Source organism: Gordonia tangerina (assembly GCF_021556435.1).
Lineage (GTDB): Bacteria > Actinomycetota > Actinomycetes > Mycobacteriales > Mycobacteriaceae > Gordonia > Gordonia tangerina.
The window spans coordinates 1-57,671 of sequence record NZ_JAKGCU010000024.1; the positions used below are offsets into that span (position 1 = coordinate 1).

General features: G+C 65.9%; 54 protein-coding genes (1 of these 54 running past the window's edge). 25 read left to right on the plus strand and 29 right to left on the minus strand.

The window, feature by feature from the left end; translation table 11 throughout:
- Positions 1–210 precede the first annotated feature (210 nt).
- The 3 genes from L1892_RS19830 (at position 211) to L1892_RS19840 (ending at position 2,964) form a co-directional block, all read left to right on the plus strand.
- Entirely contained in the window at positions 211–465 is a 255-nt protein-coding gene (locus L1892_RS19830) for a hypothetical protein (RefSeq protein WP_235725367.1), read from the plus strand.
- A 237-nt stretch (positions 466–702) separates the two neighbouring features.
- Positions 703–1,596: a hypothetical protein gene (locus L1892_RS19835; RefSeq protein ID WP_235725368.1), complete on the plus strand. Its 894-nt coding sequence runs from the start codon at positions 703–705 to the stop codon at positions 1,594–1,596.
- A gap of 426 nt (positions 1,597–2,022) precedes the next feature.
- Entirely contained in the window at positions 2,023–2,964 is a 942-nt protein-coding gene (locus tag L1892_RS19840) for a DUF4192 domain-containing protein (protein ID WP_235725369.1), read from the plus strand.
- Between the two features lie 25 nt (positions 2,965–2,989).
- Here L1892_RS19840 and L1892_RS19845 read toward each other — a convergent pair whose 3' ends face one another.
- Positions 2,990–3,145: a hypothetical protein gene (locus tag L1892_RS19845; protein WP_235725370.1), complete on the minus strand. Its 156-nt coding sequence runs from the start codon at positions 3,143–3,145 to the stop codon at positions 2,990–2,992.
- A gap of 335 nt (positions 3,146–3,480) precedes the next feature.
- On the opposite strand from L1892_RS19845, the gene L1892_RS19850 reads away from it, so the two are divergent.
- From L1892_RS19850 to L1892_RS19880, 7 genes are all read left to right on the plus strand, one after another.
- Entirely contained in the window at positions 3,481–3,633 is a 153-nt protein-coding gene (locus L1892_RS19850) for a hypothetical protein (protein WP_235725371.1), read from the plus strand.
- Between the two features lie 27 nt (positions 3,634–3,660).
- Complete coding sequence (locus L1892_RS19855; protein WP_235725372.1) at positions 3,661–3,978, plus strand: hypothetical protein; 318 nt, start codon at positions 3,661–3,663, stop codon at positions 3,976–3,978.
- 72 nt (positions 3,979–4,050) lie between these two features.
- A complete protein-coding gene (locus tag L1892_RS19860) occupies positions 4,051–4,449 on the plus strand; it encodes a hypothetical protein (protein WP_235725373.1) in 399 nt (132 codons plus the stop codon).
- 320 nt (positions 4,450–4,769) lie between these two features.
- Positions 4,770–5,015, plus strand: a complete 246-nt coding sequence (locus L1892_RS19865) for a redoxin NrdH (protein ID WP_235725374.1) — start codon at positions 4,770–4,772, stop codon at positions 5,013–5,015.
- Between the two features lie 11 nt (positions 5,016–5,026).
- The gene (locus L1892_RS19870) at positions 5,027–5,191 is read left to right on the plus strand and encodes a hypothetical protein (RefSeq protein WP_235725375.1); all 165 of its coding nucleotides are present in this window, start codon (positions 5,027–5,029) and stop codon (positions 5,189–5,191) included.
- Between the two features lie 31 nt (positions 5,192–5,222).
- Entirely contained in the window at positions 5,223–5,903 is a 681-nt protein-coding gene (locus tag L1892_RS19875) for a hypothetical protein (RefSeq protein ID WP_235725376.1), read from the plus strand.
- 24 nt (positions 5,904–5,927) lie between these two features.
- Positions 5,928–6,122, plus strand: a complete 195-nt coding sequence (locus tag L1892_RS19880; RefSeq protein ID WP_235725377.1) for a hypothetical protein — start codon at positions 5,928–5,930, stop codon at positions 6,120–6,122.
- Positions 6,123–6,529: 407 nt separating this feature from the next.
- Here the strand turns inward: L1892_RS19880 and L1892_RS19885 are convergent, their stop codons facing one another.
- The gene (locus L1892_RS19885; protein WP_235725378.1) at positions 6,530–6,901 is read right to left on the minus strand and encodes a hypothetical protein; all 372 of its coding nucleotides are present in this window, start codon (positions 6,899–6,901) and stop codon (positions 6,530–6,532) included.
- A 412-nt stretch (positions 6,902–7,313) separates the two neighbouring features.
- Here L1892_RS19885 and L1892_RS19890 point away from each other — a divergent pair, with 412 nt between their 5' ends.
- The 4 genes from L1892_RS19890 to L1892_RS19905 all read left to right on the plus strand — a co-directional run bounded on the left by L1892_RS19890 (position 7,314) and on the right by L1892_RS19905 (position 16,874).
- Complete coding sequence (locus L1892_RS19890; RefSeq protein ID WP_235725379.1) at positions 7,314–7,898, plus strand: hypothetical protein; 585 nt, start codon at positions 7,314–7,316, stop codon at positions 7,896–7,898.
- A 128-nt stretch (positions 7,899–8,026) separates the two neighbouring features.
- The gene (locus L1892_RS19895) at positions 8,027–13,786 is read left to right on the plus strand and encodes a helicase-like domain-containing protein (protein WP_235725380.1); all 5,760 of its coding nucleotides are present in this window, start codon (positions 8,027–8,029) and stop codon (positions 13,784–13,786) included.
- Between the two features lie 454 nt (positions 13,787–14,240).
- Positions 14,241–14,759: a plasmid mobilization protein gene (locus L1892_RS19900; protein WP_235725381.1), complete on the plus strand. Its 519-nt coding sequence runs from the start codon at positions 14,241–14,243 to the stop codon at positions 14,757–14,759.
- Positions 14,760–16,874, plus strand: a complete 2,115-nt coding sequence (locus L1892_RS19905; protein WP_235725382.1) for a relaxase/mobilization nuclease domain-containing protein — start codon at positions 14,760–14,762, stop codon at positions 16,872–16,874.
- Between the two features lie 102 nt (positions 16,875–16,976).
- Here L1892_RS19905 and L1892_RS19910 read toward each other — a convergent pair whose 3' ends face one another.
- Positions 16,977–17,594, minus strand: a complete 618-nt coding sequence (locus L1892_RS19910; RefSeq protein ID WP_235725383.1) for a hypothetical protein — start codon at positions 17,592–17,594, stop codon at positions 16,977–16,979.
- A 348-nt stretch (positions 17,595–17,942) separates the two neighbouring features.
- Between L1892_RS19910 and L1892_RS19915 the strand changes: the two genes are divergently transcribed.
- Positions 17,943–18,956, plus strand: a complete 1,014-nt coding sequence (locus L1892_RS19915) for a DUF2971 domain-containing protein (protein ID WP_235725384.1) — start codon at positions 17,943–17,945, stop codon at positions 18,954–18,956.
- Here L1892_RS19915 and L1892_RS19920 read toward each other — a convergent pair.
- The 22 genes from L1892_RS19920 to L1892_RS20025 all read right to left on the minus strand — a co-directional run bounded on the left by L1892_RS19920 (position 18,925) and on the right by L1892_RS20025 (position 37,987).
- Positions 18,925–19,359: a hypothetical protein gene (locus L1892_RS19920; RefSeq protein ID WP_235725385.1), complete on the minus strand. Its 435-nt coding sequence runs from the start codon at positions 19,357–19,359 to the stop codon at positions 18,925–18,927. The two genes, L1892_RS19915 and L1892_RS19920, sit on opposite strands and share 32 nt — an antisense overlap.
- 74 nt (positions 19,360–19,433) lie before the next feature.
- Positions 19,434–20,375 carry a hypothetical protein gene (locus L1892_RS19925; protein ID WP_235725386.1) on the minus strand — a complete coding sequence of 314 codons (942 nt, stop codon included), beginning with the start codon at positions 20,373–20,375 and terminating at the stop codon, positions 19,434–19,436.
- Between the two features lie 15 nt (positions 20,376–20,390).
- Entirely contained in the window at positions 20,391–20,855 is a 465-nt protein-coding gene (locus L1892_RS19930) for a DUF4913 domain-containing protein (protein WP_235725387.1), read from the minus strand.
- 66 nt (positions 20,856–20,921) lie between these two features.
- Positions 20,922–21,071, minus strand: coding sequence for a hypothetical protein (locus L1892_RS19935; protein WP_235725388.1), 150 nt, complete (start codon positions 21,069–21,071; stop codon positions 20,922–20,924).
- Positions 21,068–21,541, minus strand: a complete 474-nt coding sequence (locus tag L1892_RS19940; RefSeq protein ID WP_235725389.1) for a hypothetical protein — start codon at positions 21,539–21,541, stop codon at positions 21,068–21,070. The genes L1892_RS19935 and L1892_RS19940 overlap by 4 nt, the downstream gene beginning before the upstream one ends.
- Positions 21,538–23,352: a type IV secretory system conjugative DNA transfer family protein gene (locus tag L1892_RS19945; protein ID WP_235725390.1), complete on the minus strand. Its 1,815-nt coding sequence runs from the start codon at positions 23,350–23,352 to the stop codon at positions 21,538–21,540. The genes L1892_RS19940 and L1892_RS19945 overlap by 4 nt, the downstream gene beginning before the upstream one ends.
- Positions 23,352–24,038, minus strand: a complete 687-nt coding sequence (locus L1892_RS19950) for a hypothetical protein (RefSeq protein WP_235725391.1) — start codon at positions 24,036–24,038, stop codon at positions 23,352–23,354. The genes L1892_RS19945 and L1892_RS19950 overlap by 1 nt, the downstream gene beginning before the upstream one ends.
- Before the next feature lie 35 nt (positions 24,039–24,073).
- Positions 24,074–24,700, minus strand: a complete 627-nt coding sequence (locus L1892_RS19955; protein WP_235725392.1) for a hypothetical protein — start codon at positions 24,698–24,700, stop codon at positions 24,074–24,076.
- Positions 24,701–24,723: 23 nt separating this feature from the next.
- On the minus strand, positions 24,724–25,914 hold the full coding sequence (locus L1892_RS19960; RefSeq protein WP_235725393.1) for a C40 family peptidase: 1,191 nt from the start codon (positions 25,912–25,914) through the stop codon (positions 24,724–24,726).
- A gap of 3 nt (positions 25,915–25,917) precedes the next feature.
- Entirely contained in the window at positions 25,918–26,217 is a 300-nt protein-coding gene (locus tag L1892_RS19965) for a transposase (RefSeq protein ID WP_235725394.1), read from the minus strand.
- Positions 26,214–27,980 carry a putative type IV secretion/conjugal transfer ATPase gene (locus L1892_RS19970; protein ID WP_235725395.1) on the minus strand — a complete coding sequence of 589 codons (1,767 nt, stop codon included), beginning with the start codon at positions 27,978–27,980 and terminating at the stop codon, positions 26,214–26,216. Before L1892_RS19970 ends, L1892_RS19965 begins: the two co-directional genes overlap by 4 nt.
- Positions 27,977–29,473 (minus strand): SCO6880 family protein, encoded by a 1,497-nt coding sequence (locus L1892_RS19975; protein WP_235725396.1) that lies wholly within the window; start codon positions 29,471–29,473, stop codon positions 27,977–27,979. Before L1892_RS19975 ends, L1892_RS19970 begins: the two co-directional genes overlap by 4 nt.
- Complete coding sequence (locus tag L1892_RS19980; protein WP_235725397.1) at positions 29,470–30,951, minus strand: hypothetical protein; 1,482 nt, start codon at positions 30,949–30,951, stop codon at positions 29,470–29,472. Before L1892_RS19980 ends, L1892_RS19975 begins: the two co-directional genes overlap by 4 nt.
- Positions 30,939–31,787, minus strand: a complete 849-nt coding sequence (locus L1892_RS19985; RefSeq protein WP_235725398.1) for a DUF8175 domain-containg protein — start codon at positions 31,785–31,787, stop codon at positions 30,939–30,941. Before L1892_RS19985 ends, L1892_RS19980 begins: the two co-directional genes overlap by 13 nt.
- Positions 31,787–32,398: a DUF8175 domain-containg protein gene (locus L1892_RS19990; protein ID WP_494516555.1), complete on the minus strand. Its 612-nt coding sequence runs from the start codon at positions 32,396–32,398 to the stop codon at positions 31,787–31,789. The genes L1892_RS19985 and L1892_RS19990 overlap by 1 nt, the downstream gene beginning before the upstream one ends.
- On the minus strand, positions 32,395–32,622 hold the full coding sequence (locus tag L1892_RS19995; protein ID WP_235725400.1) for a hypothetical protein: 228 nt from the start codon (positions 32,620–32,622) through the stop codon (positions 32,395–32,397). Before L1892_RS19995 ends, L1892_RS19990 begins: the two co-directional genes overlap by 4 nt.
- Positions 32,623–32,699: 77 nt before the next feature.
- Positions 32,700–32,984 carry a hypothetical protein gene (locus L1892_RS20000; RefSeq protein ID WP_235725401.1) on the minus strand — a complete coding sequence of 95 codons (285 nt, stop codon included), beginning with the start codon at positions 32,982–32,984 and terminating at the stop codon, positions 32,700–32,702.
- A gap of 71 nt (positions 32,985–33,055) precedes the next feature.
- On the minus strand, positions 33,056–33,643 hold the full coding sequence (locus L1892_RS20005; RefSeq protein ID WP_235725402.1) for a DUF6668 family protein: 588 nt from the start codon (positions 33,641–33,643) through the stop codon (positions 33,056–33,058).
- Positions 33,643–34,557 (minus strand): DUF8176 domain-containing protein, encoded by a 915-nt coding sequence (locus tag L1892_RS20010; RefSeq protein ID WP_235725403.1) that lies wholly within the window; start codon positions 34,555–34,557, stop codon positions 33,643–33,645. The genes L1892_RS20005 and L1892_RS20010 overlap by 1 nt, the downstream gene beginning before the upstream one ends.
- A complete protein-coding gene (locus L1892_RS20015) occupies positions 34,554–35,114 on the minus strand; it encodes a DUF8176 domain-containing protein (RefSeq protein ID WP_235725404.1) in 561 nt (186 codons plus the stop codon). Before L1892_RS20015 ends, L1892_RS20010 begins: the two co-directional genes overlap by 4 nt.
- A 10-nt stretch (positions 35,115–35,124) precedes the next feature.
- Positions 35,125–36,330 (minus strand): hypothetical protein, encoded by a 1,206-nt coding sequence (locus L1892_RS20020; RefSeq protein WP_235725405.1) that lies wholly within the window; start codon positions 36,328–36,330, stop codon positions 35,125–35,127.
- A 46-nt stretch (positions 36,331–36,376) separates the two neighbouring features.
- Positions 36,377–37,987: a cutinase family protein gene (locus L1892_RS20025; protein ID WP_235725406.1), complete on the minus strand. Its 1,611-nt coding sequence runs from the start codon at positions 37,985–37,987 to the stop codon at positions 36,377–36,379.
- A 933-nt stretch (positions 37,988–38,920) separates the two neighbouring features.
- Between L1892_RS20025 and L1892_RS20030 the strand changes: the two genes are divergently transcribed.
- Positions 38,921–39,400: a helix-turn-helix domain-containing protein gene (locus tag L1892_RS20030; RefSeq protein WP_268900511.1), complete on the plus strand. Its 480-nt coding sequence runs from the start codon at positions 38,921–38,923 to the stop codon at positions 39,398–39,400.
- 2,384 nt (positions 39,401–41,784) lie between these two features.
- On the opposite strand, the gene L1892_RS25070 is transcribed toward L1892_RS20030, so the two are convergent.
- Positions 41,785–43,173, minus strand: coding sequence for a GAF domain-containing protein (locus L1892_RS25070; RefSeq protein WP_372475308.1), 1,389 nt, complete (start codon positions 43,171–43,173; stop codon positions 41,785–41,787).
- Between the two features lie 282 nt (positions 43,174–43,455).
- Here L1892_RS25070 and L1892_RS20035 point away from each other — a divergent pair, with 282 nt between their 5' ends.
- The 3 genes from L1892_RS20035 (at position 43,456) to L1892_RS20045 (ending at position 45,570) form a co-directional block, all read left to right on the plus strand.
- Positions 43,456–44,241, plus strand: coding sequence for a ParA family protein (locus tag L1892_RS20035; protein ID WP_235725407.1), 786 nt, complete (start codon positions 43,456–43,458; stop codon positions 44,239–44,241).
- Positions 44,238–44,576, plus strand: coding sequence for a hypothetical protein (locus L1892_RS20040; RefSeq protein WP_235725408.1), 339 nt, complete (start codon positions 44,238–44,240; stop codon positions 44,574–44,576). Before L1892_RS20035 ends, L1892_RS20040 begins: the two co-directional genes overlap by 4 nt.
- A 130-nt stretch (positions 44,577–44,706) precedes the next feature.
- Entirely contained in the window at positions 44,707–45,570 is an 864-nt protein-coding gene (locus L1892_RS20045; protein ID WP_235725409.1) for a DUF2637 domain-containing protein, read from the plus strand.
- Between the two features lie 65 nt (positions 45,571–45,635).
- Here the strand turns inward: L1892_RS20045 and L1892_RS20050 are convergent, their stop codons facing one another.
- A complete protein-coding gene (locus tag L1892_RS20050) occupies positions 45,636–46,916 on the minus strand; it encodes a DUF7373 family lipoprotein (RefSeq protein WP_235725410.1) in 1,281 nt (426 codons plus the stop codon).
- A gap of 331 nt (positions 46,917–47,247) precedes the next feature.
- Here L1892_RS20050 and L1892_RS20055 point away from each other — a divergent pair, with 331 nt between their 5' ends.
- From L1892_RS20055 to L1892_RS20080, 6 genes are all read left to right on the plus strand, one after another.
- A complete protein-coding gene (locus L1892_RS20055) occupies positions 47,248–49,122 on the plus strand; it encodes a dynamin family protein (protein ID WP_235725411.1) in 1,875 nt (624 codons plus the stop codon).
- Positions 49,119–50,573, plus strand: a complete 1,455-nt coding sequence (locus tag L1892_RS20060) for a GTPase (RefSeq protein WP_235725412.1) — start codon at positions 49,119–49,121, stop codon at positions 50,571–50,573. The genes L1892_RS20055 and L1892_RS20060 overlap by 4 nt, the downstream gene beginning before the upstream one ends.
- A gap of 24 nt (positions 50,574–50,597) precedes the next feature.
- Positions 50,598–52,421, plus strand: coding sequence for an Hsp70 family protein (locus L1892_RS20065; RefSeq protein WP_235725413.1), 1,824 nt, complete (start codon positions 50,598–50,600; stop codon positions 52,419–52,421).
- Between the two features lie 115 nt (positions 52,422–52,536).
- Positions 52,537–53,124 carry an MSCRAMM family adhesin SdrC gene (locus tag L1892_RS20070; RefSeq protein WP_235725414.1) on the plus strand — a complete coding sequence of 196 codons (588 nt, stop codon included), beginning with the start codon at positions 52,537–52,539 and terminating at the stop codon, positions 53,122–53,124.
- Positions 53,125–53,185: 61 nt separating this feature from the next.
- The gene (locus L1892_RS20075) at positions 53,186–53,677 is read left to right on the plus strand and encodes a hypothetical protein (protein ID WP_235725415.1); all 492 of its coding nucleotides are present in this window, start codon (positions 53,186–53,188) and stop codon (positions 53,675–53,677) included.
- Between the two features lie 238 nt (positions 53,678–53,915).
- On the plus strand, positions 53,916–55,844 hold the full coding sequence (locus L1892_RS20080) for an ATP-binding cassette domain-containing protein (RefSeq protein WP_308191729.1): 1,929 nt from the start codon (positions 53,916–53,918) through the stop codon (positions 55,842–55,844).
- A gap of 1,273 nt (positions 55,845–57,117) precedes the next feature.
- Here the strand turns inward: L1892_RS20080 and L1892_RS20085 are convergent.
- A complete protein-coding gene (locus L1892_RS20085) occupies positions 57,118–57,345 on the minus strand; it encodes a CD225/dispanin family protein (protein ID WP_235725417.1) in 228 nt (75 codons plus the stop codon).
- Positions 57,346–57,604: 259 nt separating this feature from the next.
- Positions 57,605–57,671: the 3' portion of a CD225/dispanin family protein gene (locus L1892_RS20090; RefSeq protein WP_235725418.1), read on the minus strand. Its footprint extends 200 nt past the window's final position; the window shows 67 of its 267 coding nt (coding positions 201–267); its start codon lies off the right edge, out of view; its stop codon occupies positions 57,605–57,607.

Sequence of the window (57,671 nt, forward strand, 5' to 3'; positions counted from 1 at the left end):
CCTGTCAACCCACGCCTGGTGACTTCCGCGTGTTCTCCGCTGCGCTCCGCCCACGCGCTGCGACCAATCCGGCAACCCGCACTCGCTGCGCTCGCAACCGAATTGGCCTCCGGCCCACCAGGCTCTCCGGGGTTGACAGCCCACCCCCGCCGGTCCCCCAGGTCTACGACGTCCGCCACACCTGGGCGGACCCGAACAAGGGAGCACCCCATGGCCTGGACCTTCACCAACATCACCGTCAGCCGCCACACCCGCGAAGTCGTCCGAGCAATCTCCGTCCTCCAAGCAGGCAACCCCGACCTCGTCCCCCTCCACCACGTCCACAACATGGTCGACCTCACCGACCACCAATGGACACTCGCCCTCGCCGAACTCGACGCCGCCGGCTACGCCGCCTTCCTCACCGACGACCACCACCAAGACTGCGTCCACCTCTCCTGCACACCCCGCTACAGCGACAGCTGAACCACCACCCGCCGTGCCCACACGCCAGGGGTACGGCGGGCCAACACCCACGACACCCTCTCTCAACCTGCCCATGCGCCACCGAGTCGGTACAGCAGTACGGCAGTACAGCAGTGCGGCGGAAGGGAAGGCCAGCCAGTCGGGCTGGCACAGGGTCGAGCGGCTACGCAGCACCGCGACAGATCAGAGCGGGGTGCTTTACGGGACTATCGGCGCGCAACAGATTACGCTGCATTGATGACCACGCCCTCTGACGATGTGACGCCGATCGAGGTTTTCGTTGCATCGCCCATCGGTTCACCAAATACGCCTGGATATACCCAGGCCAAGAAGGTGCTCAAGTTCATCGTCAAGAAGGCACTCACTGAGCCGGAGTGGACGGTCACTCGAGCAGATGATGATCAGGCACCGGACTCGATAACACAAAAGGTCGTAGGCCGCATAATCCGTGCCGACTTGGTGGTTGTCGACATTACCGACCATAACCCAAATGTCTTCTACGAGTTGGCTATTGCGCACTGCTTTAAGAGGCCGGTGGTTATAATTGCCGCGCAAGGAACGACATCACCTTTCGACGTCGTTGACCAGACGAGAATCGACTACGACCTCACCGATCCTGAATCCGTAGACACCGCACAGGCCCGATTGCTAACCGCAGCGAAACTCGCGCTCGAGAAACCCGACTCCCTGGTCACACCTTTGTCTACATATGAAGCTGTCACAGCCACAGCTGAGCGACTGGAAACAGGAGATTCGTCGGAGTTTGCAGATGTACTGGGAACTCTCTCGGATCGAATAGGACGTATGGAGACTCTGCTAGAGCTCTACGTAAAACCGCAACCTAGAAGTCGAACAACCCGTACAAAGGTGCCGGTGCGCCTCGTGGGAGCGGCCGGTTCGGATATAAGGACCCCTTTGGTCGACGCAGCAGATGCGGTAACTCGCGTTCAAGGTATCCACGACCCCAGCAGAAGGCTCGATATTCTATTGCCTATCCGCGCAGGCCTCGACCAGCTAGTTGCCGGTGACGAAGCTTCCAGGGAAGTACTGGACATGGTCAAATTAAGGGTCGAAAATGAGCTCGAAACGGCTGGGGAAGAATTGAGGGAGAAGAACGAGGGCGTGCAGTAGCCCTAACTAGTGCTGCCGCGACACCGAGCCCTACCGAACCTGCGTCGCTCCCGCACAATCACCTTCACCGTGGAGTGCGTCTGGTGTGCTCACGCCGACCAGAGCCGGTGACGTCGATCTGCTGGTTGCGGTGACTGTCGGCTCCCGCCGCCATGACTGCCGGCCGAAGGCCGGCACCTAATCGGAAGCGGCTAGCGCCGCACAGAGCTTTCTCGGGCTGCTTTGCTGACCCCCACCAGTCTCTTACCTCTGGTCGGCACGCCGCAAGGGCCGCGAAAAACTCCCCCGCCCTTCGGGTTTCAGGCCTACGGCCCGGATGACTTTTTCGCTGTGAACACCCTTGCACCGACCTCCCGCCGGCAAGCGATGGCAGGTGTCAAGCAAAGCACCGGCCCGCCGAGGCCGACACCCAGAGAGGGACCTGCCATGCAGCGCATCATCACCAACGCCGACCTCATCGCCGCACTCCCCGGCCTGCTCGGATTCGTACCCGCCGAATCGATCATGGTCATCGGCACCACCGGCAACAAGATCGACATGACAGCCCGTCACGACATCGCCGACACCGACGACATCGCCGACTACCTCGCCGACGTGTTGCACACCCACCACGTGCCCACCGCCATCGTCATTGCCATCACCGAGGACAACGACATCGCAGACGCAGCGGTCCACACCATCAGCGATGCCCTCCTGCGCCACGGCATCGAAACCAACAGCCGCCTCGTGGTCGCACGCTGCGACCAGCCCGCCACCTACCGCGACCTGATCACCGGAGACACCGGCATCAGCAGCGACTACCGCGACAGCCCCGCCAGCCTCAACCGCGTGATCGACGGCCAACCCATCGCCCACAACCGCGACAGCATGCGCGCCAGCCTGGCCACCACCGACCCCATCGACACCCACGGTGTGCAGATCTACCCCGAACAAGCCGCCAAGGCCATCGTCTCCGCGATGGTGCACTGGCCCACCGACGTCCCGCGTGAACTGTCCGCGCAGGTCGCCGTCATGATCGGCGATCACCTCGTCTACCGCGACGCGTTGCTGCGCACCGCCGCCTACGACCCGCGCACCGCCGCTGCAGTGTTCACCGAACTCGCCCGGCCACTACGCGGCCGCGACCGCGCCAACACCCTCACCCTCGCCGCCGCCTGCCACTACCTCAACGGCAACGGCGCCATGGCCGGCATCATTTTCGACCACATCAGCGAGACCACCGAACTGCCCACCCTGGCGCAACTGCTGGACCGGGCACTACGCGCCGGAATCCGACCCCACCAGTTGCGCGAGGCCGTCATCCCCGACGCCGACACCGTCGACGAGCTGTTCGGCGGACACTTCCCCACCCCCGAGGACTTCGCCTAAACCCCAGCGGGGCCGGAGGCTCAGATCAAAGGATCTGAGCCTCCACCCCCGGTGGCATCGCATCCCGCCACCACAGGTCCACACCCGAGGCGACGTCGCGAGGCCGGCCCTCGACAACCGCACGCACCTCCGACGGCAACGGCACCCACCGATCAGCCACAGCACGCTCCACAGAAGACATACCCACAACGGTAACCGCCGGCAGCCCAACCGAACGGCTACGCCGTACAGACCTGTCGCCGAGCTGACGCCCGGCCCACCGACAAGGACCGGCCCCAGGGCCGGACTCGACCCATCTGTGCGACCCAGCCGCACAGGCAGGGGGTTTGTTGCCCCCTTCCATTCTCTTACCTCTGGTCGGCACGGCGACAAGGGCCACGAAAAACTCATCCACCCTTCGGGTTTCAGGCCTGCGGCCCGGATGACTTTTTCGCTGTGAACACCCTTGCACCGACCTCCCGCCGGCAACGAGATGGCAGGTGTCAAACAAACCAGACCACCGCACAGGAGGACCCCATGGCCCGACCCAGCCGCAACGGCACCCAGCGTGACGTGTTCACCCGCGCCAGCCGCGCACACCAGAACCCTCACACCATCCGCGCCGCCAAGCGCCACGCCAACCGCCAGGACCGCGCCACCGCCCGCCGCGAGATCACCGACCAGCTCTGAACCACACCACCTCGAAAGGAACCGATCATGACCACCGCCACGTACCGCCGCCTCGACGACCTGGCCACCCCCGCACCAGGCGCCCACTACATCGAGAGCGGCGTCAAGGTCTACCTGATGCGTGACCCCGAAGGTCTCGACCGCTGGGTCATCGACCCCAGCACCATCGACGGCCACGCCCTCGACGCGATCAACGACGACATGCCCATCAACGAAGAATGCTGCTGCGAGGACGAACTCAACTGCGACCGCGCGCTGTCGCGGATGGCCGCAGCGTTCCTGCCCACCGGTGAACAGGTGATGTTCATGCTCGCCGACGCCCTCGGCTACACCATCACCCGCTGAGCCGCCCCCAAAGGTGGGGTCACCCATCGGTGGCCCCACCTTTGCTCCCTCTTCTCTGTGAAAGGACTCGCCATGACCAGCAGCAACCATTCAGACCAAGCCGTGACCGTCGACCTGTCCGACGGCCGCGCCGGCATCATCGTGGGATACGTCGACGCCGGCCCCGGCCTACCGGCCACCGGAACACGTGTCGCAGCACTGCTCGATGGAGCCATCCCCGCCGACCCCACATTCGTCCTCGTCTCCGTGCGCTGGCCCACCCACACCACCATCGTCAACATCCACACCCTCAAGACCGACACGCACGACGCTGCCGACACCACCACCTGGTACCTCGCGGCCCTCGACGCCACCCCCACCGGATACGCAATCGCCCCCGGCCACACCACAACAGAACTCACCGCCGGTGTCCCCGACCTCCCCGGTATCACCGCCGCCCGCACCGTCGCCGTGCGCGAGCGGGCCTGCTGATCCCGCAAACCCGGTCACCATCGCCGTTTCCTGCACCCGCCGATTCTCACTGACGTACCCACACATTCTGTCAATCCACTCCACCCGAAACACCGGCACGCGCTGCACATCGCACAGCTCCGTTCCACTTATTTCGCACCGCTTTTCGACCTCCGTTAAATGGACAGAATGCCCCGGGTACGAATGGGCGGCACATAACAGGAAATGGCACACCAGCAGGCACAACAATTCGTTAAAACAGTTGCCGCACAACACTATTCGAGGTAGAATCAAGGAACAGCGTAAATCCTCGCGACACCACGAATGAATGGATACGACAAATGAGCGAGAACACAGCGATCACCGTCTACACCAAGCCGGCATGCGTGCAATGCCACGCCACCTACAAAGCTCTCGACAAGCAGGGCCTGGACTACCAGGTGATCGACATCAGCGTCGACGAGTCCGCCCGCGACTACGTGATGAGCCTGGGATATCTGCAAGCGCCCGTCGTGGTCGCCGGCGACGAGCACTGGTCGGGTTTCCGCCCCGACCGCATCAAGTCCCTGACCACCACCGCAGCCTGAAAGGACCCACCATGAGCATCGACTACAGCCAACGCGCCGCCCGCTACTGGGACCAGTCCGATCGGGCTTACACCGACGGAGATCCGCGGCTCGGTGACGAACTCGCCGACCTGGCCGCCCAGCGCGAGGCATGGGCACACGAAGACCACACGGGCATCACAGCCCTAGCACACTGACCACAGAACAGGAGTGAGGACGGTGACCGTCATGGTGGACACACCCCGCAACACCGAACAACCCGACACCACCGAACCGGTGCCGGGCGCCTCGACGATCGAACCGCTGCCCGAACTCGAAACCATCACCACCAGCGACGATCCCACCCGCTACGGAACCCTCGACGCCACCGAAGACCTCGACGCCGCGCTCGAGCTCGAACTGGCCTTCCTCGCCTGCCTGCTCTACGCACCACCGGCCATGTCCCACGCCGTCATCACCGCACTCATCGGCGCCCGCACCAACACCACCGCGGAGCCGGATGTACTGCCGGCCGACACCACCCTGTTCCTCGGCCCCGCCAACCGACTCATCTTCGACACCGCCGTCGAACTCATCGACCAAGGCACACCGGCCACCCCGCAACTGGTACAGGCCCGACTCACCGACCAGGGCCAGCACCGCCGCACCAAAGGCGCCATGCTCGACATTGTCGCGCCCGCACAACCACGCCCCACCGTCGCCGGCGGCGCCGACCTCCCCCACCTCGCCGCAGCCCTCGTCGACGCCTGGTACCGCCGCGGCTACCTCGCCCTGATCACCCGCATGCACCACCACACCACCAGCCGCCCCGTCGACGAACTCGCCGGCCACTGGGCAGCCCTCACCGACCACCAGCAAACAGCCGAACGCCGCCGCCTGGCCGTGCGCGACCACCTCGCCCGCATCTGACCCCCCTTCGAGAGGAGACCCACGATGTCTGACCCCGCTGGCACACTCACCGACCACCAGGCCGAAGACCTCGCCGCCGACCTCCGCGACCACGGACACACCTGGGCAGTGATCGCCGAGGCGGTCAACCTCACCCCTTACGCCGCCCAACAAGCCGCCCACCGAGCCGACCAACGCGCCGCAGACCGCGCAGCCCGTCAGCAGATCGCCCTGTTCTAACTCGACTCACAACCCAAAGAGGAGCCGTATAGCCCATGAGCGACGCACAACGACAATCAGGAAACGAACTCGACACCAGGAGACTTGGTCGCAACCTGGCTGGGGGGATGTTCCTCCTCGGCCTACTTCCGGCTATTGCCATTGTGATTACCGGTTGGTCCGGTCCCCTCGTCTATCTCTTCTTCGCGGCGTGGCTCCTCGGTGTCACTGTGCCCGCGACTGTGCTGTGGTTGGGTCGTCGACGGTGAACTAAGGGTGAGCCGAGCGCTCAGACAGCAGCGCCCCGCAATGGACCGGTCGGGGGTTGGTCCATGCGGGGCGCTTCTCGTGTCTATCGACGACACCGGGGTGGCTGTTACGTCCACGGTGCGTCCGCGATGCGCTCACCACACCGCGGCGGGCATCCATCACTGCTCTGGTGTGAGGAGGTGGTGGATGCGTTGGCGGGTGACGCCGAGGATGGCGGCGACGTCGCCGAAGCTGCCGGCGATTCCGGTGTCGAGGAGTCCTTGGGCGACCTCGCGGCGCATCATCTGGGCGTGCGCTTGGGCGCGGGCGGCTTCTTTGTCGGCGACGTCGACGCGGTCGAGGAGTTCGCTGATGCCGGCGGGCCACTGGATGGTCGGGGTGTGCGAACCGAATGTCGTGTCGAGGAAGCCGGGGATTGACCGCAGCCGCATCGGCGGTGATTCGCTGCGTCCCTCATCCCACACCAGCACCCACCGATCCCGCGCGGGCACATGCACCGCACGTACCGTGTCGGGCGACGAGGTGGGCATCTTCCTCACTCTATTCGCGGTGTCACCAACCCATTGACGGCTACCGCTTCCACACGGCAAAACAGCCCGACGACGCGCGGCCCGCACCACAGATAGGATGATCACCGCCCGCCGCTAATCACAGCAAAGTCGCAGCTCAGAACCTTTTTTACGATCTGCCCGCAGCATCGTCTAACTGTCAATAGGCTATTGACGGTAGCGGGTTGCGTCTTTACACTGCGCTCACGGACAGTCGTGCCATCCTCGTGGTGATCTGGCTTTGGTTTAGGGGTTCGGTGAACCATTTCGGGGTCGCGTGGCATCTGTCTGGTCGGCGTCCGAGGTGGCGACTGACTGGATGGTGAAGGGCGAGGGATGGCTGCCGACAACACGAAAGGCCCGCAGATTACTGGCGGCCTGTTCGATCTGTTCGATGACGGAGACGAGGGAGTATCTGATGGGCGCGTTGGACGTACTGAGGGATCAGTTGCAGGCGCAGAGTCCGGCGCTGTCGGACAGCGAAATCCAGGTGCGGGTCGACGGGATGCGAACCCAGCTGGCCGACCTGATCGAGCAGCAGGCGTTTCTGCTGATCGAGCAGTGGCGCGAGGAGAATCCGGGCCAGGAACCGGAGTTCGAGGACCAGCGCCGGTTGCAGACCCGGGCGCGGATGATCGCCAACGACCTGCTCAGTCACCAGTTGCAGGAGTCGGCACTGAGCGCCGATCCGGACCCGGCGCCGCAGGAGGAGACTCCGCTGTGGGTCCAGCCGGAACCGGGTCGGGCAGTGGCCCAGTGGCTGCACGAGGATCTGTGGCTGGAGGCGAGCAGGGATTCGGATCGGCTGGCCGAGGACCTGTGGGGCGAGAAGTCGCCGGCGTGGGTGGTGCGCGCAGCGAGTCTGATCGAGGCGCGAACCCTGGACGGGATGGTGTTGCCGCAGCAGCCGGGCGATCCGGCGGCACGGGAAGTCGAGGCCGCCGTGGACGCCGATCTGGCCAAGAGGACCAACAGCTAAGTCTTTTCGACTCCGCGACAGAGGATTTCCGCCAACCCACCGATCCGGCTGTCGTCGATCCCGGTGGTACTCCGCTGCCGCCGGCCGAACCGGAGCAGCTACCGACGGTCGCCCAGACCGAACAGGGTGTGCCGCTGTCGCAATGGTCACGTACCCGGGTCGAACTCGCCCGGCGCCCCGACGGCAGCATGGTCGCCGTCGACGCCACCGCGACCGAGGTCGACGAACCAGGCCCGATGACCGCGGCCGTCGACGAACAGACTGTCGACGAGCAGACCACGGCCGGCGAGATCCCCGCTGACTCCCCCGACGTCTCAGGCTCCCCTGACGTTTCGGGCGATGCCGCTGTGGCAGCAGTGCGGTTCGAGCATCCGGGCACGATTCTGGTGCCGTCGGGAGCGAAATCACGGGCGCGGGCAAACGTGGCCGCGGTGCGGGTGGCGGTGGCGTGTCGCGACGCCAACCGGTTGGCCACCGCCGACGAGCAGCAGACGCTGTCGCAGTGGTCGGGGTGGGGTGCGGTGCCCGACATCTTCGACCCGAACAAGCCGGACTGGTCGGCCGAGCGTGACCAGCTGCGCGAGGTGCTGACCGCACAGGAGTACGACGCGGCGCGCCGCTCGACGCTCAATGCCCACTACACCGATCCCCGGCTGGTCTCGGCGATGTGGGACGCGCTGGGTGAGGCCGGCTTCGCCGGCGGCCGAGTGCTCGAACCCGGCTGCGGGTCGGGCACGTTCATGGCGATGGCACCCGATACCGCGGTGATGGTGGGTGTGGAGAAAGACCCGATGACCGCGCAGATCGCGCATCTACTCAACCCGCACGCCCAGGTGCGCCTCGAGGGATTCGAGACCACCACCGTCGGGCAGGGTGCGTTCGCCGCGACAATCGGCAACGTGCCGTTCGCCAAGACCGCGGTGCATGATCCGGTCTACAACCCCGACTACCGCTACAACCTGCACAATCACTTCCTGATCAAGTCGCTGCATCTGACCGCGCCGGGCGGCTGGGTCATGGGCATCACCACCCACACCACCATGGACGCCGTCGGCGCCGCCGGCGTAGATGCCCGCCGCGAGATGGCGCAGCTGGCCGACCTGGTCGGCGCCGTGCGCCTGCCCAGCAGCACGTTTCGGGAGGTGGCCGGTACCGAGGTCACCACAGATCTGCTGATCTTCCGTCGCCGCGAGGAACCGTTGGCGGTCAACGCCGAACCCGACTGGGTGCGCACGCGCATGGTCGAACTCGACGACCGCGACGGCAAGACCGGCGCGATCGCGGTCAACGCCTACTTCGCCGAGCACCCCGAGCGGGTGGCCGGCCGCATGCAGCTGGCACACGGCCTCTACCGCGACGACTCGCTGAGCGTGGCCGCCTCCGACGAGCAGCCCATCGCCGATCATGTGCGCTCGATTCTCGGTGACATCGTCGCCGACGCCCGCCGGCACGGTCTGGCCCATGCACCGATCATCACCTCGCGCGCCGAGCAGCACGCGCAGCAGTTTCGTGACGGGCTGGCCGATGTCACCGAGTTGTATGCCGATGTGCCGATCGAGGGCACGGTCCGCTGGAACAGCGACACCCACCAGTTCGAGTCCTACCGGGCCGGCACCGATGGTGCACAGCCGTCGTGGCAGGCGTTCGCGGTGCCCAAGACGCGCACCGCCGAGACCCGCCACCTGCTGGAGCTGCGGGATCTGACCGTCGCAGTGATCGGCAGCCAGACCAGTGGCGCCGACCTCGCCGACCGCAACGATCTACGCGCGGAACTCAACCGCTCCTACGACTCGTATCTGCGTCGCTACGGGCCGCTCAACCGGTTCGCCGTGCAGGGCGGCCGCGAACGCACCGACAGTGAGATCGCCGAGCGCATGGTGACAAAGCAACAGCAATGGCGGACCAAGAACGGCACCGCCCGCCTCGACGGCGACGGTGAACCGGTCCGCGGCGAGAACGGCAAGAAGATCATCGACCCCTACCCCGGTCAGTTGCCGCCCGAGGAATACGACCGCATCGCGCAGGAGGCAGCCGAGCCGACCGCGGTGCAGTACCGCCGCAACCATCTGCACAAACTGCGCGATGATCCGATGACCGCCACTTTGCTGGCGATCGAGTTGTTCAACGAGGACACCCAGACCGCCCGTAAAGCGGCACTGTTTCATCGCGACGTCTACCTCGCGCCCGCACGCGCCGAGCACGCCGAAACCCCACAGGACGCGCTGGCCATCAGTGTCGGTGAGACCGGCCGGGTTGATGTGGGCCGAATCGGACAGCTGCTCGACGTCGACCGTGACGCGGCACGTGAACAGTTGCGCGGGCACGTGTTCGCCGCCGTCGACGGCACCGATGATCTGGTGGCGGCCGCCGAGTTCCTGTCGGGCAACGTCCGCGACAAATACACCGCCGCACGCACACTGCTCGGTGAGGCCACCGACGAGCAGATCCGTGTCGATCTGCGTGAGTCGGTCGAGGCGTTGGCCGAGGTGATTCCGCGTGACCTACAACCCACCGAGATCGGTGTGGTCAAACCGGGCGTGAACTGGGTCGAGCCGACCGACTACGCACGGTTCACCGCCGAAGTCCTCGGTGGCACCCGCCCGCGCGTGGAACGCGGGGCCGGGGCGTGGACGGTCAACGTCAACGTCAACGCCGTCGATGCGGACAAGTGGTTCACCGAGTTCGGCGCACCCAACGATGACGACCGTAAGTCGTTGTCGGCCGGCGAGTTGTTCGAGAAGCTGCTCAACCAGGAGTCGGTGGTCATCACCAACTCGAAGTCCGATGTGGAGCAGGGTGCGCCGTCGATCGATGGGCAGGCCACCACGTTGGCGCAGGTGCAGTCGGCCAAGATCGCCGAGGAGTTCGCGCAGTGGGTGTGGTCGGATCAGGACCGCACCGAGCGGTTGGTGCGCACCTACAACGACCGGTTCAACGCGTTCGTCCCTGGCACCTACGACGGCAGCCAGCTGTCGTTGCCGGGGGTGTCGGCGGAGTTCGAGCCGCACCCGTATCAACGCAACGCGGTTGCTCGTGCGCTCGCCGAACCGACGGTGTTGCTCGATCACGTGGTGGGTGCGGGCAAGACCGGCACCATGTTCATGACCGCGATGGAACTCAAACGCCGCGGCCTGATTCAGCAGCCGTGGATAGTGGTGCCGACTCATCTGATCGAGCAGGTCGCCCGCGAAGCCAAGCAGTGGTATCCGGCGGCGAATGTGTTGGCCGGCCGCAAAAGCATGGATGACCAAGCGCGCCGGTTGATGGTGTCGCAGAGCGCGACGTCGGACTGGGACATGGTGATCGTGCCGTCGTCGGTGTTCGAGTTGATCGCGACCCATCCCGACCGGCAGACCAACTACATGCGCGCCCAGCTCGCTGAGCTCGAGGACCAGTTGCACTCTGGTGGTGCGCAGGAACGCTCGACGGTCAAACGCATCGAGCAAGCCAAGGCCCGGCTGGAAAAGCAGATCAACCAGCTGACCAAGGGCGGTAAACGCAGCAAGGACACCGGCCTGTACTTCGAGCAGTCCGGGTGTGACTACCTGATCGTCGATGAAGCGCACGGCTACAAGAACAAGGCCCGCGAGTGCGCGATCGACTCGCTGTCACATGAGGGGTCGCAGAAGGCCGAAGACCTCGCCCTCAAACTCAGTCACCTCCGTGAGCTGGCCCAGGGCCGCGCCGCCGCCGAGGGCCGCGCCCTGCCCGGTGGTGCGGAGAAGGTGGCGATGTTCTCCACCGGCACACCGATCGCGAACTCCCTCGCCGAGGCGTGGGTGATGCAGCAGTATCTGCGCCCGGATGTGTTGGACGTCGCCGGGGTCAAGAGCGTGACCGATTGGGCGGCCACGTTCACCAAGACTCGCCAGGAGACGATCACCAACGCCACCGGCACCCGGTTGCAGGTGGTCTCGCGGGTCAGTAGCTACAACAACCCGCGCGCCATGTATGCGTTGTCGCAACAGTTCACCGATGTGGTCACCCGCGCCCAGGTGCCCGCCGCACTGCCGAGCTTCGCCGGCCGGCAGATGATCACCACCGAACCGGGCCAGCAGGTGCGTGACTTCATCACCGATCTGGAGTACCGCGGCGATCACGCACCCGAGGACGCACGACTGGACAACCCCCTCAAGATCCTCAACGACGGCCGCAACGTCGCACTCGATCCACGACTGGTCGGACTCGTACCGGAACCCGGCACGACTCGCGCCGAGTCGGTCGCCGATCAGATAGCGCGGATCTATCACCGCGACAGCGACCGCACCTATCTGACCGAGGACCGCTCGGACGTCGCACCGCTGCCCGGCAGTGTGCAGATCGCGTTCTGCGATCGGGGCACACCCAAACCCGACGGGTCATGGACGGTGTACTCGGCGATCAAAGACGAGTTGATCGAACGCGGCGTGGCCGCCGAGCACGTCCGGTTCATCCACGACGCCAAGACCCCGTCCCAGCGACTGAAGTTGTTCGACGACTGCAAGACCGGCAAGGTGCGGGTGCTCATCGGCTCGACCGAACGGATGGGCACCGGCGTGAATGTGCAGACCCGCCTGGCGGCGCTACACCACATCGATGTGCCGTGGCGGCCGGCGGATCTGGAACAACGTGAGGGCCGCATCCTGCGGCAGGGAAACCAGAACGCCGAGGTCGACATCTTCCAGTACGTCACCGCCGGCACCACCGACACCGTCATGTGGGGCAAGGTCGAAACCAAGGCCCGCTTCATCGACGAGTACAAGATGGGTCAGCTGTCCAACACCGATGATCTCGGCGAGATCGACAGCGAATCGCTGACCGAAGCCGCCGCGGCGACCAAGGCCGCAGCGACCGGCGACGCCCGGTTCATCACGATGGTCGAACTCGACGACGAGGTGAGCAAACTCGCGGCGCTGGAAGCCGCGCACCGCGACACCCAGTCGCACGCACGCCGCCGGGTCGGCGCGCTCGACCGCGAGATCCCGGCAACCGAGGCGCAGATCGACAGACTTGCCGCGATCACCGCGGCGATCGAGCAGTGGGACACCAACGGCCGCCCGTTCGCGGTGCTCGACGGCCGCGGAAACTCGGCCACACTCGACGACCGTCCCGAGCGCAGCGCAGCATTGATCGAGCGTGCCCGCGACACCTACTTCGCGCTCAAAGGTCGCGGCGCATCGGACTACCGTCCGATCGCCGCGTTCCCCGAGACGGGGATACGGCTGGACATGTCGCGCTCCATCGAGGGCGACATGGTGTACATGCGGTTGAGTGGTCCAGCGTTGAGCACACCGCAATACCTGTCGAGTTCGGACGCGACACTGTTCACCACACCAGCAAGTCCGGCCGCGGCCGCAGGACTGGCCACCCGCGTGGAAAACGCCTACGCCCGCCTGGCCACCCTGCCCGAGAAACTGACCCACGACATCGCCGAGGCGACCCGTGAACGCGACATCCTGCTACCGCGACTGGAGGGCACGTTCGAACACGCCGAGGTGCTGCGCGACAAACGCGTCGAGCTCGAACAGATCAAGACCGCCATCGCCGCCGAAGCGCGCACACCCGAAGCTCTCGCCGCGCGTGCGGCCGCCGAGCAACGATTGCGCGAGACCGGCCGCGAACCGGGGTGGTCGTTGCAGTGGAACCCCACCAACCACATGGTTGCTGAAGCTGGACTGTCCACCCGTGAGGACTACCGCGTCGCCGCGCAACGCATCGAAGCCCACCGCGCCCGCCAGTACGCGGCCGAGCAGATGACCCCGGCCCAACGCGCCGCGGCGATCGCCTCGCGCGGCATTCCCCGCATCTCGCCGCGCACCGGCGCGCCGGCCACACCTCCACCGCACGGTGCTGCCGCCCGCCGACACGACACCGACCGAACCCACCAACCCGACGGGCCGGCCAGGTAACACTGCCCCGACCGCACCACACTCGATGCCCTCCCCGCCCACACGGCAGGGAGGGCATCGTCGTTGACCCACACCAGCCGATGACCACGCGCGGTCGCGAGCCGAGCAGCACACCGCACCACCTGCCTGCTCGTGTCCCCAGCCGACGTTTCGCCACCACCCGCCCACCGTCAGCCGCCCGCCACAGCGGACGACATGGGCCACGCCTGCGCGTGGACTCGCCGACCCCGCGCGCAGGCGCGCTCACCCCTAAACGCACCCGCCTCGCGGGAGCAAGCTATCGTTTAGGTGCCCTAAACCCTTGCTCACCGTCCCTTCCGTCGGTACGGTGAGACGCACAGACCCTGGTTTGTGCGGGGGTGATCCCCACGGTGTGGGGTCGCTGCGCTGGGCTAGACCGGCGAGGGCCGGACCACGATTCAACAGACCACGATTCAACAGACGGGAGCGCGTGATGGCCGAGTCGGACAACTCGCATCGCGCGTTCGGGCGTCGCCGGCGACGCAATCATCCCGGTGGTCGTGATGCGCGCATCGTGGTGCGGGTCAACCCGGTGGAGGATCAGGAGCTGCGTAACCGTGCTGATGATGCCGGTATGAGCGTGCAGCGGTTGATGGTGACCCGCGCGCTGTCGGCGAACGGTGGTGGGCCGGTGAACCATGCGGAGAAGGTTGCGGCGTGGCAGGAGGCCACCGAGATCCGCAATCTGTTGTCGGGGATCGCGGTGAACATGAACCAGATCGCGCGGCACGCCAACACTGAGGGTGAGATCCCGGCGGACTTCGCTGTGGCGGTGTTGGCGACGCGACGTGCGTCGGAGCGGGTGCGTGATGCGTTCGGTGAGGTGTGGGCGGTGTCGTTTCCGGGCACCAAACGCGACGAGCTGCCCTACGGCGCCGCCGACACCGACACCGCTACCGGGGCTGCGCAGACGGTGTCGCGTGCGGATGTCGATGAGTGGGATGGCGTGTAGATGCCGATGATGCCGGCGATCTCGTCGGGTGCGCGGATGAACGGTCTGGTGATGTATCTGGCCGGTCCGGGCAAGGCCAACGAGCACACCAACCCGCATGTGGTGGCGGCCTCGACGCGGGAGGTGTTCACCGCCGGCGGTGGTGGTGCGGCGATGACGCGCGAGTCGGCGATGGCGTTGGGACAGAGTCTCGATGAGGCGCGGGTGGTGTTCGGTACCGAGGTCACCCGTCGTGACACCGCGGCGCTCAAGGCCGCTCAGGAACGGGGCGCGACTGGGCATGCGGCGATCGCGGAAGCCACGCGTGATGAGAATGTGTGGCACTGCTCGTTGTCGCTGCCGCCAGATAGCGCCGCGCTCGATGAGGCGACGTGGTCGGCGATCGCGCACGACTTCATGACCGGGATGGGGTTCGATGATCCCGACGCGGCGGCCGCGCGGTGGGTGGCGATCCATCACGGCACCACCAAGAACGGCGGCGACCACATCCATATCGCCGCCTCGCGGGTACGCGATGACGGCACGGTGGTCGCGAAGTGGCGGCCACATCCCACGCGCGGCGGCAACGAGGGCGACTACGCCCGCGCCCAGCGCGTGGCCCGCGACCTGGAGAACACCTACGGACTCGAAGTGCTATCGAGCTACACCAAGAACATGGCCGCACGCGGTCGTGCGCACGCACAGGACGCCGCAACCAAGCCGCAGCGCGCCCCGGATGGCAGCGTGCGGGACCCACGGATCGCCGAAGCGCCCTCGGTGACGTTGGCGCGTCGCGTGCGGGCGATCGCGGCCGCCGCGGAAAGCGAAGCCGAGTTCGTGCGGCTGGCCCGCGCTGATGGACTCGTGATGCGCTCGGCGCGCTACGACAAGGCCGATGTCGAGGCTGTCACCGGGTTCAGTGTCGGGTTGCCGGCCGCGGAGTACGCCAACCAACACGGCCGACCGATCATGCACGGCGGTAAGAAACTCGGCGAGGACCTGTCGCTGCCGCGGTTGCGGGAACGCTGGATCGACGACGACAAAGCGCGCGCGGATGCGCGGGCGGCGTGGGACCACGTCGACGTCGGCTCCCCCTTCGGCGGCGCCTCCCGACCGGCACCAACCCGACCCGCCACCGCGCCCGGCCGCGACACCAGTGGCCCAGCCAGCGACAGCACCCGCGATGCCAGTGCCAGTGCGCGCAGCGATCACAGCAGCGGCACCGACATGGATGCAGTGCAGGCACGGTTGCGGTCGATCTGCGCGAAGCTGGCCCGTGCGTCGGCGACCGAAGCAGACTACGCCCGCGCACTGCGCGACCACCCCGACATCCTGGCCCGCCCACGATTCGCGAAAGGCTCGGCCACCGATGTCGTCGGCTACGTGGTGGCGTTGCACCCCACGATCGCCGCCGACAACACCGGCACACCAATCTGGCGCAACGCCAGCTACCTCGGTGACGGTCTCGCACTGAGCGAGCTACGCGCCCGCGCCGGATGGCCCACCGACGACAACCACCGCCGTCTCGCATCGGCGGCCTGGACACGCACCCGCCGCGACACCGGCAAACACCGCACCACCGGCACAGACGATCCCCGAGTGCACACTGCTCATCAGCACGCCCGCCGCTGGGAACGCACCGTCACCTCGGTCACCGACACGACCTCGCCCGGGTGGCACACTGCCGCCGGCGACACCGCGGCCGCGCTCAGCGCAGCCTCACGCGGCCTGAACCCGCGCGACGCCGCCAGCGTCAACCAACTCGCCGACGCACTCAGTGGTGTAGCCGGCCATCGCCGACCCACACAGTCGGCCGGGACCGGTTCACGCACCGCCGCGCAACGCGTCGCCGCCACCATGCTCGCCGCCAGCCGCGACGACACCACTCTGCTGTGGCTGGCCACGATGAAACAGGTGCTGGCCGCCAGCAAAGCCATCAGCGCCGCCATGGACGCCCAAGGACACCACCGTCAGGCCGAACACATCCGCGGCGCCATCAACACCACTGCACACCACTTCGCCGACCATCACTACATATCCGCACCACCGCACAGCGCCACCGTCAAACAAGCTCAACCCGCAGCACAACCAGCAACTGAGCGCACCATCGGTACCGCTGACAGCTACGAGCGGTAGTCTGTCCTTTCGCTGATTCGGCCAAACTACGTAGGAACCTACCCCGTGCTCGCAGGGGCGCTCTGTAGTCGGGGCGGGAATGGAGTGGCTGAAACCACATAGTCAGATGGCGTCGACACGAAACTGCGCTACGACGTACATCGAGTTCTCAAAACCTCCGCTGAACAGACCACTTTCGAGGTCCGGACTTCCCAAGGCGACACCAGATGCGAACATCTGATTTGCCTCGCCAAACCCCGGTGTGCCGTCCGGATGTGCCAGCGTGAGAAAGCGGACGCTCTGTGACACTGCAGTGATCTTGATGGGGTTGGCGCTGCGCGCCACCACGCTGTCGTAGACAGTCGAGGGGTAGGCGTTCGAAGCGGTGATGTGTGCAAACACTTTGATAGCGCGACCTGAGCACGTTGGAATGTCGATCCCCACGAACGTATCCTCGGCCACGTTCTGTGGTAGATCGCGGGCGGAGTTGTGAACGAGTAACCTCAGCCAGTACGCGTTGCCGGGAACGACTTCGATCGAGTCGTGCCAATTTCCTTGCTCCTGATTAGAAGCGTCCTTGGCAAGTAAGAAGTTGCGCTCGTCGCCGTATGATCCGCTGTCCCGGTCGGCATTGAAGCCTGGGTACGCCGAGTACTCTGTTGAACCAACAGTCGGTCGATCGGGACCCCAGCCGGCCTCGAGACCGCTTTTATCGTCCGAACAGCGTGCGCTGGTGACCATCTCCTCGGTGGTGCGAGCGGAGCTTCGTTCGTTCCCGTCGCTACGGAGTCCCAGAAAGAGTGACGCGGACACAGCCAGCACGACGGCGGACAGTGGTACCGCGACCCTGCTGAGCCACCAGTGCCATTGGCGCTCAGCGAAAACCTCTCTTCTGCTGGGTCCTCGATGATGCTTCACACGCGTATTCTCGCAGGGGCCGAGCACTCTACAGCCGCGAGAATCCGAATTGGATGATTCATCAGAGGTTTCGTTGCCGTAAATTGACCTTCGAGGGATGCGGTGGTGGCCTTGAGAGCGTGTGGATCACCCGGCGAGACCCCAGACTCAGACTCTCTTCATAATGGGTTGATGGTGTTTGGTAACCCCACGGCGGAGAGCAGCTTTCCCGTATCGCAGCTGTTTGCCGGCGAGAATTGCGGCGAAGAAATTGATGAGCTGCCTGACCTGCTTTATCACTACACTGACGCCACAGCGATGATGGGTATCGTGGCGCCCGGAGCGTGGCCGGTCGACTATCCAGAGTCGGCGAAGGTCTACCAGCACGCTGCCAAGCTTTGGGCGTCGGATTCCCGATATATGAATGACCAGCTGGAGCTGCGATTCGGCGCCGATATCTTCTGCCGCCACCTCCGTGAGGCGGCGAAAACACCAGAGGTTGACGACAACCTGGGTAATGCGTTTTCCGCCGTCGCGGAGGCGTTTGAGACCCAGCCAGTGTATGACTGGGGCTTTCGGTGCTTCGCGGCTTCGTTCAGTGCGGAACGCGATCTGTTGTCGCAGTGGCGTGGGTACGGTGGTGGCACAGGTGGGTTCGCTATTGGTTTCACGTGGGACGCCCTTGCAGGTCACACCTATGCGTTCCATCCCCAGTCAACCGCTATGGGAACGACCCCATTCCGGACCGAACTCCGCAAAGTGGGGTATGGCGAAGCGGAGGCTGAGAGGCGGGCGGAAGGCTTTGTGTCTTCTACTGTCGACCGCTGGAATTCTACGGGAGCTCAGACAGTGATTCGTCGAGGCGACAGGCCACACGAACTCTTCTTGGCGGGCGAGCTTTTTCGGGAGGTTGCGACGATCAAGCATGAGGCTTTCGCTGAGGAACAAGAATGGCGGTTGTGGGCAATCAGCGAAGCGAGATATCCGGTCAACGTGCGTCCGGGACGGTCAGGACTGGTGCCCTATCTCGAGGTTGGCGTCAACCTTCGGATGGGCGGACAGTGTGTGCATCCCACGATCGGGGAGATAGTTGTTGGTCCCCACCCCGACAAGTCTGGGCAAGTAGCTGCCACCCGCGAGTTTCTAAAGTCGCAGCAGCATGACCCACAGCTGGTCACGGCGTCAAATGTTCCGTTCCGCGGCTAGAGTCTGACTCCCGCAGCGCCGGGGTGTGCTGTTGCGATGTCTTCGCATTGGAGGTCGATGCCAGACCAGTGGGTGAGCTGCTTCGCGGTGGGCGTCTGGACGTGCCGGTCCGTGTGCGCGAGTTACGTGGCTGGGTGGTCATGGGTGTGAAGGTCAGGCGGTCGAGCGCGGCGGCAGGGGCATCGTTCTTTTTGGCTTGCTTGACCAGGTCGGCGAGTTCGATGAGTCGGCGGCGGTCCTCGGCGAGGAAGTCCTCACGGGTGGCGGCGATCTCGGCCGCCAACCGTGCGGCCGGTTCGAGTGCTTCGCGGCGGCGTCGTTGACGCTGTGCGAGGGCTTCGGCTTCGGCGGCGTCGGAGGCTTCGATTTCGGCGAGCAGATCGGTCGGGTCGTTCGATGTCATGTGGGTGTTCCTTTCCGTCCCTGTCGGGGTCGATGTGGGTTCGAGTCAGGGAGATGGTGTCTCGGGTGGGCGGTTCACATTCCGCGGCCGCGTTCGCGGTCGGCGCCCATCGTGGCGCCGGTGCGGGCGCGTGGTTGGCTGCGCGCACTGCTGGCGGTGGCGGCGCGCGGGTTGGTGGGGTGATCACGTGCTGCTCGTGCCGCGGCCTGCCCGGCCGGGGTTGTACTTGCCTGAGCGACTCGCTCGGAGCGGGTGGGCTCGGCGGTGGTGTAGCCCGCGGCCTGTGGGGTTGAGGCGTCGAGTGAGTCGGCGAGCTCCAGGTGTGCGGTGCTGTTGCGGTCGGCTATGGCGGCGCGATCGTCGGCGGCTTGCGCACCGCTGAGCAGGGCGGCGACCTGTGCGCCCTTCCGGTCGGTGGCGTCGCGGCCGTCGCTGGTCATGGTGGGGGGTTGGGCGGGTGCCCAGTACTCGGCCCGCGACTGGACGTAGCGTTCGGCGGCCTGCTGCGGTGTCATGCGCATCAGCTCGTCGGGGTCCAGGCCGTATTCGGCGAGCAGGTCGGTGAGGTTGTCGCGTACCCCGGCGGCGACTGCACTGTCGTCGGCGTAGCGGCCGGCCACGGCGAGCAACCCCATCACTTCGTCCCCCTTGGCGCGTTCGGCCCACGCCCGGTCGTGGTCACGGTGCCCGAGCCGTGCGGGGTCGATGCGGTAGTCGGTGCGGATCTTGTCGACGAGGTCTTCCGGGCTGGCCTCCCGCCAGAAGTTCGCGTCGTGGCGGCCGAGGGCGAGCTCGCCGCGTGCGCGTTGCTGCACTGCGTGTGCGGAGGCCGCGATCTGTTCAGCGGTCTCCCCGGTCGGCATCGCGTGGTGGCCGAGTTGGTTGCGGCGGGCGGCGCGTCTGGCGGCGAGCTGCGCCCAGGACTGGATCACTGAGGAACCGTGGGCGATCGCCACGGCGAGTGCGCGTTCCATGTTCTGTTCGAGTTCGCGGGATTCTTGTTCGTGTTCAGACATCGGTGGGTCTCCCTATCAGCTGACGAGGTCGGGTGGGTGAATGCTCATCGCCGAGAGCAACTGCTGCTCGTAGACGTTGTCGGTGGGAAGCTCGGTCGCCGTGCGGTCGCTGTGGCCCTGGTCGGCCGAACACGCTTCGAACGCTCCGTCGGGGGCCATCAGCATCTTCATGTGGTAGTCGGCGTGATCGCGCCACCACGTACTCATCCCGGTCGCGGGGTCCAGGCGGAGCGCTTCGTAGGCCCGCCACAGCGCTTCGAGCCGCGAGACCGCTTCGGGATGTTCGAACCAGCGCGGGCACCACCGTCGGTCTTGTTTGTGGATGACCTTGCGGGCGTAGATCCGCACCAGGTGGGTGTCGACGAACTCATACACCGACTCAAACTCGGGCGCCGGCCCCTGCTCCTGTTCGGTGTCCTCGGAGCCGCTGTCGGCATCGACGTCGTCGAACTCCTCGTCGGCGAACAAGTCACTACTCATCGCTGTGTCCCTCCTTCGTGGGGTCGGTGACGTTCGGGGTGTCTCTTCGCTCGCTCGGCTCGCCTGTTAGTGCAGGGCCCATGCCCACACCGCCGTCGCGGCGATCAGCACGACGAACGTGACCACCGTCGCCTTCACCGACAGTCCGAGTGGATTGATTCCTCTGCGGGCACACCACATCTCGACTCGGCCTGTGCCGCCCGGCGGGGCGCTCACCGCTCCTCACCCCCGGTCGAAGGCCGCACGGTGCTGCCTGGGACTGTCTGGGCTGGGGGCGGGTCGTTTCCGTAGCTGGGGCCACGGCGATGCACTGCCACACCGGCGGCCACGACGACGCCGCCACCGGCCAGGGTCAGAGTCAGGCGCACCAACACCGGCGGAAACTCGACCAGCCACACCGTGACCAGCCACCCCGCGACCAGAGCCAGGGTTGTCGTCGCGGCTGTGATTCGGCCGCCCACGGTGCGGTCGTGGAGCCACTGCCAGACGGTCGTCACCGTCACGCCGGTCAAGAGGATGAGCACAGCGGTCAGCGTCGGCCACCGCCAGCCCAGGACGGCCCCGATCAGGCCCGTACCAATACCGGCCAGCGCCAGGCCGCTCGACCACGATCTCCAGGGTGTGGCCGAGGTGTCGCCGCCACGACTGCTCGTGTCGCCCGTGTGGTGGTGCGGCGTGGCGGTCATGCTGCGTCTCCTGCAGGGGCGCGGCCCTCGGCCACTGCGGGTTCCTTAGCGTCGGGGCTGTATTCGGCCAGTGACTGCGTGATGAGGGCGGCGTAGGGCTTGTCCCACCACGGCACTGTTTGCAGGATCGTCGGCGGGTTGCCGGCGGAGAACAACAGCAGCCGACCTCGTGGCCACGATGCGAGGTCGCGGGCGGTGAAGATGTTTTCCAACGTGGTGTGGATCGACACCGATCGGCTACCACCGCCGCCGCCGCGGCCGGTGGAGTCGGAGATGTTGCGGGCTTGGCGGTAGTACTGGCCGGCGAGTTTGGCGAGGCTTTCCAGGTAGGCCGATTCGCGGACGTTGCCGCCGTAGATGTAGATGTTCGACGACGATTCGAGCAGCTTCATCGGGCGGTCGCCGAACACCCCGATCCCCTGGGACCACGACTGCAAGATCGTCAGGATGACGATGCCGCGCGACCCGAAGTGCGAGTACAGCTTCGGCAGATCAGGCCAGCGCACAACGTTGGCGGCCTCATCGAGTGCGCACAGCATCGGCACCGGCAACCGCCCGCCGGGTGAGTCGGTCGCGATGGCTTCGGCGGTCTTGGTGGCTGCCATGGTCAGGGCCGCCACGAGCGGGCCGACTGACCCGACACCTTCGCGTGAGAGGCAGTAGAGCGTTTCGCCGCGCTGCACGTAGCCGGCGAGGTCGAGCTCGGGCCGGTCATCGTCGGGGCCGGTGGGCGCCACCCACGGCCGCACGTTCCGGCCGCGGAGGCATTTGGCCATCTTGATTGCGGTACCCCAGATGCCGTCGGCCTGTTTGGCGGCATAGTTCAGCCGCGCGTTGAGCGCCTGGGCGATCAGCGGGTAGTCGTGCTCGTCGAGCACCGCAACTGCCTCGTGGCCGCGGTCACGCACCACGAGCCGCTCGTAGACGGTGGTGATCGGTTCACCCGCCAGCGCGGAGGCGAGGATGAGATTGGCCAGCAGGTCTTCGCCTTCGGGGTCGAAGTAGGGGTCTTTTTTGGCGTCCTGGCCGTCCTCGCCGGCACCGAACAGCTGGGCGAGTTCCTCGGCGCGGGTCTCGTCGGTGACATAGCTCAGCGGATTCCAGAACCACCACGGTTGTTCGTTGGCAACGGCTTGCGGGTCGAACACCCACACCTGGCGGGTCGGGTTGCCGTGTTCGTCGCGGAACTCTCGCACCAGCCGGGTGTGGTCGAGGTTGCCGCGCTTGTTTTCGGTAGCCAGTACCGCACCGGGTGCTTCGCAGATCGCGGGAATGATCCGCGAGGTCGACTTACCCTGTCGCGGCCCCCAGATGTCGAGGTGCATGTCTTCCCATGACCCGTAGACCGGTGTGCCGGCCAGCGTTGTGCCCAGCGGCACACCGATCATGGTGGTGAACGTGGCCGGTGCGGTCGCGTCGGTCACCCCGAGCGAGGCCGCTTTGGCGGTCACGGCTTTGCTCATCACCGAGGCGATGTCTTTGCCGTTGCCCAGATGCTGCTGCGCGGTGTCCACGCGGCTGCGCCGAGACCGGCGCCTGGACCACACCCACACCCCGATACCGGCCACGATGGCCAGTGCGGTGCCCATCAGTGCCAGCCACACCGTCGCCGCGGTCGACCACCGCACCTTCCCGGTGGCCAGCTCGATCGCGGTCGCGAACGGATTTCCCGACACGGCCTGACCACCTGCCAGCCGCAGCGCCGCCCAGGTCGCGGTGCAGGCGAGAGCGAACACACCGATGCCGGCGAGGATCAGCCATTCCGGTCCGCCGCGGGCCGGTTCGGCGGCCTTGCCGGGTGTTGCGGCCATCAGGCGACCTCGCTGCCCTGATCGGCGGCGAGCAGATCGGTCAGCGACACCTCACGCCAGCCGCGGAACCCCGGCAGCCGGCACACTTCCAGGGCGGGATTGTCGGCGGCGTCGTCGACGACGTCGATGGTCACGAACACGTCGTGACGCAGGCAGTCGCGCTGCACCGATTCGAGGGTGACGCGGTGATTGGACACCACCAGCCGCAACCCGATCAGCTCATGCTGTGCGAGCTCGCGGGCCTGGCCGGCAAGGTAGACCGCTTTACGGGCGGCGGCGACGTCGGCGGCGTCCTGGTCATCGGCGGCGACCTTGTCGTTGTCGTGGAAATCGCCGTACCACGGGTCTTCCCCGTCGGCCGAGCACACCGCGAACGACGCCACCTCGCCGTCACCGGCGGCATACAGCACGATCTGCGGGGCGTTGCGGGCTTGCTGGTCCATCTGTTCCCATCGGGCATCGAAAGTGCGTTGGCGCACCGCGTCGTAGTCGATGTGAAGCTGTTTACGCAGCTCGGCCTTGAATTTGGCGAACAGTGATCCGGTGTCGATGCCGTTGGCTTTGGCCCACCCGAGAAGTTCGGTGTGGCTGGTCATCGCCGACAACTCTGAGGCGTTGTCGCGCACAGCATCTCGGGCGGTATCCCAGTCCTGCGCGTCGTTTCCGGTCTTCTTTGTGCGGCTCATCGCTGTTCCTCTCGTGCGGTGGGATGTTGGGTCTGTTACTGCTGGGTGGTGATGGTGTCGAGTTGCCAACCGGTGGGCCCGCCAGCGCGGGCCACGACCCACACGGTCATCGGGGCGAGCTGCTCACCGGTCGGGGTCACCGTCTGGGTCACTGTCGCTACCCGGGCGGCGGTGGCGGCGGTGTCGGGGGGATGCTCATCGGAGAGCACCCGCGCTGATGCCTCGACCGTGGCGCGGATGGCTTTCCACTGCGCCCACTGGGACCCGGTGATCGGGGCGAGCATCGACCACGATCCCGCGGCGGCGGCCCGGTAGCTGGGGGTGAGCAGGTCGGCGGCTCGGTCGGCGGCCGCGGCGGCCGGATCGGGGTCGGTGCCGCGGTAGCTGAAGACCTCCTCGAGCGCGGCGACGATCACCTGATCGGCCGTGCACAGCTGCCCGGTCGGGCACGGCCGCGGCTGGTCGGTGGGTCCCGGCTGCATCCCTGGTGGAAGACTTGACGCGGCCGGCGGTGTCGTCGAGGTGGGTGGTGAGGTGCTGGTGTCGTCGCTCGCCGAGCACGATGCCAGGGCCACCACTGCGCCGCCGGCCAGGAGTGCTGCCGCGATTCGCCGGCGTGTCATCATCGCCGGGGGTGTGCGCAGAGGTTGAGATGTGTTCACGCAGGCTTCCTTTTCGTCGAGGCTTACTGGTTGGTCGGTGCCGGTCGAGTGGTGTCGATGCCGACGCCGAAGCGGCGGACGTACATGCCTTCGCCGCTCCATCCCGACAGCGGTTGGACCGCAACGGTCTGCCCGGATTGGGGGGCGTTGAGCAGCATGTCTCGGCCGTTGCGTTTGCCGTAGTAGATGCCGACGTGATGTGAGCCTTCGGCCGAGGCACCGAAGTAGATGAGGTCGCCGGGCTGTTTCTGGTCGAGCGCAATGACTTGCCCGCGTGGGTCGCTGGCTTGGTTGCCGGTGTAGTGGCCGAGCTCGATGGTGCCGCCGGAGGCCTGATACACCGCGTACAGAGTGAGTCCGGAGCAGTCGAACCCGACCTTGTTGTAGTCGCCAAAGCTGTCAGCGACCCCGCCGTCGTGGATGCCTTTGGTGGGGCCGTCCTTGTTGCCGCCACCCCAGGCATACGGGGTGCCGATCCAGCGCATCGCTGCGGCGATCACCCGCTGACCGAAGCTGCCATCGAGCGGGCCGGTGTCGCCGCCGGGAGTCTCACACGACTCGGTACCGCCCTCGCCGGCGGCCGACGACGCTCCAATAGCCAGATCGCCCAGCCGGGGTGTGACTGCGGCGATGACGTTTTCGGCCAGCGTTCGTTTGGTGGCATAGGCGTCAGGGACGCCGGAGCGTTCGACGGCCTGGGCCAGGGCGGCGGGGTCCATCGTGTCGTGGCCGCCGATGGAGTCGGCGGTGTCGTAGAACCAGTTGATCTGCCATACCGGGTCCATCAGTTTGGTGAGGTCGCCGCCGGCGTGCATCGACACCCGGATCTGGTGGGGTCCCACCGAGTCGTGGTCAGATCCTGCGCCGTCGTTGGGGTAGCTCGCCGATGCGGGCACGTTGGTGTTGGACAGGTTGCGGTAGGTCGACTCGGTGGCCATGGCCATCGACTGCGACAAGATCACCGACTCGGTCTCGCCGCGTTGCTTGCCGATCGCGACACCGTTGGCCGCGAGCGTGAGTTGTTTCTCGTTGAGACCGGCCAGGGTGGCACCGCCCGCGTCGGTGACGCCCATCCCGTACTGGTTGGTGGTGGTCGGTGCGCAGTCGGTGACACCGGATCCGGACAGTACTGCCACCAGGGTGATGGTGGCGAGGATGACCGCGGCGAGCGCTGTGGCGATCGCCTTGCCGGCCGCACCGGACGCTTCGTTCATCGGCTAGGACCCGCCCGAGGTTTCAGTGCGGCGGCGCAGCCGAGTCGTGAGCTGTGCGTTGAGTTCGGTGAGCACCGCGAGTTTGGTGTGCAGTTCGGCCAGCGCCATCCGGTCCTCGCCGGACAGTGTCAGTTCGGGATGGGCAGCGCGCCACCAGTTGCGCACGGTGTGCGCGTGCACACCGATGTTGTCGGCGACCGTGCCGAATGCCTGGCTGCGGCTGATACCACCGTCGATCAACTGATCGGCGGCACCGACAGCGAGCTCTTTGACCGCGTCGTCGGCGACCTCCCCTTTCTTCATCGCTGCTCCTGGCCGCTGCGTAGTGAGAATCGCTGGTTGGTGTCGTGAACACCGGAGGACGCTTCGGCCGGGGTGAAGTTGAGCCGGAACGGGATACCGGGGCGGTCGTCTTCACCGACCTTGAGCATGAAACACCCGGTCCCCGGAGGGGATTGGCGTTGTCCGGCGGTGATCTTCTTGATGGTCGCCGCCGTGGGCGGCGGTGTCGTCGACCACGAGGTGATCAGGCGTTTCTCGGTGTTGGTGAACGACATGACCCCGCCGAGCCGTTCGAGCTCGTCGGGACCGACCGGGCCGATGATCTTGGCGCGTGCCCGCTCGATGAACCCCAACGCCTTGTTCACATCGGCCTGAGACTCAAACGAGGCGAGGTCTTTGATGGTGTGGGTGATCAGGATCAGCGCGGTACCGATCTGCCGGTTGAGTCGGGTCAGCGCGTTGACCTTGTCGACCATGCCCGGTTCGGCGAGCACCTGCCACAACTCGTCCATCACCACCAGAAACTGGCGGGGTGCTGACAGCCCGGCATCGGCCAGGGTGTGCGCGGCCTCGACCGCACCGAACCCATCCGACCAGCACGTCAACAGGATCGCGGCTTTCAGCTTGGATTGGCCGTCGGGGATTTTGGACACGTCGATACACACCGCGGGCGCATCGACGTCGATCGCTGTGGTGGTCTGGTGGTTGAACACCTCACCGAGCGGGCCGTCCACGATGGATTTGAGCGCTTGGCGCAGCCGGCGGGTGATGTCGCGGAACTGTTCACGGTCATCGGCACCGGCCGCGGCCCACAGATCCGGTGGGGACTCGTCGAGAGCGCTGTACATGTCGTGCAACAGCGGCGGATGGTGGTGAGTGAACCCTCCCCCACCCTGCCCGGTGGGCCGGTACAGGTGGATCAGGATCGCCGAGATGAGGGTTTCTTCGAAGTCGGCGACCACACTGCCGCGGCCGAGTTGGATCAACGCGGTCACCGCCTGTACCTGGCGCGAGTGCACCTGATCGCGCACATAGCGGGCCAGGTCCTCGCGGCCGGCGTCGATCAAGGTCGGGATGATCGAGCCGAGCGCGCCCACAGCGAGGGGGTTGATCTTCGCCGCACCCGGCCCGGCGTCGATGACTTGGCCGGCCACGGCCTGGGTGAGGCCGACGTAGTCGGGTTTCACATCGCCCATGAACAGCACGGTGTGGCCTTGGGCCATCGTGCCGGTCGCGATGCGCCGCACCAGCGACGACTTTCCGAACCCGTTGAGCGCCAGGACAAACAAGATCGGCGCGGTGATCATGCCGGCATTCATCCACGCCAGCGGATCGAACCCGACGTCCTCGCCGGTGAACAGGTGCGCCCCGACGGGGGTGCCCAGCATCGGGGCGGCGGCACCGATGCAATACGGGGAGAGCCCGGCGGTCTGGGTGGTTGTCGCCCGCCATTCCGGTAGCCGCGCGATCGAGGCCATACGCCCGCCACCGGCGCCGACGAACCCGCGCGGGGTGCGTCCGGGCATGGGTTTGTCCCAGCCCTCGGACTCGATGAGCCGGTCGATCGCGATCTGGCGGCGACGCTGCTCACGCCGCATCTCGCGGTGCGCCCTCTTCCCGGACCGGCCCGGTAGTGCCATCTGCTCACGCAGCTGCGTCATGCCCGTGACCGACCGCAACCGCACCCCGGCGACCCGCACGAATGTTTCGGCGGCCGCGTCGTCGACGGTGAGATCGCTCAACTCGGGGGTGGCGCGATGGCGCGCACCGATCGGCGCGCTCATCCGCCGAGCTTTCCGCTGATGGAGGCGTATTCGGGCAGGATGGTGCCCATGCCGAGGGACCCGGCGAACGCTGCGGCCTGATAGCCCCAGCAGCGGCGCAACCCGATCCGAGCGGAGTCGCCCATCGCCTCGATCTCCGAGCGCATGGTGGGCAGGTCAGAACCGGCCGGTACGGTCGCGGTGACCAGCATCCCGAACCGGGTCAGTCCTGCGCCGCGGGCCTGCTCGGAGCGGGCGGCGTTGGTGTTTTGCACCCGCAACGACGCCGACGCCGACACCACACCCTTCTTGGATTGTTCGGCGGCCAACGCCTCACGGAAGTCGTTGTCGACGAGCTTGACCGCGTCCGCGGCCGAATGCACTCGGTAGATCAATGCCACGCGTTTGCGGGGCAGGTCCGCGCGCGGTGCCAGCAGCGGCAGCAGTGTGTCCGAGGGCACCTGACCGGCCGGTGGGGTGCCCATCTCCCACGACACTGAGGTGAACCCGTTGTGCCGGTAGCAATCCCATTCCTCGGTGGCGGTGATCGGTCCGGCTCCGGTCCACCGCAACTCCTCGCCGTCGGCGGTGCCCGAGATCCGTTCGAGGTCGGCGGTCAGTTCCGGGTTGTAGGCGCGGGTCGGATACAGCGTCAACTCGCCCGGTGACAGCGCCGAAGCCGCGATACCGGCCTGCGCGGCGGCCACGATCAGCGTCGACAGGCGACGTCCGATCTCGGCTGCCTGATCGGCGACCTCACGCGAGGATGCCTCGCGCAGCGGTGCGAACGTCAACGTCAGACGCACATCCGAACGCACCCGCGCCGATCCGCGCGTCAGCACAGTTTCGGCCATCACTTCCCGCGTGAACGCCGGTGCGTTCGGGTCGGTGATGCGACGTACCTCCGCACCGATGCGCGCACCCGCATCGGGTACCGACTCCACCACGACCTCGGCGCCGACCGCGCCGCGCGCCGAGCCCAGTCGGGCCAGGAAATCGCCTTGGGCGGCGACCCATTCGTTGATCTGCCACTGATCGACGCGTTCCTGCCCTTGGGGCTGCACCGCGAGACTGACGGTGAAGTGGTTTTTCGCCGGGTAGTGGATGAGCCCGAAGCGCTGGCCATCGCGCAGCTCGTAGCCGTACATGTGTGAGCCGGCAGCAATGCCCGGTAGCCGGGCGGTGCCGGGCACCTGCCCGAACACCCCACCTCGGTACACCGTCTGCTTACGCAGCCGCGCCCAGTTGAATTGCACTCGTAACACCGTCATCTCCCATCCGGTGCGGCCGTCGCGGGAGTAGACCAAAGGGGCCATCCCGACCACGGAGACCGCGATCAATACACCCGTCATCACCAGTGACTGGGTGAACACGAAACAGACAATGATTCCGATGAGCAGGAGGCCGGCGAGTACTGTGACGCCCCAGGTCATCCCGAACAGGCCCGTGGAGCGGGGACGCTCCCACCGGCCATACAGCAACAACGCATTGCGGTCAGGTGTGGTGGTACTCATCGCAACCCTCCATCTGCGGACATGCCGTCATCGGCACCGTCGAAGAAGTTCTCTGCCGCCTGCGACATGACCCCACTGGTGCCCATCGCGTCACTGGCGGCCGAGAACCGGTTGCTCGCGCCACCCGATGAGCTGGCTTCGGGCATTGCCGCGGTGGACGGGACTGTGGAGGTCGCCGCCATCGACCCGCCACCGGAGCGGGCACCACCCCAGGAGCCCGAACCTCCCCCGGCAGCCGGGCCACCGCCACCACTCATGGCCGCCGACGACATCCGCGCTACGCCACCGCCTCCAGCCGAACCGCCGCCCGCCGCGGCACCGGCAGGCCCGGAACCGCCGCTGACCCCTGCGGCGCCGGTCGCGCCTGCAGCGCCGGCGGTCGAGGCCGCGCCGCCGGCCCCGGCACCACCGGCGGCCAGGGTGCCGCCGGCGGCGACCACACCAGCGGCCATCATTCCGGCCTGCATCCCCGATCCGCCCGACATCGACAGCCCGGCCGAGACGAGTTTCATCATCATCGGCAGCATCAACGCCGACAGGAACAGCAGGATGAACCCGTAGAACACCTCCTCGGCCGACGGGTCGTCGGAGTCGCCGGCCAGGGTGAAGGCGACCACGAAACACCCGGAGGCGACCAGCTTCCACAGCAGCAGCGCCAGCACCCACCGCACGGTGCGCGAGTAGGCCGCTTTGCCCAGTTCGGTGCCCGAGGCCGCTCCGATGATCGGGATGTAGGCGGTGACGAGGATCAACATCGCCTGGCGCACCACCAACACCACGGCCTGAAAGACCGCCCCGAGAGCGCCGAGAATCCCGACGATCAGCAAGAACCCGGTCGCCATCCCGGAGCTGCCGGTGAGGACTTCCACGTTGACGATCCGAGCGATGACCTTCGCGGCGTCACCGTCGGTCACCGACCCCAGCCACGCCACCGACAGCGCGTCGACCGCCACCGACAAGGCGGTGAGGAACCCACCGAACACCCACGCCCCGATCACCGCCCGCGACAACGCGTGGAACTGCTCTTCACCGGCGGCATACACGGCGTGGCGTTTGGCCAGCATCAGCCGCACCCCGCCCACCACGATCGACAGGGCCATGAAAATCAGCTGCAACCGCAAGGTGAGGTCTTTGACCTTCTGGATGGCGCTGTACTGCGCTGCTTCCGGTGTCGGTACCCGCACAAACCACGTCAGCACCAGCGTCATCGCCGACCCGGTGCCCTGCAGGATCGACTTCACAATCCCTTTGAAGCCGCTGCTGGCTGCGTCGTCGATGGCGTCGCTGGCCGCATCTGCCGCCGCCGACCCCACCCCGCACACACCGGGAAGGACGAGGTTGCCTGCCGCGCATGCCACATCGCCGACAGGATCGGCGGCCGCGGGCGATGCCGGCGCGATCGCGCTCACACCGACCGCGATCAGTACTGCCACCAGGGCAGCGACGATCAGCCGTCGCAGCCGGGTCAGTCGACCCACGGCGTCATTCCTGCGATCGAGTCCCGGTATTCGGGGCGGCCGGGGCTCTCGGTGGTGATAATGAGCTTCCAGGTGCCCTCGTCCCAGGTGAGGTTCAGTGTCGACACCGCGTACGCCCCCGACGGGTGGTCGTCGGTGTACACCGGGCCCGCAGCGACGCGCACCGTGGCGAACGACGGTGAAAACCGTGTCACTGTGACGCCCTGCATCGTGCCGCCGGCTAACTCCGGATTGTCCAGAGCGACTTGGCGCACCGGACGCGATGAGCTGACTTCGTTTCGGATCACCTGTGGGTCACCCGAGACGAGTGTGTTCTCGACGGTCATCGACGGCTCGTCGGGTGCCCCCAGTAACAGGGCCAGGATCGAGATGCCGGCCAGGGCCGCACCCTGCGGTGTGCGCGACCACCCCTGGGGAATGCCATCGGTGATGGTGGAGGGTCCGTCGCTGGTCGAGAACGGCACGACCGGCAGATCGTAGAGTTTCTCCCAGATCAGGCCGGCCGGGGCGTCGTTGCGATCGGTGGGGGTGCGCGCGTTTTGGGGAAGCAGCTCGCCGGCTGGGTTGGCGGGCAGCTGCACCGGATGGCCTAGTTTGTCCACCGTTGTGCCGGTGAACCCCGACCCGCCGTCTGGCGTGCTCGCCGACGCAGGCGCGCTGGCTGTGGGTGCGGTGACCGGCGGGCCATCCGATGTGCTGGAGTCGCCCCGGTTGAGGACGAGGACCACCGCGGTGGCCACGACAACCACCACGACCACGACCGCAGCGATGATCCACCCGCGCCGCGGCATCGGCGCGGGGTCGCTGGTCGGGAACACAGACTTGTTGTCACTCATCAGCACTGGCCTTTCAGCGTGATCATCGACGCCGGCAGCGTGTCGATCGCGGTCACTGGAGCGGTCTGTGCGGAGGGGTCGGGCAGCTGGAGTTGCCAGTCGCCGCCCGCGCTCCACACCACGCTCGCGGCGTTGGCGGTCAGCGAGTTGTCGCGTTGGCGGGTCACGATCGACACGTCCGCGCGTTGCGGGGTGTAGCGGGTCATCTCATATCCACAGATGCGTGGCGCATCGGCGGCGGGCGCGGTGATCGAGAGCCGGACCCGATTGACCGCCCAGGCGTCACGGGCCGCGCCGGGTGCGATGAGGTGATCGGCGACCGTGCCCCACTGGTCATCGGCGGCCACGCTCATCCGGACCGTGGCGTTGATCGCGGCCAGCGCCGCACCGGGACCGTTATGGTCGAACCCGTGCGGCGCCGCGATCGGGATGGTGGTGTGCGGGCCTTGATCGGCGATCGGGATGGACATGCCCTGAAATGCTTTCCACGACAGGCCCGTCGGCGGTGCAGTCGGCGCGACGCCGGTGATCGAGTCGCCCGGATCGGTCGGCGGTCCGTCGCTACCGCATCCGGCGAGTACTACCGCCGCGGCCAGCGCCGCTGCGGTCAGGACAGCAACGCCCCGGCGATCGCGCCCGAGGACGCGACGAGAACGACGCCGATCAGCTGGCCGACGAGGTTGTCGATCCCGACGTCGCCGCGTTCCTGGCGCTTGGCCTGCCAGAACAGTGCGCCGATCCAGATCAGGCGTCCCACCGCGAGTAGGCACGCCATCCACGCCACCCACCCCAATACCTGCTCGAGACGGGCATAGGCCAATTCTTCGGCTTGCATGGGCAATTCCGTTCTCTGTCATAGCTGTTCAACTTTCCAGACGACTCGGGCTGAGATGTACGGGTGGGCCGTCCCGGTCAGACGATGGCTCCGACCAGCCCCCCGGCCATCGCCATTACCACGCAACCCGCACACGTCCAGGCGACGCTGGTCGCTGCGTCGTTGCTGGCGGTGCCCTGTTTCCGCTCATAGCCGAATTTGGCGCCGTTGTAGATGAGCGCGACCACGGCGGCGACCATGCCGATCCAGCCGCCCCAGGACACGATGTTGAGCAGCTTGTCCGAGCCGGGGGGTGCGGTCGGGTTGACGGTGATGGGGTCGGCGGCGAGGTAGATCAGGGTTGTCAGGTGGTGCGGTGTCATGAGCGTCTTCCCTTTTGTTGGTGAGGTCCTGACCTCGCGGGTGCGTGGTCAGCGGTCGCAGGCGGTATCGGCTAGTGGCGGTAGCGGGTGGTGACGGTGGCGACGATGTCGGCGCCGGTGGTGCAGACCGTCAGGGGCGGACCGGCCGCGAGGTTGCTGTGCTTTTTGTCCGGCAGCGGCGAGGTGGGCAGCCACGGCGCGATCGCATCGCGGCGTGCCAGCATGAGTTCCTCGATCCACGGCACCCACCAGCAGTGATCGACCAGCTCGCCGATCGTCGCCGCGTAGCGGTTGACCTCTTTCGGGATGCGGCCGGGTCTCGGTGGGGTCCAGACGATCCCGAACACATCGAGCCCGTCGGGGCCTGCGTCGCCGCGCAGCCGCGCCGCGGCGTCATCGATACCGGCCATCGACAGCCGCGCCACGAGCACACACCACTGGGTGGTCTCTGGATTGGCCGGCCAGCGGGTATCGGAGTCGGCGGCCGGCCCCCACATCCGGGCCAGGGTGGTGGTGCCCACTCCCCCGCTGGCGCCGACGAGTGCGAATAGTGGCGGCAGATCGTGGCCCGAGGTCAACGGGTCACACCGCCACTCCCGCGGCCAGGCCACCACGTCGGGGGGCATCGGTGCGGCGACGGTGTTGTCGTGATCGGTCATCACGGCTGGGTCCCTTCCTCGGCGACGATGGCGTCCACGACCCAGGTGGTGGGCGTGGGCGCGGAGACGTAGAACGTGTCGGTCGACATCGGTTGCGGGTCACCGTCATCACCGACCCGGCCGGTCACCGTGACCCGCAGACGGGCCGGAGATTCGGTGGCGGTGATCTGGGCGCACCACTGCACCTGTGCGGCGGGCAGTCCGGCAATCCAGGTGCGCAGCTCGCCGAGGGTGGGAGCCGGAGCCGAGGTCGCCATCACCGCACGGGCGGCCGCCGGTGAGCGCTGATCGAGCAGCGCGGACACAAACGCCGCGACCGCTGACTGTGGGGAATCGGCCGCACCCCCAGTGTCGACGGTGGTGACATCACCGTCGACACCGACCGGACACCACGCACTGACCGGTGTCCGACCAGCCGACGGGGTGGGCTCGGTCGGCCACACCGCGGCGGCCACGACACCTACCACCGTGGCTGTGACCGCCACGACGCCGGCAACGATCGCCGCGCGGCGCATCGTGCGGCGCCGAACGCTGCGGCGGCGGCCGTCCGCGAGTAGCGCAGTGAGAGCATCCGACTCAGGCTCGGTGGGGGCATCGGCCCCGGTCCATGCCTGGCTCAGATCCCCGTTCGGCAGTGCGGTGGTAGCCGGAAACTGTTCGGGCACTGCGTCGGTGAGAACATCGTGAGATGCAGCATCCTCGACAGGTGCACTCGATGGTGCCGGGGTGTGCGCGGTCGGGGCGGGAATGGCGGCATGATGCGGGTTCCACAGGTCGAGAGCTTCGGCACCGGCACCGCTGTTGATGTGTAGCTTCTGTGCTGATGTGTCAGTGACCGATGTGTCAGTGGCCTCGGTCCGATCAGCGGCGTCGCTGTGATCGGGGGTGATCCACGCCCATCGGTTGTCGGTCACTGGTCGACCTCCCCGGTGAGTCGGATCTGGCCTGCTGCCCCGGTGGTGGTGGCGCGCACCTTGTACTGCGCGGGCGGGGCGGCCGGTGGCTGATAGTCGAGGGTGGCCAGCACTGTTGTGGCATCGGTCTGCCGCATCCGCAGGCAGTAGGTCGTACCGGCCGGGAACCCGTCGAATGCTGCCTCGATCAGTGCGGGGCTGCCCATGGATTGTCCGGGCGCCACTGCCGCGGCTACCTGGGAGGGATCGCGGGTGGTGATGACCGCGTGGTGGTAGGCGGCGACCGCGTCGATCGGTGTGTCGTGTCCCCCGGCATCGCGGGTGACTGTTTCGCCTGGCTCTGCCGATGACCGATCGCAGGTGATCGGGCTGATAGCGGGCAGCGCCGGCAATGTCGGCGACTGATCGGCAGCGAACTCATCGATCGAGACAGACGAGGTCTGTGAGCAGCCCGCGGCGATAGTCGCCGCTGCCACGAGAGCCGTGCACACCACCAGCGCCCGGTGTGTCGCCGGGCGGCGGCGGTGCGCGGGGATGGTGGTGTGCACGTAGGTCATTGCGGTGGTGTCACTTCCGGGGCGCAGCGAACTGCGGGTAATCGATTTTCAGACCACCAATGGCCTTCTCCGCCTGGTCGGAGAGGTCTTTGACACCGCTTGCGACGGTGTCGCGGGCGGTCTGGGCCAGCGCGCCAGCGGCCTGATACGGGCTGTCGGCCTGCTCGTGGCTGATGTGGATCGGAGCAGTGACACCGCCGAGCTGGGCGGTGGCGTCGACATCGCCGCTCTTGTTGACGACGTAGTCGACCGTGCCGTTGCCCGGCAGCCCGGTGGCGTCGAGGTGCAGTTCGTACTGATTGGCCTCAGGGTGCGGGGGTGCCGGCTTCGATTTGCTGGGGTCCTCGTTGGTCGGGCCGATCGGCGCGTTCGGGTCGCCGCCGGGATCGCCTGCGCCCACGGCATATCCGATGGCGCCGCCCAGTGCTCCGCCGCCGAGTGCACCCAGTGCCGCACCGGCAGCAGCCCCGCCGACCACGCCTACACCGGTTCCCACGCCGAATCCGATCAGTGCTCCTGGTCCGGCTAGAGCTGTGGCGCCGGCCGCGCTTCCCGGTCCCGGAGCGACCACGGTCCCGCCTACCCCACCGAGGATGGCGCCGGTGATCGCGCCCACCGCGCTGCCCACACCGGCACCGACTACGCCGCCGGCGACCGCAGTTGGGATGCCCAGGGCGATCGCCCCGGCCGTGCCACCGACAAGGATGCCGACCGTCGTGGAGGCGGCGGTACGGGCGGCCTGGTCTTTGGGGTAGCCGATCGATTCGTAGTAGGTCGCGACCCGAGCCTCGATCGTGGCTGCCTGCCCATTCAGGTTGCGGGCGTCGGCATCAGAGATGACGCCCTGCGGAAAACGCAGGTTACCCAGCTTGATCACGCCCGGGCGCGGCAAGACTGGATTGACCGGCTTCACTTGGCGCGGCGCGCTCAACTGGGGTGGGATCGGGTTGTACGGCCCGGAGTACACCGGCGGGGTGTAGCCCGAGGTGCCCTCATACACGGGCGGCGCGTCGTAGGTCGGGGCCGGAATGATACTCGGACCCGACTGCGGTGCGACCGGAGCCGGAGCCGGAGCCGGGGCTGGGGTGGCTGGTGCCGTGCCGGGAGCCGTGTCGGTCGACGGTGGTGCCGAGCCAGGCGGGGCCGCCACGGCCTGCCCTGCGACGCCCGCGGCAATCGTGGCCGCAGCGATCGCGGCCACCGCCGCGGTCGTCACTCGGTGGTGGGTATGAGCGTGATGCTGGCACACAGAATGCTCTCTCTCAGTTGGATGCCGACGGCATGCTGGTGGAGGTGGGGGTCGCAGATCCGGCGGTGATACCGCCGGAGGGAACCCAGGACGAACCATCGCCGACCGAGCCCGGGTCGAGCGAGGTCGTCGGTGCCGATGAGGTCGACACCGGCGGCACTGACGGGCTGAACACCGACGACTCCGAGGTGCCGGAGCTGGTGTCGTAGTTGAGGACTCCGTCGGAGCGGTACGGGGTGAAGGCGTGCTCGCCGGCCGCGTCATGGGCAAGCGCAGCGAACCACTGCGCGATGTACAGTGCCGGGCTCGGTGTTGCCGGTGATACCGATGCCCGACCGTAGGATTGGTGAGTGTTGCCGGCATTCCAGTAGGAGACGAGGTTGGTCAGGTCCAACAGGTCACTGTTGGCGGTGACCTCGGTCTTCACGGCCTGGAATGCTTCATCGGCCCACCGCGACACCGTCGATGGTGGGACAAGCTGCACCACTGCGGCGGGAATCTTGGCGGCCAGGACACCCAGCGCCGCTGCAGGATTGGCCAAACCCACGGCAGCGACCTGGGCGATAGTGTCCGGGGTGAACACGGTGCGCACCACCGTCTTCACCGCGTTGAAACCGATGGTGCCGACCTTGATCAGCGCGTTGACCGTCTCGTTGAGATCCGGCATCGGACTGCGCGGGTCCGACGCCTCGGCCAAGCGCTGTGACAGCGGCTCGGACGGCGTGTAGGACAACGAGTCGACGGTGTCGCCGGAGACATCCTCATTCACCACGTCCACCCCGGCCTTGATTGCTGTCGAGCCCAACGCAGTCGCAACCGACGCCAGCGTGGCAACCGGGTCGTCCTGATCGAGCTTGCTCGACCCGGCAAGGTTGGTGACCACATGCACGAGCGGCGATCCCGACGGTGCGTCACATGCCAAATCGCCAGGAGTGCAGAAATCGCCCACTCGGCCGTTGAGCTGCCCATAGTCCCCGACAGTGTCGGCCGTCGGCCCGATCCCGCCGCCGGTCGGCGTCGGCGCCGTGTACGCAGGAATGTTCGCCAACGACCCCGTCACACCACCCGACAGGGATTCTGGACGGTCACTACCACCAGAAAACGTTGGCGCACCGGCCTGACGGACCGGATTGCCCAACACAGCAACACCGGCCACCCGAGAAGCGTCGATCGGTCCCTGACCCTTACCGATCTGCTTCGCGGTCATCGACACGACCTGTGCGCCCTGGCTATACCCGGTGAGAGCGAACTGCGCCGCGTCGCACTCGTTCGCGATCTGCGTCAGCGTCGAAGACAACCGCATGACACCTTGAGCCACCGACTGCGCATACGGCATATCGCCGCCAGCAACCGCACCACCGAACCCGGCATCATAGGGAACGGCAACATCTTCCGTCAGCGACCCGGCCAACGACGCAAGCGGCCGAGTGATCGTGCCTAGCATTCCTGACGACAGATCTGTCGATCCGCCCGCGGAAGTTTCACCCGTCCCCGGAACACCGACAACATAGAGTGGCGCGCACTCAGGCGCTGCCGCCGCCGGCCCTGGCACGGCTGTAAGGCCGGCCATCACGGCCGCCGACACCACGGCGGCCCCCACCGCAGGTAACTTTCGGAGCTTCATCCTGTAGCGACTTTCTGCAGCTGACGATCTGAACAGCTACACCTGAAGCTGCAGAAGACAATCAAGGAGCGCTCTTCCACGCCTCGTTGATCGGGAAAAGGGCAAGGGCCAGAGGCAGAGTTACACTCTCGAATCGCACACAAGATTTGCCCCGTTCGCCAAGCAGGGCTCAGAAGTCTCAATCGCACCATTTCCTCCGTCACGTCCGGATTCGCTCTAACGGGGTGCCGCTCGGAGTCGGACGTGCGCAGCCACCGCGACGGTAGACTGGGATGACTCGACTCGATGTTGCACCTGCCGCATCGAGATTGGGTATTCACAGGGGCCCGTGAACTGGGCGAGGTTGGACGGCAATCTGAGCCCCGCCCAGTTCACGTGTTCTTCATTCGCGATCTGTCCGCACGGCCTCCTTCCAGCTCGGCACCAACTCGCCCCTGCAAGCAGATGCGAGTTGGTGCCGCGAGGGAACAGGTGCGCCACGGAAAGGCTGCCATGGCCCTTCGTGTGGAAGATGCGGGTGTTGTCACGAATGCACACGTCAGCGCCACACATTGTGCGTTCGCTCGATCCACCACGCCAGAAACCTCTCGCGACTGAACTCGCAACGTGTGCAGATCATTTGATGATCTGCACACCGTTGTGCGGTCGCGACCGAACCCGGGATTCCAGGGCTTCAGGAAGATGTCCACCCGAATGCGGGTGCGCGTTGTGTCGACGATGGTAACACCCCCTCTCCGCCTAGGTGTGTATGGAGTACCGCGGCCGAGCGTAATCCCCTACCTAAAAGTGCGCAAGTTATAGACGCAAGTTATAGACACTTCGCTGCCGCGGCACATCGATCTACCGGAACAATGGCGTAAGTAGACCTTCGTCGAAGCGGCTGTGTTTCGGCGGCGCTCACGCTCCATCTTCGAGGCGAAAGGAACTAACACGATGCCCCGCGCCGGTGTGCACGGTTTCTCGGCGACAGCCTTGCGCCGCACGATGAATCGGCATGGCGTGGCACCAGATGAGTTAGCGGAAATGGTCGGAATCTCGCGACAAGCGGTGTCGTCCTGGCTGACCAGCGCCACCGTTCCTAGCCCGACATCGCTCGCACGCGTGGCCGAGGCGCTCGGCGTAGACGTGTCTGACCTTGCACCCACCTTGGAAAACACTCCTACCCTAGTTGACCTCCGAGTGAGGGCGGGCCTCACGCAGACTGCGGCGGCCGGGCGTCTGAATGTAGGTCGAACCGCGCTTGGGGAAGTTGAGCGCGGTCAGCGACGCGACATGCCAGCGGGTCTCGCTGACGCAATGTGCGGCGTTTACGGAGTATCTCGAGACGAAATTGACTCGGCGTGGGACGTCGTACGTGAAGAGCGGCGCGTGGTGCTCGCCGCCCGGGCGGCGGCGCGCCGTAGCCGCAAGTAGTTGTCGCAAACCTTTGCTGGTACACATGGGCTATGGCGCAAGTTGTTGCCTTCATTCCCGGCGTGTCTCCCGCCGCTCAGTTTTCGGGTACCCATAATGGGCGCATGAGTGGAGCCACATCGCCTCGTCGGCCTGGCCGCCCGTCGAAGGGTGAGCGCGACTTGATCAAAGCCAAGGTGCCCGTTCTGCTCAAGGCCGCAGCACGTGAAAAGGCTGGTAGTCAAGGACTAGATCTAACCGAGTACATCGAGCGCTTGATCGCTCGAGATCTAGGTCTCGAGACTCCGGGGGAACAGGAGGTGCTCCTCAAGCCAGCTGTTTGAGCTTGACACCGTTCATAAAACAGAACACTCGGAGTGACCTTCTCTAGATAGACGAAACTCCCCCAGCTGCCACACCGAGGGAGTCTCAGAGACCAAGCGCCAACTTGGCTCGCCCCTTGGGAGAAGATCACTCATCCTCCACGAAGGGATCAGTCTTGCCGGACTGCTCTCAGGGTAGCGCGCATCCTTCAGATGGCGCCACACCTGAACACTGCGTGTCGGATCACGACTCGGTAGCCGCGGAGTCGCGCTGGTCCGAGCTATATCGACTACTCCTTGCGCCGGGCACCCATGCCTATGCGCTCGCCCCAACAGCGCGACCGAATGAAGCTGTCAAGGTTGATAGCGGCGACGCTGCGGTACTGATGACCGAAGCTGAGCGCGTGGGCGCTGGTCGCCCTGCTTGGGCCGTGGTCGCACCTTTGCGTTCTGACCTACTTGTCCTTGACCTGGATCGTTGCAGTGACGTCATCTGGCCAGCTATACGCGACTCCGCCGCTGATGTCGGGGCTGCTGTGGCGCATCTTGCTCAATCAGGTAGTCCCGATTCCCTCCACGTAGCTCTCGCCTGTCCGACACCGGCCGCCGCGACCTACCTATTGCAGGTTGTGCAGCAGCTACGCGCCCACCATCTGCCGGCCCTGCCGGAAATGGCAGACGTCGACATCCGTGGGCGAAAGCCGGTTCGGCTCCCGGGAAGTCCCTCTCTCAAGAACGGCGGTGGTGCATGCGTCCCCGTTGATGCTGAGACGCTTGAGCCTATGACGGCGGTCGCCGCCGCACATCGCGCGGCCGACGCTCTCGCTACCCTGCCCAGCGCGCGGCCAACGCCAATCACTACCGCACCACCTGATGACTTTGCAGTGAGCGCAGACGCGAGCAACGCACTGCAGTGCGAAGCGCCTCGTGCATGGAGAGCGCGACAGCCGTTGTCATCGGACGACTGGCGAAGACTCAGCGACCCCGGGAAGAACGATAGGTCGCTAGCGGCAACCAATGGCGCTTGGTGTTTATGGAAGCGCGGACTGCGGTCGTTTGCCGCAGTCCGGTGGTGGTACGAGCGCATGGCGTGTTTCGCCAAGTTTCGCGATCGCGATCTCGATGCCTGGAGAATGCGCGGTTCGCGAGGACCCGTCCGATGGGAGTCCTGCCAACGTCATTGGTACTCGATCGTGCGACGCGCGCGATCGCATAAGCCCCCAATAGCCCTTGAAGACCAAGCGGTGATTGATGCAGTCATGGTCGAAATTTCGTACTGGCCGGAACCAGACCTGGCAGCTTACGCGGCCACGATCATTGAGGCGCGATTCGCCGACGGTCACGGTATTCACGGCCGTCCTCTGGCACGGCGCGACCTGAATGTCCTTTTGCACATCAACGATGGCACCGCTAGCCGGATCTTGAAGCAACTAGTTCAGCGCGGACTGTTGCAGCTAGTAGAGCAGTGGCCTGCGAGCAACGCGCGGCATGCAAATCTCTATTCGCTTACCCTCCCGGACCGTGTACACCGGGGGGAAGCTGCCCATGACCTCACAACCCCCCTTGCTCGCACCACACGCCCCCACCCCCTCTGGGGACAACTTGGCCACGCCCAGCACCAGCTCTGGCTCCAGCTGGCCCACTCCCCTACCACGCTGTTCCGCACGGCGACCCTGGCTTCCGCCACCCACCAGCCCCTCGGCGACGCCTCCCACGGAACACTGCGCCTTCTCCGCAGCCTCGAGGGCCTCGGACTCGCCGAGCGGACAGGATCCGGGAGATCCACACGGTGGTCGCTGGGAGCGGTCTCCCTCGACGATGCTGCTGAGGCGTGCGGAGCTGACCAGCGGTCTCGTGAGATCAGCGCTCGAGTCGTAGCCGAGAGGAGGTGCTGGCATGCCGACACCCGCTCTGAACAGGCACGAAGCAAGCGCGGACTCGCCGTTTTGCGATCCAGGCTTACACACCGTGATGCAATGGTTGGCGGAGAATCGCCAGAAGACAGAGGTCAGTTGGCTCTCCTGAGTCGCTATAGACGTGCCGGGAGCTCTCCTACACCTCAGAAGTCAGGCTTACGTGGAACTACTGAGGGTGAAGAATTCGGGCCACATGCAGGTGATCCCCTACCGCCCCGGGGTAGCGCTGCAACATAATCTTCACCCGTACCCAAGTATGCGCAGAACTCAGCAAGCGTACGCAGAGAGGCACCGTGGCACCTGTAGGACTTGAGTTGAGTGAGTGCTTGGCGCGACCGAACTTCTCATAGTCCTCTGGATGGATGAGACTGCCCGGGACCGGCGACCGGTCTGCAACGACACTGGCTACGTAGGCGGGCCGACGGGTGACCCAGTAGAACAGGCTCGGAACGAGCTTATGCGAAGCGAAGGAATCGGCTCGATATGCGATGAGCACTACAGCGGAACGCTCCTGGTTGCAATGAGTTTCGAGTTCTGTGAGCCGCATAGCGGCCATCGGTGATACTTGTGGTCGCTCACTATCAGTGACGTCATGGAGCAATCCACGTACGACAGCAACGGCATCAGGAGTACTGTTCTGACGCTTAGCTATCCCTCGCCAGACTCTGATGTCTGCGACGGAAGTGTCGGTCTTTCCGTTGAGAACGGTGAAGTGACCAGAGAATCGGGTGCAAGCGCCGGCACCCATCAAGAATTCAGTGAGCTCGCTGAAGGGATCGCAGTGGATCACCCTACTAAGGAGCCGACCAGGATCTCGCGGTCTGGTCGCCGCAGCCTCCGTGTCGAGTATCGAGAGCGACGACGACGTCCCATCGAGACTTACCGTGTGACGCCCGAGGAGTTCCTGGGGATCCCAATGGACCGCAGCGACTGAGGGCTCTGGACCGACCTGACCATCAGTCCGGCCAACCCATGTCTTTATTCCGTAGACCACTCCCCCGAACCCGACAAGCGGCACCATCAGCACCCGTCGCTGCCCTTGGCGACCAGTCACGACACGGTCGAAACCGCTGCCCGATGTGATGACCGCATGGCACATTCCCCCAACGTCATCAATGCCTTCGGATCTCCTGAGTGTTTGGATCGAACTCCAACTGCGTGTATGTCCTTGTTGAAAGACCACCGACATCGTTGGTGGGAAGAGTGTTTCGATCAAGTACCAACTCACAGTCTCACTCCTAATGGGCGCACGATCGTCCGAAAACGGTCCGCCATGCACATGTTGGATTTTCGGTTCCACACGTACGACAAGCGAACTCAAAGGAGGACGAAGATGTTTTTCGTAACGATCGGTCTGATGCACGAAGCGGCGTGAATGTTCCCCGCTCAGAAGTCGGCAGCGCAGTCGAGACGACGTATCGGCACACCGTGCAGACGCTGCGCCTGCACGATCCACCGTCCGGCATTGCCCAATGTCGAGCTGACCGGCAGGTGTTGCGCTGCAATCTGATCGCCTCCGCAGCATGAAGCTACGGACTGATGACGGTATGTGCATCTAACGTAGCTGTGCTGGCGACAGATGCTATGCTAGCTACGCATGCTAGCACAGCTTAATCGATCTAACAGGGGAGGATCGCGCTACCCTGTTGCTGGGCGAATATTCAATACGGCAGGGCGAGGACTATTAGCTAGCGTAGCTGCACGAGCTAACGAAGCTAGCTCAGCTACCTGAGCGACCTAAGCTAAGGTAGCGTGTTGCGCTAGCGATCCATGACTAGCCGTATTAGCTTCACTAGCAACCATTGCTAGCTATAGGGAAAGGGGGTGGCTGAAAGTTTTGCAGCCACGCAGGATTGCTGTCGCAAATCAGAAGGGTGGAGTCGGAAAGACCGCAACCGTCCTAGGTCTGGCCTCAGCGTTGAGCGCCAGAAACCAGCACGTCTTAGTTGTCGACATGGACCCCCAGGGAAACGCGACCACGGGCCTCGGAGTGGAGCTCGAGGACGACGCAGTAACCGCGTACGACTTGATGTCGCGCACAGATGAAGGGACCGCGGCGAATGCCGTGATCGCTACGCCGTGGGAGTGCGTCGATTTGATTCCGGCGAGCGTTGCACTGGCCAACATTGAGGCAGATGGCGCTAACGACCTAATCTTCCGGCTGGACGTAGCTTTCGAAGGTGTGGATTTGTCTGCATACTCGTTGGTCCTGTTTGACTGCCCGCCGAGCCTCGGCAAGCTTCTTTTCGCGGTCTTGTGTGCAGCTGACGGTGTCGTGGCGGTCACGGAGCCGACGATCGACAGCGTCAGCGGAGTGGGGAACCTTGAAGAGACGATCCGGAGTGTCACTCGTCGCCCGAACCCGAACCTGTCTTTCGACAAAATCGTGATCAGCCGTAAGCGCAACACGGGCGAGCATACATTCCGGGAGCACGAGCTTCGCGAGGTCTATGGGGATCTAGTCGCGGCAACGTCGATCCCGGAACTTGCTGCGCGACAGGACGCCCACAGTGCGCATACGCAGATTCACAAGTTCAGGGGAGGGAGATCCCTCGCTTTGCAGCTGGCCTACACAGACCTATTGGACGAGCTCAACATCGCAGCAAAGGAAACAGCATCATGAGCAAAGTCGAGCGCAGCCCGGCCATTGCCCGTCGACACCCTGCCGACAACCTGCCGGAACGGCCCGATAGACAAAAGGGCCCAACGGATGATGCTGCCGAGTCAGCGCCTGCGAGCGTGCCCGCAGTTCAGGCTGCGCCGGCCGTCGAGCCGAAACTGGCTTCTACTCAAGAAAAGATGACCGAGCAACACAACGTACGAATCCGGCCGAGCGTCAAAGCTCGGGCCGTTCGTGCGGTTGGCAAGTTTCGTTACGAGACGGGCGATAGGGATGTATCTCTGCAGTCGATCACAGACGCAGCACTGGACGAATACCTAACGAAACACGGCTGCTAGCCTCGCTAGCTTCCCTAGCGAGAGTAGCTACAGCAGAGTGCCCTGGTGACGATTGCGGCGTCACCAGGGCAGTCGACCAACAGATCGGAGCTGTTGATCTATGCCTGACTCTACGTCCCGAGCTCAATCGATGAATGACGGTTCCACCAGCACAGCCAGTGTTGCTGCCGCCATCCTCCTGAGCTTGGTTGTCGTTGGCGCGTCATTCACCCTGAGCTTCAACGCTCTAGCGGATCTCGCCCGAATCTCGGGAGCAATACCTGATTCGCTAACACCGCTGCTGCCTGTCGTGATTGACGTGTTCATCTTGCAGGCGACATGGTGTGTGTACGTCGCGACGAAACGCCGTGACGACGCCGGCAAGAGATACCACTTCGCTATGCTCGCGATCTTTTCGACGATCAGTATTGCGGGGAACGCCGTGCATGCATTCTTGGCGACAGATTCGGGTGTTGCGCATGGGCTGATGGCGGTCGCCATCGCGATCGTCGCGCCGCTGGCGTTGCTCGCGAGCATTCATGGTCTGGTCATGCACGTTTGGACTGATAGCGGCGTCGTCCAGTTCCATGAGCACACGCAGCGCACCAGCGACCCATCCTCGAATGCAGATGAGAGTGTCGCTCATGGTGCGCCACATGCACAGCAGCAGGTCAGCGCACATGTGCGGACCTCCACGGACCAGCCGCCGCAGGATGATGCTTCTTGCGTGAGCTTTGCAGACATTGACGAGGAGATGACCGAGGAAGATCTTCAGCTTGCTCGGTTGGTGAGCAGTCGCGGTCGTGTGAAGCACGGCGAGCGCACCGTCGCTCGTGCGCTCGTGCGTGAGCGCCTCCGTGCTCCCAGGGACGAGACTGCTGACCTTATCGGCGTGCACCGAACCACCGTCGGACGGTGGGTGGACCTCGCGCACGAGTGCGTGGACTTGCTGCACGTGGACGGCGAGCGCACACAGGTCCCGCTCGAGCAATCTGCGCTAGTCGTCTCCCGGTGATCGCGACTTTGAGCGGTCTGACGAAACGTTGGCTACCGGGTTGCGTCAACTCTGTGTGGGTTAAGTCAGCTTTCGTTCTGTTCGGCTTTGGTGAACAGAACGTATTGTGCGGCGGCTTGTTGGTAGGCGTCTTGTTTGTTGTCGGAGTGGATCTCGCCAACGTAGCGGCCTAGCTTCACGTGACAGGTGTAGGTGGTGTTGTTGCTGTCGTTGGTGGTGGAGCATTTTGCGTCCGACAGTCCGGGGGGCGCCCCGATGTCGGCGCTGTCGGTACGGCGATAGCTGTCCATCAGGGTGGTGGCTTGTTCGTCGCTGGCGGCGCGGTAAACAACGGATCGTTCGACGGCGTTGGCGGTGGAACCGGCCGCGTTGAGGTCGTTGAAGGTGCCGACGGGGTCGCCGGAGAAGTGCGCCATACCGCGTGGCCCGTACACCGCTCGCATGCTTTGCGGGGTCAAACCGGTCTTGCCGTTGTCCATTTCTTCATCGGTGTAGGGCAGCGTGTAAATCAGGACGTGGTCCTGGTCGACGATGGGACGGGTAGGGCCGGTGATACCGCGGGCGGCGGCTTCATCTTTGGTCGGAGTGGCAGGGAACTGGTCGATCAACGCTGTCTGTAGCGAGATCGCTTTACGCACTGTCGGTTCCAGCTTGTCCTGCTGTTTGGTGGTGGTTTCGTACCACTCGTAGATCACGTAGCTATTGTGCGGTGTGAACGTCATCAGCTGGTGGGTGTCGTCAGTCCCTGTGTCGTGAATGACGTGCGTGCCGGGCAAGCCGGGCAGGGTGGTCACGGTGTTATCGCCGTTGGTGGCGACCTGCTCGGCGAGTTGCTGAGCGGCGGCGGTGGCGGCCTCAGGTGTCATGTACCGCAGCACCACGGTGTTGAGGCCACGACTGGTGCCCTGCCGGATGTTGGCGGCGGGGGTGGAGGCGGTCGTGCTGAATCCGTAGAGCAGGTCATCGTTGGCGGGCACCTCCGGAGTGCCTTCACCGAGAATCATCGTCAGGTTGTTGCGGCTGGCGATGGCCGACGTCGGGTTCTTCATGTCGGTGATGTCGCGGTCGACTTCGAAGGGCACCACGATGAACTGGGCCATGCGTTGACCTTCGACCTGCACGATCTGGTCGTCGGTGGCGCGGCCGAACTCTGGGCGCGGATCGGTGGGGTAGGGGCCGGTGTCGAGGGCCGCCACATCGACCGATGCGGCAGCGGCGCTACTGCTGGCTGCGGCGTCGTCGGTGGCGGGTTGGCCATCGGTGGAGCAGGCCGTCAAAGTCGCCAGGGTGGCTGCGGTGGTCGCTGCGATCCCCATCGTGCGTAGTGCTGGTTGCCAACGCGTCATCGTTGTGGTCCCTTCTGCGGGGTTTTGCCGCACGGGAGAGCCCCCTATGACCGGCCGTGTCCCGCACGCAAAACTGTGTGGTTTCCGTGATTGGATGCGCTGGCGGCCGATTTGGTTCCCCCCGACCGAACCTGCACGATTCTGTTGCTCGGGTGCAGGGTAGTGCACTACCACGACCCCCGCGAATAGTGGGGTGTCGGTACACTCACACCCCGACATCCCTGGTACCCAGGTCACGCACTGCTCGTGGCACCCGCGATCTGCGGGCGCAGACTTCGCGGTCGCGGTCGCTGGGGCTGAGGGTGAAGGGGACCGCGGGGGACGAGCAGTGATGGCAGAACACAGCGCGCCGGCGTCGTCGGCGCCGGCAGATGACGCTGCCGCGGTTGTCGTGGGCGCGGTGAAGGTGCTGCGCGCCTACAAGATGGATGCGATTGCCGACATCGCCGAGTCGAAACTGTCCGACACCGCTGCCGCCACGGTCGTGGTCGTCGGTGAAGTGCAGCGCGGGAAGAGTTCGTTGGTCAACGCGCTGGTCGGGCGGCGCGGTATCTGTCCGGTCGGAGTGGATGTGACCTCGTCGGCCACGGTGTCGGTGACCGCGGACCCGGAGTTGGACTGCGCTGAGCGGGCCACTTTGTTCTTTGCGTCCGGGCCGCGTGAATGCCCGGTGGCCCAACTACCCGACTGGGTGACCACCGGAGGTGCCCGCGTCGTTGATCCGCAGGTCGAGGAATTGCCGACGTCGGCAGCGGTAGCGATCCGCACCTCGACGTTGGCCGGGGTGACGGTCATCGACACCCCTGGTGTGGGCGGGTTGGATGCGGGCTTGACCCGCCTGGCGAGTCGCTCGGCGCAGCAGGCGTGTGTGCTGGTGGTGGCCTGCGATGCGTCCTCACCGTTGACTGCGCCGGAGATTGACTTCGTCCGGCAGGCCGCATCGACGGTGGATGCGGTGGTGGTGGCGGTCACCAAGATCGACAAACATCTGCGGCGGTGGCGTGAGATCGTCGCCGACAACCAGCGCATCATCGCCGAACAGTTGCAGCGCCCGGTCCCGGTGATCGGGGTGTCGAGCCTGTATGCGGGGTGGGCTGTTGAGGCCACCGACCCGGTCGAGCGTGCTGAACTCGACACCGACAGCGGTATCAGCGAGCTGCGCGCAGCGATCACCACCCGGCTGCAGGCCGGTGCCCGCGCCCCGCATCTGGACGCGGTGCGCACCTGTGTGGAGGGATTGCGCACGGTGCGCGCCACTGTCGCGGCCGAACTCGATGCTCTCGAGGTCGGTGCGGCGGGTTTGCCGGATCTGACCGCCCAACGTGACCGGCTGAGCGAGCTGCAGGATCAGTCACGCCAGTGGGAACAGTATTTGGCTCGGGATCTGACCTTGCTGCGTCAGTCGGCCGTCGATGACCTCGAGCAGCGCCTGGACGCGGTGCGCGACAAGTGGACGCACTACATCAACACCCACGGCATGGCGGTGCTGCGCAGCAGTGCCCAGAAGTTCACCGCCGACATGCAAGCCGATCTGCAGGTGGCGATGGCCGAAACGTTGGCAGGGTTCCTGCAGAGGCTGCACGACACCGTCATCGAGCCGCGCTTCGCCGAGGACCCGGCGGTGTGGGAAGAGCTGTGTGCCCGCATCGTCGAGTCGATGCAGGACAAGAAGATCGAAACCCACCAGGTCGGCAACAAACGCCACGGCCTGCTCGACCCGACGCTGCTGACGATGGGTGTGGTCGGCTCCTCGACGCTGGGTGGTCTGCTCGGATTGTCGGCGCTGATGGGTGTCGGGCTGATCGTCGGCACCGCCTGGGTGGGAGTGAACTTGAGTTTCCGCGCGATCCGCGCCGGCAAAACCAACCTGCTGACCTGGCTGCGTGAAACCATCGGCGCCACCAAAGCCGCCACCGGCCGGCTGCTGGATGCGGCCGTGGCCCAGGCACGTCCGGAGATCATCATCCGCTACCGCGACTACCTGCGCACTAGTATCGACACCCTGCAGAAAACGATCACCGAGGTGCAACAAACCGCGGCCGCCGACGAAGCAACCCGCACCAAGACTCACAGCCGGCTGAGCACCAACCTGGGCATCGTGGACAAACGACTGGCCGCCGCCACCGCTGTGCTGGCCGCAACCGCACCGCCGCCGCAGCCCCCGGCGGTGACCACGGATGCTGATGTCGGTGGGGGAGTGCGATGAGCGCCCCTGCTGGGTACCCCGGCGGCGGGGGTGTCGATCCGATCCACGCCGTGCTGGATCGTGGGCTGCACCAATTGGCCGGTCTCGGTGGCGATCTGGTCGGCCACGCCAACGCGATCGGCACCATCTTGTGGTCGCCGCCGCGAGTGCTGATCGTGGGCCGACTCAAAGCAGGAAAATCGACACTGGTCAACGCGTTGATCGGGGCGCCGGTCGCCGAAACCGCCGCGCTGGAAGCCACCCACGTGGTGACCGTCTACCAGGACAGCGCGCCGTCGCGGGCCGAGGTCGTCGGCCTCGACGGACACCGCCGGCCGGTGGCGGTGGGCCGCGACGGGCACAGCGTGGCGTTGCCGCTGCCGAGTCCGCAGATCGCGTTCGTCGACCGCTGGCTGCCCTCGGCGGCGCTGCGCGATCTCACGTTGATCGACACCCCAGGGTTGTCGACGCTGACCGTCGACAACGATTCGGCCACCCGCCGTGCGGTGATTGACGGGTTCGAACAAACCCGCACCGCCTCGGTTGACGCCGACGCCGCCGTGTTCTTGTTCGACGCCGCGCCGCGCACCGACGAACTCGACTTCCTGCAGCAGCTGCCGTTCACGCCGCTGACCATGCTGGGGGTGCTCTCGCGGGCCGACAGTTTCGGTGAAGGAGCTCTCGGCGCGCGGGACCCGCTGGCCCATGCCAGTGAGCACGCCCAGCGGCTGGCTACCCAACTCGCCGGCACGGTGTCCACGGTGGTGCCGGTATCGGGGTTGCTGGCCCAAACCGCCTACACCGGCCAACTCACCGAGCAGACCGCCGCCGCACTGGCCACCTTGCGTGGGCTCACACCGAGGCAGGTGGCCCGCATTATCGACAACGACCAGCTTGCTGCCACGTTGGCGCCACCGGCGCGTGCGCAGCTGTTGGGGTTGGTCGGCGAATACGGGCTGATCCATGGCCGCGAGGCCGCCGGTCACGGCGCGGCGGTCCTCAACGACTGGTTGGCCACCCGCTGCGGCATCGAGGGCCTACGACATCTGCTGCACACCTCGATCGCACGGTATGCGGTGCTGCACCGTGCCCATCGCATCCTGGCGCGTCTGGACCAGTTGGCGTTCACCCACCCAGCCCGCGACCACATCCGTACCATCGCCGCCGGGTTGCGCAGCGAGCCGGCGCTGCAGCTGGTGACTGTGCTGGAGGACTACCAGCGGATGCTGCGCACCGACCCCGACTGCCCGGTGACTGACGAACTGCACACCATCCTGACCGCCACCGACCGCGCCGGACAGGTCGAACTGCCCGAGCACAGCGACCCCACCCAGATCGCCGCCGCCGCCCACCAACGCCTGGCAATGGCGCAGCAGCGCAGCCTGGCCACCGGCTCGGCCGCCGAAGACGCCGCGCTGGTCACCCTCATCGGCATCTACACCACACTGACCACCAGCGGCGTCGGCCGCTAAACGCAAGGAAACCCCCGATCTCCCATGCCTTCTGCCCCGTGGATTCTGGCCATCGACTTCGGCACCTCCAACTCCGCAGCCGCCCACTCCGGCGCTACCAGCGGGGGAGTGGAAACACTGTCGCTGACCCACACCAGCCACCTGATGCCCTCAGCGGTATTCCTGCACACACCTGAGCGCATCATCGTCGGCGACGCCGCTGTCGATGCCGCCCAACACAATCCGGCCGGCTATGTGGCCTCCCCGAAACGACTGATCGGCGGCCACTCCATGACGATGGCCACCGTCAACGGCCACACCGTGCCAACCGCCACCTTGATCAGCGCCGTGCTGGGCACCATCATCGGCCGTGCGATCGCCGCCCATGCCGGCCAGCCCCCCAGCCAGGTCGTGTTGACCCATCCCGAGGCGTGGTCACCGCCGCAGATCGAGGTCCTCACCGACGCCGCCACCCGCGCCGGGGTCCCCGCGGCCGACATCAGCACCATCTCCGAACCACGTGCGGCCGCCGCCCACTATTCACGCTCGCACGCCATGCAACCCGGCGCCAAGATCGTGGTGTTCGACTTCGGCGGCGGCACCCTGGACATCGCGGTGCTCACTGTTACCGGCGACAGCGCATTCGAGGTGGTCGCCGCGCGCGGCAATAACGGGCTCGGCGGCAAAAACCTGGACGCGCTGATCCAACGGTGGGTGTTCGACCGTCTCGCCGAACGTGACCCGGAGCTGGTCGCCTGGCTACGACGCGGCGCCCCCATCGATGCTCTGCAAGCGCTGCAGGACTCGATCCGCCGCGCCAAGGAACTGCTCTCGGAAGCACCATCGGCGACCATCACCGTGCCCGCCCCCGCTGGCGGCCGCACCACCTTGCAGATCACCCGCAACGAGTTCGACGAACTCATCACCCCGGCGGTCGGCGAAGCGCTCCAGCTGACTCGGGCCACCCTGCTCGATGCCGGCATCACCCACCCCGACCAGATCACCGCCCTGTATCTGACCGGCGGATCGTCCCGGATCCCCCGCATCCAGCAGGAACTCGGCCAGGTCGGTCCGGTCGCCACCCTCGACGACCCGAAAACCGTTGTCGCCCAAGGTGCGGTCACCACAGCGTTGGCCGACACCGCCGCCGTCACCGAGCGGCGGGGGGTACCTGCGGCCAGTGACCTGATGCCGTCCTGGCACGACCAACCCGCCCACACCCCAGGACGCGGACAACCCTCGGCCACCGATGATGGCAGCACCGGCACCACCGGTCGGCGGTGGCCACGGCTCCTCGCCATCGCGGTCGCCGCGGTCGCCGTCATCGGCATCGGCAGTGCCGCAGTCGCATTGACCCGCGGCGGCGACGATGCCACCGACACCAACTCTGCAGCCTCACCGACCTCGACGGCCGCTGCCGCAGAGGCGACCGGTAAAGACGGTGGACCCATCATCACCGACCAGGACGAGCTGATGGCCGCGTTGCCCGGGACGATGCAGACCGAACTCGTCGATTGCCGCAAGACCGGTTTCACCAGCAACGAGGCCGTCGAAGTGATGTGTGACTATGCCCCGGAGAGCAGTCTGGCCGAGTTGGTCGACCCGATCGGCGACTTCCTGTCGTTTCATGTCGACGGCAACGAGGCCAACAGCCGCATCGTCAACATTCGCAACGGCATCTACACCCAGGGCAAAGGAGTGCTGGTGGAGTCGGCCGACCGCACCGCGGCCGCCGAGATCAACGCCGACGAGGTCGACGTCAGTATCGACTACGCCGATTCGGTGTCTGGGCTGATCATGAGTATCGGGGGACTGAAATCAGTGGAGGACGCCCGCACCTATTTGACCCGCTCCGGGCTGATCCGCTGACACACCGTCGACGCGGTCGGGAACATTACCGGCCACTGGCCGCATCACATTCCTGACACCACAACAACAGCAGCTACCCCCAAGCCTGGGGGCAGCGAACAGAAGGGGGCCACCCATGTCCGAGAACACCACCACCACTGAGTCCGCCGAGGCCACCGCCACTGACCCGGCGACGGTGTCGACACCGTTCGGTGAGGCCACCATCACCTCGACCACCGATGTGGACCGTGACGGCACCGTCGATGTCGTCCACACCGCCACCGCCGATGGCGCCGAGGTCAACGGCTACCTCGATGCCGAGGGCAACGTGGTGCTCATCGAAGCCGACTCCGACGCTGACGGCACCCTCGACACCGCCGTGTACGCCGGCGCTGACGGCACCACCATCGTCGAAGAAGACCTCGACAACGACGGCACCCTCGACGAGGTCACCACGGTCTCCGCCGGCGGCAACATCGACCGCATCGACGAAATCGACCACGGCCAGGTGGTGTCATCGATCCGCGACATCGACGGTGACGGCACCTTCGACGTCAAAGTCATCGACGCCGACGCCGACGGCACCTTCGAAACCACCGTCCTCGACGCCGACGACGACGGGCTGCCCGACACCGTCGTCACCGACACCGACGGTGACGGCATTGTCGACGACGTCCACTACGTCGACGGCGGACCCGACCACACCACCGACGACGTGATGTGACCCGACCCACCAACCGCGAGGTCATCGGAGATGGCCGGGCCGCCCCACGACAGGACTGCAGATGACCCACTACCCGGCTGCAGGACCGTCACCGATGCATCCACAGCCGCAGCATGATCCCGCGGTGCTGCGCAGACGAGCGGCGACCGCGTTGAGTGGCGCCATCGTGCTGTGGCTGCTCGTGGGCCTGATGATCCTCGCGGCACTGGCCAGAGCAGGCCAATCCGCAACCGGGCAGGGTGTGAGCGAGCCGAGTTCGGGCGCCGAGGCCCTCGGTCGGCTCGTCGGGACGGTCGGATTCCCAATCGCCGCCGCCCTCGGCGCGATCCTGCTGCACCGTCGCCGGGCACGCCTGCTGCGCCAGGCCCGCACGATCGAGACTGCCAGCCATCACGTGCACGGCGTCCTGCCACCCGGCCACACCTACCCGCCGCAGCCCTACCCGGCGCAGCCCTTCCCGAATGGGCGCATGCCCCCGCCGAGCTATGGGCCACCCGGGCACCTGCCGCCGACCTACCCTGCGCCGCCGCAGCACCACCCCGGCAGCCGCTGAACGACGGTCTAGTCCGACCGAAGCGGGAACATCTGTGCCGGGTCGCCGCGTCTGATGGGTGTCTACCACCTGTACCGGCGCCGTTTCCCGGCGAGATCGGAGATGTCTCGTGTTCAGCACCCGCCGCAATGCTGTTGCTGTCCCGCCGGCGACATCGGAGCACGGTCCGCGGCGACTGGCCGGAGGCCCGAACCTGGGTGCGCGCACCCGACACTGCGTTGGGGTGACGCTGTCGGAGGTGTGCACGGTAGGGCGCGGCGCTGCGAACACGGTGTGCGTGGATGACCGGCTGATCTCTCGCACACATGCCCAGCTCACCCGCACCGCATCAGGTCTGCGCCTGCAGGATCTGCAGTCGAGCAACGGCACCTACGTCAGCGGTCACCGTATCCACGACACCTACATCGATGACGGCGCGGTCATCACCTGCGGCAACACCGATTTCGTCGTCGACGGCCAGCAGTTGCGGCGCCTCCCCACCGCCACCAGCTCGAGCGGAGACGGTGTGCGCGTGGAGGGTGTCAGCCTCGTCGTCGATCGTGGGCTGCAGTTGCTCGAGGACATCTCGTTCACCGCTGCACCCGGCACGGTGACGGCTGTCATCGGGCCCTCCGGCGCCGGCAAGTCGACCTTGTCGTCGGTCATCGCCGGCTTGGCCACCCCCAGCAGCGGGCACGTGTTCTTCGACGGCCACGACGTACACGCCGACTACGACGCGCTGCGCACCCGCATCGGGATGGTGCCCCAACACGATGTGCTCCACCACACGCTCACCCTGCGCCGAGCTCTGAGCTATGCCGCCGAACTGCGATTGCCCCAAGACTTCTCACCCATCGATCGCGACCAGGTGATCGATGGTGTGCTCACCGAACTGGACCTCACCGCCCAGAGAGACACCCGCATCGACCGGCTCTCCGGCGGGCAACGCAAACGGGCGTCGGTCGCGATGGAACTACTCACCAGCCCGGCACTACTGATCCTCGACGAACCGACCTCCGGGCTCGATCCGGCCCTGGACCGCCAGGTGATGGTCACCCTGCGCCGGCTGGCCGATGCCGGCCGCTCGGTGCTGGTGGTCACCCACTCGTTGACCCACCTGGACATGTGTGACCAGGTGCTGCTACTGGCACCCGGCGGCAAGACCGCGTTCTGCGGACCTGCCCACGAGGTATCGGAGGTGATGGGCAGCAGCGACTGGGCCGACATCTTCGGCTACGTTGCCGCCCACCCCGACACCGCCCACCACCAACACCGTCGCCGCCGCGGTGGCTCGGGCACCAACGATGTAACCGTCGTGCCCCACCGACGCAGCAAGCCGTCACCGCCACCGCCGACCAGTTCCGCTGCCCACCAAGCCAGTACGGTCGCGCGCCGCCAATGCCGGTTGATCATCGCCGACCGCGGCTACCTGGCGTTCCTGGCGGTGATGCCGATCGTGCTCGGTCTGCTGACGCTGGTCATACCGGGCGACGCCGGCTTCACCGTCGCCACCCACCCCGACACCGCCGGCGAAGCAGTGCAAATCTTGATCATCCTCACCATCGGCGCCACCTTCATGGGCACCGCCCTCACGGTGCGCGACCTGGTTGGTGAACGCGCCATCTACCACCGCGAACACGCCGTCGGGCTCCGCCCCGGCGCCTATCTGACCGCGAAAATTGCGGTCTACATCGCCGCCACCACCGGCCAAACCGCGATCATGCTCGCCATCACCTACCTCGGCAAAGGCACACCCACCACCCCCAGCGGCGCGATCACCCTGACGGTGGTGACCGCGACGACCGCAGCGGTCGGAGTGCTCGTCGGACTGGCGATCTCGGCGACCGTGCACTCCACCGAACAAACCATGCCGCCCCTGGTCATCGCGATCATCGCCCAACTGGTGTTCTGCGGCGGCCTGTTCCAACTCACCACACCCGTGGTCGCCCAGCTGAGCTGGCTATTTCCCTCCCACTGGGGCTACGCACTGGCCGCGGGCGCCGTCGACCTGCCCACCATCGCCCCGGCCGCCCCACAAACCCACGACACCGCCCTGTTCACCCCGAACCTCAGCAGCCTCGTGCTATCGGGCAGTGCGCTTCTGCTGACCGCGACCGTGCTGATCACCTACACCAGCACCCGCCTGAACCCGACCGCACGACGGCACGGACAGCGCACACCCTCCTGACGCTGGTCTTCTGAGGCCTGGCTGGCCCGACCGCTGCATGTTGAGCGCGTGTACCTTTGAGAACCCCGTAGGCAACGATGACAAGTCCGCAGAGGCCACCGCCCAGGTCCGACGTGCTGTGCAGGCCACCTCCAGCCGCTTTGACCAATGGCGATGCCACAGCCTTTAACGCCTCCCAGTGTCCGGAAAGCTCGTGGACTCCACGAGCCTTTCTCCGGTGCTGTTGACAGTGCGTCTCGATCGGGTTGAAGACATTGCCATTTCGGGGAGCACTGCCACAGCACGATCGGTGCACCACACCGTCGACAACCTACGTAAGGTCAACGCAGAGACTGTGCGCCTGCGCATGATTGATGGAACTGGAAGGTCTGTTAACGGTGGCGTTCGGACTGTGGGTACTGGTTGCACTGCTCGTTGTGGTTGTGCTGATCGTCAGCGAAGTCGTCCGCCATAGAACAGAGAGTTTCCTCGCTGGGGCGGTGACAGCGGTGGCGAGTGGAATCGCAGCATATGTCGTTGTCATTTCTGTTCTGCTTGTCACTTCATACTGATCACGCGCGGAGATGCCGCCGGCGATACCCCGCGCCGAGGGCATGTCTGACAATGCGTCGGACGCATACAAGCCGATCGAGGCCCCAGAACCGACGACGGACGGATCAACGTCTCCAGCCGTAGCAGTCGGCGACCGGCCGCGTGGCAGACAGGCCGACGGCCCGCACCTCACGGTAGGAGGGGCGGGCCGTCGGGAGTGCAGCAAGGACGCAGCTCAGCGTGGCGCCCTGTCGTAGGGGGAGGTACCGCCCTGATGGCCGGTGCGCGCCCCGTCGGTGGGGGAGGTGCCCCTCTGGTGCGGAGCCTTCGTGGAGGAAGATCCCGGAGCCACGTCAGTGGGGGAGGTGCCCCCCTGATGCGGCACCAGCGGTTTGGCGTGCGTGGGCGGGGTGTAGACATAGTCGTCCGGGCCGCCCCCGGCACTCGCGCCGCCGGCGGCCAAGGCTGAACCTGCCACCGCTGCGGCCGCCAACCCCGTCACCGCGGTGATGCGCAGCCGGCGAGTGAACTGTCGTCGTTGTCCTGACATAATGGGTGATGTTCCCTTCGTTGTTGGTTGGTTCAGGTCGGAGCAGTCTGTGGCGCAGTGCATTTGACGCCAGCTACCCCCCTGGTCCCGATCGGGACAACAATGAGATGCACTCGACCGCCGGGAAAGTTCCCCAACGTCCACGCCAATTGGTGGCCACGAGTGATCCCCGTGCGCAGCGGGGCCCGTACGTCACAGCATCGACCAGGCGACCAAGGCGGTGACCAGAAGCGCCCACGCCCAGACGCCTAGTGCCAGCGACCCCAATGCCCGAGCGCGCTCGGAGGCATGGTGGGCACCAGCGTGGTCGCCGGTAAGCCACAGCCCGGTGACGCGGGAGGCATGGTGGAGTGCGACGATTCCCAGCGGCCAGAAGAACACCAGAGCGACCCCGGCCCACCCGGCATGGGTATCGGGCATTGCCGGTGCGTTCGGGTCGGTTGTGGTGGAAGTGTCGGTGCTGCGTTGACGTGGATACACGGGGCTCCTCACTCGAGTCGGGGTCAGGCGACACCACGTGCCGGCGGCAGCCACCTCCGCGGCACCGACGTGAACGTGCGGGTGACAAGCGGATGGGGAGGACGTTTCGCGGTGAGGAGCCACCGCCGCCGCTCGGCGCGGGCAGAGATGACGCTGGGGTTGCCACGCGCAGCATGGACGGCCCCAGCAGGGAGTTCAGTCAGTAGTAGGAGTAGGAACTGGCCGAGGACAGGGCGGTGCTGATCATCACGGCGTAGAACACGATC

What these genes read in the sequence shown, in the direction of transcription:
- L1892_RS19940 (WP_235725389.1), bottom strand. Translation starts at nt 21,541, where the DNA reads ATGACCGCCACGCCGCACCACCACACGGGCGACACGAGCAGTCGTGGC.
- L1892_RS20025 (WP_235725406.1), bottom strand. Translation starts at nt 37,987, where the DNA reads ATGAAGCTCCGAAAGTTACCTGCGGTGGGGGCCGCCGTGGTGTCGGCG.
- L1892_RS20015 (WP_235725404.1), bottom strand. Translation starts at nt 35,114, where the DNA reads ATGACCTACGTGCACACCACCATCCCCGCGCACCGCCGCCGCCCGGCG.
- L1892_RS20075 (WP_235725415.1), top strand. Translation starts at nt 53,186, where the DNA reads ATGACCCACTACCCGGCTGCAGGACCGTCACCGATGCATCCACAGCCG.
- L1892_RS20030 (WP_268900511.1), top strand. Translation starts at nt 38,921, where the DNA reads ATGCCCCGCGCCGGTGTGCACGGTTTCTCGGCGACAGCCTTGCGCCGC.
- L1892_RS19995 (WP_235725400.1), bottom strand. Translation starts at nt 32,622, where the DNA reads ATGCAAGCCGAAGAATTGGCCTATGCCCGTCTCGAGCAGGTATTGGGG.
- L1892_RS20040 (WP_235725408.1), top strand. Translation starts at nt 44,238, where the DNA reads ATGAGCAAAGTCGAGCGCAGCCCGGCCATTGCCCGTCGACACCCTGCC.
- L1892_RS20005 (WP_235725402.1), bottom strand. Translation starts at nt 33,643, where the DNA reads ATGACCGATCACGACAACACCGTCGCCGCACCGATGCCCCCCGACGTG.
- L1892_RS19985 (WP_235725398.1), bottom strand. Translation starts at nt 31,787, where the DNA reads ATGAGTGACAACAAGTCTGTGTTCCCGACCAGCGACCCCGCGCCGATG.
- L1892_RS19885 (WP_235725378.1), bottom strand. Translation starts at nt 6,901, where the DNA reads ATGCCCACCTCGTCGCCCGACACGGTACGTGCGGTGCATGTGCCCGCG.
- L1892_RS20070 (WP_235725414.1), top strand. Translation starts at nt 52,537, where the DNA reads ATGTCCGAGAACACCACCACCACTGAGTCCGCCGAGGCCACCGCCACT.
- L1892_RS20065 (WP_235725413.1), top strand. Translation starts at nt 50,598, where the DNA reads ATGCCTTCTGCCCCGTGGATTCTGGCCATCGACTTCGGCACCTCCAAC.
- L1892_RS19900 (WP_235725381.1), top strand. Translation starts at nt 14,241, where the DNA reads ATGGCCGAGTCGGACAACTCGCATCGCGCGTTCGGGCGTCGCCGGCGA.
- L1892_RS19960 (WP_235725393.1), bottom strand. Translation starts at nt 25,914, where the DNA reads ATGAACGAAGCGTCCGGTGCGGCCGGCAAGGCGATCGCCACAGCGCTC.
- L1892_RS19930 (WP_235725387.1), bottom strand. Translation starts at nt 20,855, where the DNA reads ATGAGTAGTGACTTGTTCGCCGACGAGGAGTTCGACGACGTCGATGCC.
- L1892_RS20045 (WP_235725409.1), top strand. Translation starts at nt 44,707, where the DNA reads ATGAATGACGGTTCCACCAGCACAGCCAGTGTTGCTGCCGCCATCCTC.
- L1892_RS19865 (WP_235725374.1), top strand. Translation starts at nt 4,770, where the DNA reads ATGAGCGAGAACACAGCGATCACCGTCTACACCAAGCCGGCATGCGTG.
- L1892_RS19905 (WP_235725382.1), top strand. Translation starts at nt 14,760, where the DNA reads ATGCCGATGATGCCGGCGATCTCGTCGGGTGCGCGGATGAACGGTCTG.
- L1892_RS19925 (WP_235725386.1), bottom strand. Translation starts at nt 20,375, where the DNA reads ATGTCTGAACACGAACAAGAATCCCGCGAACTCGAACAGAACATGGAA.
- L1892_RS19830 (WP_235725367.1), top strand. Translation starts at nt 211, where the DNA reads ATGGCCTGGACCTTCACCAACATCACCGTCAGCCGCCACACCCGCGAA.
- L1892_RS19945 (WP_235725390.1), bottom strand. Translation starts at nt 23,352, where the DNA reads ATGGCCGCAACACCCGGCAAGGCCGCCGAACCGGCCCGCGGCGGACCG.
- L1892_RS20085 (WP_235725417.1), bottom strand. Translation starts at nt 57,345, where the DNA reads ATGCCCGATACCCATGCCGGGTGGGCCGGGGTCGCTCTGGTGTTCTTC.
- L1892_RS19860 (WP_235725373.1), top strand. Translation starts at nt 4,051, where the DNA reads ATGACCAGCAGCAACCATTCAGACCAAGCCGTGACCGTCGACCTGTCC.
- L1892_RS19850 (WP_235725371.1), top strand. Translation starts at nt 3,481, where the DNA reads ATGGCCCGACCCAGCCGCAACGGCACCCAGCGTGACGTGTTCACCCGC.
- L1892_RS19950 (WP_235725391.1), bottom strand. Translation starts at nt 24,038, where the DNA reads ATGAGCCGCACAAAGAAGACCGGAAACGACGCGCAGGACTGGGATACC.
- L1892_RS19920 (WP_235725385.1), bottom strand. Translation starts at nt 19,359, where the DNA reads ATGACATCGAACGACCCGACCGATCTGCTCGCCGAAATCGAAGCCTCC.
- L1892_RS19970 (WP_235725395.1), bottom strand. Translation starts at nt 27,980, where the DNA reads ATGAGCGCGCCGATCGGTGCGCGCCATCGCGCCACCCCCGAGTTGAGC.
- L1892_RS19965 (WP_235725394.1), bottom strand. Translation starts at nt 26,217, where the DNA reads ATGAAGAAAGGGGAGGTCGCCGACGACGCGGTCAAAGAGCTCGCTGTC.
- L1892_RS19875 (WP_235725376.1), top strand. Translation starts at nt 5,223, where the DNA reads ATGGTGGACACACCCCGCAACACCGAACAACCCGACACCACCGAACCG.
- L1892_RS19890 (WP_235725379.1), top strand. Translation starts at nt 7,314, where the DNA reads ATGACGGAGACGAGGGAGTATCTGATGGGCGCGTTGGACGTACTGAGG.
- L1892_RS20055 (WP_235725411.1), top strand. Translation starts at nt 47,248, where the DNA reads ATGGCAGAACACAGCGCGCCGGCGTCGTCGGCGCCGGCAGATGACGCT.
- L1892_RS19835 (WP_235725368.1), top strand. Translation starts at nt 703, where the DNA reads ATGACCACGCCCTCTGACGATGTGACGCCGATCGAGGTTTTCGTTGCA.
- L1892_RS19880 (WP_235725377.1), top strand. Translation starts at nt 5,928, where the DNA reads ATGTCTGACCCCGCTGGCACACTCACCGACCACCAGGCCGAAGACCTC.
- L1892_RS20060 (WP_235725412.1), top strand. Translation starts at nt 49,119, where the DNA reads ATGAGCGCCCCTGCTGGGTACCCCGGCGGCGGGGGTGTCGATCCGATC.
- L1892_RS19910 (WP_235725383.1), bottom strand. Translation starts at nt 17,594, where the DNA reads ATGGTCACCAGCGCACGCTGTTCGGACGATAAAAGCGGTCTCGAGGCC.
- L1892_RS19915 (WP_235725384.1), top strand. Translation starts at nt 17,943, where the DNA reads ATGGTGTTTGGTAACCCCACGGCGGAGAGCAGCTTTCCCGTATCGCAG.
- L1892_RS19855 (WP_235725372.1), top strand. Translation starts at nt 3,661, where the DNA reads ATGACCACCGCCACGTACCGCCGCCTCGACGACCTGGCCACCCCCGCA.
- L1892_RS20000 (WP_235725401.1), bottom strand. Translation starts at nt 32,984, where the DNA reads ATGACACCGCACCACCTGACAACCCTGATCTACCTCGCCGCCGACCCC.
- L1892_RS19975 (WP_235725396.1), bottom strand. Translation starts at nt 29,473, where the DNA reads ATGAGTACCACCACACCTGACCGCAATGCGTTGTTGCTGTATGGCCGG.
- L1892_RS19845 (WP_235725370.1), bottom strand. Translation starts at nt 3,145, where the DNA reads ATGTCTTCTGTGGAGCGTGCTGTGGCTGATCGGTGGGTGCCGTTGCCG.
- L1892_RS19870 (WP_235725375.1), top strand. Translation starts at nt 5,027, where the DNA reads ATGAGCATCGACTACAGCCAACGCGCCGCCCGCTACTGGGACCAGTCC.
- L1892_RS25070 (WP_372475308.1), bottom strand. Translation starts at nt 43,173, where the DNA reads ATGCACATACCGTCATCAGTCCGTAGCTTCATGCTGCGGAGGCGATCA.
- L1892_RS19840 (WP_235725369.1), top strand. Translation starts at nt 2,023, where the DNA reads ATGCAGCGCATCATCACCAACGCCGACCTCATCGCCGCACTCCCCGGC.
- L1892_RS20050 (WP_235725410.1), bottom strand. Translation starts at nt 46,916, where the DNA reads ATGACGCGTTGGCAACCAGCACTACGCACGATGGGGATCGCAGCGACC.